The 57,671-nt window shown below is 66.0% G+C and carries 42 protein-coding genes and 1 tRNA gene (1 of these 43 running past the window's edge); 14 read left to right on the top strand and 29 right to left on the bottom strand.

The genetic code is table 11. The features are described 5' to 3' along the window. From BES08_RS00200 to BES08_RS00150, 11 genes are all read right to left on the bottom strand, one after another. Nucleotides 1-83, bottom strand: partial view of a hypothetical protein gene (locus tag BES08_RS00200; RefSeq protein ID WP_069707348.1) — the 5' end (the start) only. It extends 103 nt beyond the left edge of the window; the window shows 83 of its 186 coding nt (coding positions 1-83); its start codon is at nt 81-83; the stop codon falls past the left edge of the window. Nucleotides 84-111: 28 nt separating this feature from the next. Further along, nucleotides 112-1,209 carry a TIGR03032 family protein gene (locus tag BES08_RS00195; RefSeq protein WP_069707347.1) on the bottom strand — a complete coding sequence of 366 codons (1,098 nt, stop codon included), beginning with the start codon at nt 1,207-1,209 and terminating at the stop codon, nt 112-114. A gap of 164 nt (nt 1,210-1,373) precedes the next feature. Then, nucleotides 1,374-8,204, bottom strand: a complete 6,831-nt coding sequence (locus BES08_RS00190; RefSeq protein ID WP_231958090.1) for a pertactin-like passenger domain-containing protein — start codon at nt 8,202-8,204, stop codon at nt 1,374-1,376. Nucleotides 8,205-8,390: 186 nt separating this feature from the next. Further along, the gene (locus BES08_RS00185) at nt 8,391-10,700 is read right to left on the bottom strand and encodes a TonB-dependent receptor (RefSeq protein ID WP_069707345.1); all 2,310 of its coding nucleotides are present in this window, start codon (nt 10,698-10,700) and stop codon (nt 8,391-8,393) included. A 31-nt stretch (nt 10,701-10,731) separates the two neighbouring features. Continuing rightward, nucleotides 10,732-11,652, bottom strand: a complete 921-nt coding sequence (locus BES08_RS00180) for a FecR family protein (RefSeq protein WP_197524407.1) — start codon at nt 11,650-11,652, stop codon at nt 10,732-10,734. Between the two features lie 33 nt (nt 11,653-11,685). Next, nucleotides 11,686-12,201: a sigma-70 family RNA polymerase sigma factor gene (locus BES08_RS00175; RefSeq protein ID WP_069707343.1), complete on the bottom strand. Its 516-nt coding sequence runs from the start codon at nt 12,199-12,201 to the stop codon at nt 11,686-11,688. Between the two features lie 311 nt (nt 12,202-12,512). Beyond that, a complete protein-coding gene (locus BES08_RS00170; protein ID WP_069707342.1) occupies nt 12,513-13,139 on the bottom strand; it encodes a TetR/AcrR family transcriptional regulator in 627 nt (208 codons plus the stop codon). A 186-nt stretch (nt 13,140-13,325) separates the two neighbouring features. Beyond that, nucleotides 13,326-13,832, bottom strand: a complete 507-nt coding sequence (locus BES08_RS00165) for a YybH family protein (protein ID WP_051587141.1) — start codon at nt 13,830-13,832, stop codon at nt 13,326-13,328. Nucleotides 13,833-13,881: 49 nt separating this feature from the next. Beyond that, nucleotides 13,882-14,358 carry a VOC family protein gene (locus BES08_RS00160; RefSeq protein WP_036529271.1) on the bottom strand — a complete coding sequence of 159 codons (477 nt, stop codon included), beginning with the start codon at nt 14,356-14,358 and terminating at the stop codon, nt 13,882-13,884. Nucleotides 14,359-14,456: 98 nt separating this feature from the next. Continuing rightward, nucleotides 14,457-16,712 (bottom strand): TonB-dependent receptor, encoded by a 2,256-nt coding sequence (locus BES08_RS00155; RefSeq protein WP_069707341.1) that lies wholly within the window; start codon nt 16,710-16,712, stop codon nt 14,457-14,459. Between the two features lie 320 nt (nt 16,713-17,032). After that, the gene (locus BES08_RS00150) at nt 17,033-19,420 is read right to left on the bottom strand and encodes a TonB-dependent receptor (protein WP_008828589.1); all 2,388 of its coding nucleotides are present in this window, start codon (nt 19,418-19,420) and stop codon (nt 17,033-17,035) included. A gap of 488 nt (nt 19,421-19,908) precedes the next feature. On the opposite strand from BES08_RS00150, the gene BES08_RS00145 reads away from it, so the two are divergent. Next, on the top strand, nt 19,909-20,274 hold the full coding sequence (locus tag BES08_RS00145) for a glycosylhydrolase-like jelly roll fold domain-containing protein (protein WP_069707340.1): 366 nt from the start codon (nt 19,909-19,911) through the stop codon (nt 20,272-20,274). A gap of 243 nt (nt 20,275-20,517) precedes the next feature. Here BES08_RS00145 and BES08_RS00140 read toward each other — a convergent pair whose 3' ends face one another. Both BES08_RS00140 and BES08_RS00135 read right to left on the bottom strand, forming a co-directional pair. Next, nucleotides 20,518-21,543 (bottom strand): LacI family DNA-binding transcriptional regulator, encoded by a 1,026-nt coding sequence (locus BES08_RS00140; protein ID WP_036529260.1) that lies wholly within the window; start codon nt 21,541-21,543, stop codon nt 20,518-20,520. Next, the gene (locus BES08_RS00135) at nt 21,540-22,802 is read right to left on the bottom strand and encodes an MFS transporter (RefSeq protein WP_008828593.1); all 1,263 of its coding nucleotides are present in this window, start codon (nt 22,800-22,802) and stop codon (nt 21,540-21,542) included. The genes BES08_RS00140 and BES08_RS00135 overlap by 4 nt, the downstream gene beginning before the upstream one ends. A 142-nt stretch (nt 22,803-22,944) precedes the next feature. Between BES08_RS00135 and BES08_RS00130 the strand changes: the two genes are divergently transcribed. Genes BES08_RS00130 through BES08_RS00110 form a run of 5 tightly spaced genes read left to right on the top strand, consistent with a single transcriptional unit; the run spans nt 22,945 to nt 33,109 of the window. Continuing rightward, nucleotides 22,945-25,404 carry a TonB-dependent receptor gene (locus BES08_RS00130; protein ID WP_197524406.1) on the top strand — a complete coding sequence of 820 codons (2,460 nt, stop codon included), beginning with the start codon at nt 22,945-22,947 and terminating at the stop codon, nt 25,402-25,404. A 38-nt stretch (nt 25,405-25,442) separates the two neighbouring features. Further along, the gene (locus tag BES08_RS00125; protein WP_069707339.1) at nt 25,443-27,017 is read left to right on the top strand and encodes a tryptophan halogenase family protein; all 1,575 of its coding nucleotides are present in this window, start codon (nt 25,443-25,445) and stop codon (nt 27,015-27,017) included. Next, nucleotides 27,017-29,293 (top strand): beta-glucosidase family protein, encoded by a 2,277-nt coding sequence (locus BES08_RS00120; protein WP_069707338.1) that lies wholly within the window; start codon nt 27,017-27,019, stop codon nt 29,291-29,293. The genes BES08_RS00125 and BES08_RS00120 overlap by 1 nt, the downstream gene beginning before the upstream one ends. Before the next feature lie 19 nt (nt 29,294-29,312). Beyond that, on the top strand, nt 29,313-30,623 hold the full coding sequence (locus tag BES08_RS00115; protein ID WP_069707337.1) for a cation:proton antiporter: 1,311 nt from the start codon (nt 29,313-29,315) through the stop codon (nt 30,621-30,623). Continuing rightward, nucleotides 30,620-33,109 carry a glycoside hydrolase family 3 protein gene (locus BES08_RS00110; RefSeq protein WP_083274553.1) on the top strand — a complete coding sequence of 830 codons (2,490 nt, stop codon included), beginning with the start codon at nt 30,620-30,622 and terminating at the stop codon, nt 33,107-33,109. Before BES08_RS00115 ends, BES08_RS00110 begins: the two co-directional genes overlap by 4 nt. On the opposite strand, the gene BES08_RS00105 is transcribed toward BES08_RS00110, so the two are convergent. From BES08_RS00105 to BES08_RS00095, 3 genes are all read right to left on the bottom strand, one after another. Beyond that, nucleotides 33,073-33,528 (bottom strand): hypothetical protein, encoded by a 456-nt coding sequence (locus BES08_RS00105; protein WP_155986443.1) that lies wholly within the window; start codon nt 33,526-33,528, stop codon nt 33,073-33,075. The genes BES08_RS00110 and BES08_RS00105 overlap by 37 nt on opposite strands. 71 nt (nt 33,529-33,599) lie before the next feature. Beyond that, nucleotides 33,600-34,616: an alpha/beta hydrolase gene (locus BES08_RS00100; RefSeq protein ID WP_008828600.1), complete on the bottom strand. Its 1,017-nt coding sequence runs from the start codon at nt 34,614-34,616 to the stop codon at nt 33,600-33,602. A 229-nt stretch (nt 34,617-34,845) separates the two neighbouring features. Beyond that, a complete protein-coding gene (locus tag BES08_RS00095) occupies nt 34,846-35,598 on the bottom strand; it encodes an SDR family NAD(P)-dependent oxidoreductase (protein WP_008828601.1) in 753 nt (250 codons plus the stop codon). Nucleotides 35,599-35,733: 135 nt separating this feature from the next. Here BES08_RS00095 and BES08_RS00090 point away from each other — a divergent pair, with 135 nt between their 5' ends. From BES08_RS00090 to BES08_RS33845, 4 genes are all read left to right on the top strand, one after another. Beyond that, on the top strand, nt 35,734-36,636 hold the full coding sequence (locus BES08_RS00090) for a LysR substrate-binding domain-containing protein (protein ID WP_008828602.1): 903 nt from the start codon (nt 35,734-35,736) through the stop codon (nt 36,634-36,636). Nucleotides 36,637-36,919: 283 nt separating this feature from the next. After that, entirely contained in the window at nt 36,920-37,756 is an 837-nt protein-coding gene (locus BES08_RS00085) for an alpha/beta fold hydrolase (protein ID WP_069707336.1), read from the top strand. Nucleotides 37,757-38,103: 347 nt separating this feature from the next. Further along, the gene (locus tag BES08_RS34455; RefSeq protein WP_268957452.1) at nt 38,104-38,235 is read left to right on the top strand and encodes a helix-turn-helix domain-containing protein; all 132 of its coding nucleotides are present in this window, start codon (nt 38,104-38,106) and stop codon (nt 38,233-38,235) included. Next, entirely contained in the window at nt 38,235-38,468 is a 234-nt protein-coding gene (locus BES08_RS33845) for a response regulator (RefSeq protein ID WP_338043845.1), read from the top strand. The genes BES08_RS34455 and BES08_RS33845 overlap by 1 nt, the downstream gene beginning before the upstream one ends. Here the strand turns inward: BES08_RS33845 and BES08_RS00080 are convergent. From BES08_RS00080 to BES08_RS00045, 8 genes are all read right to left on the bottom strand, one after another. Then, nucleotides 38,412-39,422, bottom strand: a complete 1,011-nt coding sequence (locus BES08_RS00080; protein ID WP_069707335.1) for a sugar kinase — start codon at nt 39,420-39,422, stop codon at nt 38,412-38,414. The two genes, BES08_RS33845 and BES08_RS00080, sit on opposite strands and share 57 nt — an antisense overlap. After that, complete coding sequence (locus BES08_RS00075) at nt 39,422-40,162, bottom strand: FadR/GntR family transcriptional regulator (protein WP_069707334.1); 741 nt, start codon at nt 40,160-40,162, stop codon at nt 39,422-39,424. The genes BES08_RS00080 and BES08_RS00075 overlap by 1 nt, the downstream gene beginning before the upstream one ends. A 98-nt stretch (nt 40,163-40,260) precedes the next feature. After that, the gene (locus tag BES08_RS00070) at nt 40,261-43,152 is read right to left on the bottom strand and encodes a TonB-dependent receptor (RefSeq protein WP_083274552.1); all 2,892 of its coding nucleotides are present in this window, start codon (nt 43,150-43,152) and stop codon (nt 40,261-40,263) included. A gap of 121 nt (nt 43,153-43,273) precedes the next feature. Next, nucleotides 43,274-44,164, bottom strand: coding sequence for a rhamnogalacturonan acetylesterase (locus BES08_RS00065; RefSeq protein WP_069707333.1), 891 nt, complete (start codon nt 44,162-44,164; stop codon nt 43,274-43,276). Nucleotides 44,165-44,178: 14 nt separating this feature from the next. Continuing rightward, complete coding sequence (locus tag BES08_RS00060; RefSeq protein ID WP_069707332.1) at nt 44,179-44,928, bottom strand: SDR family NAD(P)-dependent oxidoreductase; 750 nt, start codon at nt 44,926-44,928, stop codon at nt 44,179-44,181. 4 nt (nt 44,929-44,932) lie between these two features. Next, nucleotides 44,933-46,210 carry an MFS transporter gene (locus BES08_RS00055; protein ID WP_197524405.1) on the bottom strand — a complete coding sequence of 426 codons (1,278 nt, stop codon included), beginning with the start codon at nt 46,208-46,210 and terminating at the stop codon, nt 44,933-44,935. Further along, entirely contained in the window at nt 46,207-48,429 is a 2,223-nt protein-coding gene (locus tag BES08_RS00050) for an alginate lyase family protein (RefSeq protein WP_069707330.1), read from the bottom strand. The genes BES08_RS00055 and BES08_RS00050 overlap by 4 nt, the downstream gene beginning before the upstream one ends. Next, complete coding sequence (locus tag BES08_RS00045; RefSeq protein WP_231958088.1) at nt 48,426-50,645, bottom strand: polysaccharide lyase 6 family protein; 2,220 nt, start codon at nt 50,643-50,645, stop codon at nt 48,426-48,428. Before BES08_RS00045 ends, BES08_RS00050 begins: the two co-directional genes overlap by 4 nt. Before the next feature lie 349 nt (nt 50,646-50,994). On the opposite strand from BES08_RS00045, the gene BES08_RS00040 reads away from it, so the two are divergent. Then, entirely contained in the window at nt 50,995-51,468 is a 474-nt protein-coding gene (locus BES08_RS00040; protein WP_069707328.1) for a HipA domain-containing protein, read from the top strand. Between the two features lie 79 nt (nt 51,469-51,547). Here BES08_RS00040 and BES08_RS00035 read toward each other — a convergent pair whose 3' ends face one another. The 3 genes from BES08_RS00035 to BES08_RS00030 all read right to left on the bottom strand — a co-directional run bounded on the left by BES08_RS00035 (nt 51,548) and on the right by BES08_RS00030 (nt 52,415). Continuing rightward, nucleotides 51,548-51,958, bottom strand: a complete 411-nt coding sequence (locus BES08_RS00035; protein ID WP_069707327.1) for a tyrosine-type recombinase/integrase — start codon at nt 51,956-51,958, stop codon at nt 51,548-51,550. A 58-nt stretch (nt 51,959-52,016) separates the two neighbouring features. Continuing rightward, nucleotides 52,017-52,262: a hypothetical protein gene (locus BES08_RS33545; RefSeq protein WP_197524404.1), complete on the bottom strand. Its 246-nt coding sequence runs from the start codon at nt 52,260-52,262 to the stop codon at nt 52,017-52,019. 63 nt (nt 52,263-52,325) lie between these two features. Continuing rightward, a tRNA-Ser gene (locus tag BES08_RS00030) sits at nt 52,326-52,415 on the bottom strand. Between the two features lie 154 nt (nt 52,416-52,569). On the opposite strand from BES08_RS00030, the gene hspQ reads away from it, so the two are divergent. Next, complete coding sequence (hspQ, locus tag BES08_RS00025; RefSeq protein ID WP_008832682.1) at nt 52,570-52,950, top strand: heat shock protein HspQ; 381 nt, start codon at nt 52,570-52,572, stop codon at nt 52,948-52,950. Between the two features lie 18 nt (nt 52,951-52,968). Here the strand turns inward: hspQ and BES08_RS00020 are convergent, their stop codons facing one another. Then, complete coding sequence (locus tag BES08_RS00020; protein ID WP_069709085.1) at nt 52,969-55,161, bottom strand: putative bifunctional diguanylate cyclase/phosphodiesterase; 2,193 nt, start codon at nt 55,159-55,161, stop codon at nt 52,969-52,971. A gap of 124 nt (nt 55,162-55,285) precedes the next feature. Beyond that, nucleotides 55,286-56,188: an ABC transporter permease gene (locus tag BES08_RS00015; protein ID WP_036530212.1), complete on the bottom strand. Its 903-nt coding sequence runs from the start codon at nt 56,186-56,188 to the stop codon at nt 55,286-55,288. 93 nt (nt 56,189-56,281) lie between these two features. On the opposite strand from BES08_RS00015, the gene BES08_RS00010 reads away from it, so the two are divergent. Both BES08_RS00010 and BES08_RS00005 read left to right on the top strand, forming a co-directional pair. Further along, entirely contained in the window at nt 56,282-56,980 is a 699-nt protein-coding gene (locus BES08_RS00010) for a GcrA family cell cycle regulator (protein WP_069707326.1), read from the top strand. Nucleotides 56,981-56,996: 16 nt separating this feature from the next. Next, on the top strand, nt 56,997-57,671 hold the full coding sequence (locus BES08_RS00005; protein ID WP_069707325.1) for a peptidylprolyl isomerase: 675 nt from the start codon (nt 56,997-56,999) through the stop codon (nt 57,669-57,671).

Genomic DNA, 57,671 nt, shown 5'->3' with positions numbered 1-57,671 from the left:
TCTTCGATTTCCAGATCCCGACTGCCTTCTTTTCCGGCCTGTCCGCGATAAACCGAGACGAAGGCCGCGGCAGGGGCAACCACCGCGACCTTCGCTCCCTCCCTGGGTCGTTCAAAGCTGATCGAAGGTGATCGTGCTCCGGATTTCCTCGGTCTGCGGGCCGACCGACATGGGGCAGGCCACGCCGGGCATGGCGGCGACATCGAACAACTCGGTGATGTGGCCTTCGAGGCGCACCCATTCGACGATGTGGCCGGTCGCGAGGTTCACGACCATGAGGCCGCACCACGCCTCGGCATCGCGCTTCTTCAGTTCGCCATCGAGCAACAGGCCCTTGAAAGTGCCGTCGCGCGGCTTCGAGAGTGTGACGATGGCATGGCCATGGTGGATGGCCATGCCGCGCAGGAAGCCGGGGCAGAACGCGATGTCGGTCTTCTCGCCGCTCGCGGGGTCGATCCGCACGATCTGGCCCCGTCCGCTGTCGAGCACGTAGACTTGTTCGCCGACCACGCGCGGGGAATGCGGCATCGAAAGCTGGTCGGTGACGATGCGGTCGTCGCGCACGTCGATCAGCACCCCGCCCTCATGCCGCCGCTCGCGCCACCCGCTGAGCACATCGGAGCGGCTGACGGCGGTGACGTAGCGCACTTCCCCGTCCGCCATCGCCATGCCGTTGAGGTGGCAGCGGTCCTCCGGCGCCAGCTTGGAGATGAACGCCGGCTTCCAGATCGGCCTGAAGCTGTGGGTCAGGTCCAGCGTGGCGAGGCAGCTGTACTTGGTGTTGACGAAGATCACCCGGCCGTCCCGGTCCGCGCCGACCTCATGGATATCGAGGTCGCCGATGGTCTGGGCATTGCGCGGGACCAGCACGGCGTCGAACGCCTTGTTGCCCAGTTCGCCGGGACGCAGCATGTTCTCCAGCCTCCAGAGCTGCGACAGCGAGCCGAGGTAGAGCCGCCCCGGCCGCCAGCACACGCCCATCGCGCGGCTGAAGCTCTGCTGGTTGAACGAGACGGTGCCATTGGCGTGGGCACCGACGAGGAACAGTTGCCCGGTCTGGTACGAGGTGAAGGCCAGGCTCACCCGGTGCGTGCGCAGCCAAGCGTTGAACCCGCGCGAGACGGCGATGTTGGTGGCGCCGGGTGCGAGCGTAGCCGCTTCCGCTCCCGGGGCGGACGCGCGGCCGGTGGTGGTTTGGATCGCAGCCATTCCGGCCTCCGCCTCCGGGGGGGAAGCGGAGGCCGGACGCTCGGCGGTGGCGAGATCAGAAGCGGGGCCAGAATCAGGGCCAGAATCAGAGCCGGTGTCGGTCATGTCGTGTTCTCTGCTTGTGGCGAGGGCCGGGTGCGTGCCCGGCCCTCGTGGTATCGGGATCAGAACTGGAAGCGCACGCCGGCGCGGCCGCCGCCGCCCCTGGTGCTGGACCCGAAGGTGGCGTTACCCTCTACGAAGCCGCTGACCGGGCCTTCGGAGAGGATCGTCACGCCCAGCGCCGCCTGCCCGTAGTCGCCCATGCGGCGGCCCTCGATGCTTTCTGAGGTGCCCCCGCTCACCAGCGTCGCGGCGGGCCTGCCCTCGAACTGGTGGACCCAGCTTCCCCGGGCATAGAACACCGCCTCGGTTCCGAAGACCCTGGCCGTGCCGCCGATCCGCGCGCCCAGCTTGCCGGTCAGCCCGTCGAGCTTGCCGAAGTCGATCGACTGACCCAGCAGATTGAGCCCGGCGATATCCGTCTTCTGCCACGCCAGCGAGGCCAACGGTTCGACGAACACCTTGTCGGAGCCCAGCCGCGCGCCGATCTCGCCCTGCAGGCCGTAACCGTCGCCGCTGGTCTTGTCCGACCAGTCGAGAACCCGGCCGTGCGCGTCGATCGCGTGGTGTGCATACTGGCCCAGCGCATTGCCGAACAACGCCCCGTGCCTGACCGAGCCGTAGGCACCCACGTTGACCGTGTCGAACTCCGCCCGGTCGCCGCCGCGCTCGAAATTCTGGCGCGAGCTGATGTAGCCCGCCGTCACGCCGAACACGGCGGAGCCCGCATCGTTCATCGACCCGCCGAGATCCATGCCCACCTGGAACCCGTAGAAGTCCTGGCGGTAGTCGAGGGCATAGTCGGTGCCGCCGATCGCCTGCGCGGCGTCGCGGTTGCTCACGCCGCCGTAGACCTGGCCCCACAGACGGGCGGCGGGCTGCACGTCGTCGCGCAGCTGCGTCATGTGGCTGCTCCATGCCTGCGCGGACTGGTCCCAGATCGCCTGCGCCCCTTCGCCGATCCGCGCGAGCCGATAGACCGGCGCACCGGCCTGCGCGGTCAGGCCGAAGCTGCCTGCCTCGTATGCGAGCGCATAGTGCACCAGCCCGACGTCCGGCGCCGCCATGTGGAACGCCGTCGATGCACTGCCCGCGCCGACCTTCACCAGTTCGATCGGTTTGGTCAGCAGCGTGGCATCGGATGCGCTCTGGTTGAGCACGATCCTGGTGGACCCGGTCGCCGCTCCCTGGATCACCAGCTTGTCGGCAACGCCCTTCCCGAGATCGAGGCCGAGCTGGGCATTACCCGAACCGAAATAGTCGCCGGTCAGCGTCAGCGTGTCGCCCGCCGCTCCGCCGCGCAGGTCGATGAGGCCGCTGTTCTCGAACCGCTCCAGCCCCTTGAACGTGACCGAAACCGGCGCGGCAGCCACCCGTGCCGCAGCGGATGTACCGCTCGACACCGCCAGGATGCCGCTGTTGGTGAACACGTCCCGTCCGGCACCGAAGTCGCTGTCCTTCGTCGCATCGAAGCGGCCGCTGTTGACGAAGGTGTCATCCACCGCCGTCATCTTCACGTTGCCCTCGATCAGGCCGGAGTTGGTGATGGCCGCGCCGTAAACGGTGGTCAGCTCGTCGCCGATGCCGAGGTCCGCCATGTAGACCGTGTAGCCGTCGCCCAGGTTGCGGATGGTGCCCGCGTTGTTGAGCGTCACGCCGGTGTAGGAGCCCAGGATCACCGCATTGCCGATGCCCACATAAGGATCGTCGGCCGGGTTGTGCTGGCCGCCGCCGATGACCGTCGCGCCCTTGCCGATGTTGAGCACGGTGTCGCCGCTGAAGGAGTTCATCTCGATCGCGACGTGGTTGGGTGCGATCACTGACCCGGTGACGGTGGCCTCGGCATCGCCGGCGCTGATCGTCAGGATGCCGCGCCCGCCCGAAGACACGTTGCCGACCTCGATGCTGGTGGTGCCCGCAGAGATCGTCGAGAGGCCGGCTCCGCCCTTCGAGGCGTCGATCGCCTGCGCCTTGACAGACACGTCGCCGCGATAACTGAGAGCGACCACGCCCGCCGAACCCTCGCCCGAAACGGTGACCTTGCCGACGTCCACCGTCAGCATCGGCAGCGCCTCGGCCTCGCCCTCGGCCAGTGCGACCTTGTCGCCGCCGCGCCCGGGCCTTTCGACGACCGCAAGCACGCCCGAGGCGTACTTGCCCGAGGCTTCGACCATGCCGGTGGAGACCACGTCCACGTCGCCGCCATGGCTGATCGCGCGGATCGCGTTGGCGGCCTCCCCGCTCGTCGCCACCTTGCCGGAGTTGGCGATCGATACGGTCGAGACCGCCCCGGTTCCGCCCAGCGCATAGATGCCGTGGGCGAACTGGCCAGATGTGGCGATATCACCGCTGTTGGTCACATCGAGCGGACCTGCGCCGAAGGCCAGTACGCCGTAGGCGTTACGGCCACTGGTCGAGATCGTCCCGGTCGTCGTGACCGACACGCCCCCGCTCGCCGAATAGCCGCGCACGGCAGCCGCCTTGTCGCCGGTCGTGGCGACATCCCGGGCGTGGATGGTGACCTTGCCGTCGAGGGCGGCGGCATAGATGCCGGTCGCGAAGTCTCCTCTGGTGGAAACCGCCCCGGTCGCCGTCACGTCGACGCTGGCGCCGACCGCGTAGATGCCGTGGTTGAAATGCGGCGCGGTGTAATAATAGTCGCCGATCGGCTGGCCCGGCACAAAGTCGCCGGTCGTGGTCACGTCGCCCGCAGTGATCCTGATCGCCCCGGAATAACCGATCGCGACGATACCCGCCGATCCGGCTCCGGTGGTGGTCACCGTGCCCGCCGTGATGTCGATCCCGCCGCCCTGCGCCGCGTTCACCGCGACGATGCCGTCGGAAAGGTCGCCGCTGGTCGAGACCGAACCCACATCGATGCGGATGTCGCCGCTGAGCGGCTGGCCGTCGAGGCTCGCGCCATAGACGCCCGCATAGAGGCCGGCGGCATTGTGGCCGCTGGTGCTGATCGCCGCCTGGCTGACCGAGACTGTGCCGCCCAGCGCCTGCGCAAGCACGCCCAGCGAGCGCTCCCCGCTGGTGGTGATCGTGCCGGTTCCGTCGATCGTCACGCCCTGCATGCCGAAGCCGACGATGCCGCGCGAATCCTGCCCCGAGGTTTCCAGAGTACCCCGGTTGTGGATGCCGATGGTCCCCCCGGAGATCGCGAACACGCCGTCGGAGATGTCACCTGCGGTCGAGAGGGCATCGGTGACGGTGATGTCGCCGTTATTGCCGGTGCCGAAGACGGCGGCGTAGATGCCGGTGGCGATCGGCCCCGTGGTCTTGACCTTGCCCACGTTCACGGTGACGTCGGTGCCCTCTGCGACGACGCCGAAGCCGCCTTCGGTAGCGGTCAGGATCTCGCCCGCATCGACACGGACCGTCTTTGCGCCGAGCGCCAGGATGCCGACGCCGAGTGTCCCGGTCTCCTCGACCTTGTCGACCTTGACCGAGATGTTCTGGCCGCTGACGGCGATGCCGGTGCTGTTGTAATGGTCGGAAGTGACGGTGCCCGCCTTCACGTCCACGTCGCCATAGCGCGCCGATACGCTGATCGCGCCGTCGGTGACGGTGCCCGCGTCGATCGAGACCTTGCCATCATAGGAATAGGCAAAGATCGCCGCGCTGACATCGCCATGGTTGGTGATGCTGCCGACGTCGATCGAGATGTCCCCGGCCACCGCCAGGTTGACCGCCTGGATCCCGAGTGCCTCCTTGCCCGATGTCTCGATGGTGCCCGCAGTGATGGAAATCGCGTTGCCCACGCCGTTGGTATAGGCATTGATGCCATAGGCGTAGTCGCCCGAGGTCTTCACCGACCCTGCATTGATCACGGTGTCCATCTGACGGCCCAGGCTCAGTGCCCGGATACCGTCCGAACCGAAGCCCTCGGTCGTAACCTCGCCCACATCGACGGCAAGCGTTTCGCCGGCAGAGAAACGCGCGCCGCCGGTCTTCGCCAGAACGCCAAAGGAATAGTCGCCCTTGGTGGCGATCGTGTTGCCGGTGATCGTGACGTCGCCGTAGACGCTGGTGGCATCGATGCCGCGACCGACCTTGCCCCGGGTGGCGATATCTCCCACCGTCACGGTGTTAGACCCGTAGACGGCATAGGAATACACGCCGAATGCGTAATCGCCCCGCGTGCTGATCGAACCCACGTCGATCGCGATGTTCCCGCCGCGACCGATATTGATCGCATCGACGCCGTCGGACCCGAAGCCGGTTGTCACCAGCGTGCCGGCGGTAACGGAAATGTCGCGCTCTGCCTGTCCGTTGTCGTGGACGAAGTTGGAATTGGCGTAGATCGCGGCGGAATAGTCTGCGGCCGTGCTGACCGAGCCCGCAGTGACGTGCACGGCCGCGCCGACCGCCTTGATGCCGGTGCCCAGGAACGCCCGGTTCACGTTCGCGCCGCTGGTGGTCACGTCGCCCACGTTGATGGTGGTCGTGCCGCCCGAATAGGCGACTACGCCGCGCGCCGCCGTTCCGCTGGTGGCGACCGAGCCGACGTCAATATCGACGTTGCCGTAGTAGCTCCAGCCGTAGACCGCCTCGGAACCGTAGCCGGTGGTGGTCACCTTGTCGGCCTTGATGCCGGTGCTGCCGTAGTAGGCGGCGGCGCGGATGCCGTTCGACAGCGCCCCGGTGGTGCTGACTTCCCCGGCGGTGATGGTGATGCCGCCCGACAGCCCGCCGACATTGTTGTTGGCGTTGATGCCGTCCGACCGGTAGCCGGAGGTCTTCACGGTCCCGGCGTCGATGGCGATGTCGCCGTAGCCATAGGCATGAATGCCCGCCGCGTTCGCACCCGAAGTCGTCACCGAGACGGCGGTGATCGTGGTCTTGCCGTCGGTGCGCGTCTCGATCCCGCGCGAATCGTCGCCGGTGGTGACCACGGTGCCCGCGTCCACCGTCACGTCGCCGCCGAAGAACGTGCCGTCCTCACTGTAACCGCGCAACGCGGAGACCTTGATGCCCGAGGCGTAGGCGCCGCCGGTCGTCACCGAGCCCGCATGGATCGTCGCGTCGTTGCCGAGCGCCAGCACGTCCACGCCCGAGGACTGGTCGCCCTTCGTGGTGATCGCGCCCGCGTCGATGGCGATCTGGTGATCGAGCCCGTCGGTGCTGACGCCGGTGACCTTGATTCCGGTGGAATTGCTCCCGCCGGTGGTGACCTGGTCGGCCTTGATCGCCGTGTCGCCCGCATAGGACTGCGCGTAGACGCCGGGGCTGTCATCGCCCGAGGTCGAGATCGCGCCGACCTCGAGCGTGAGGTTGCCGTGATCGAGGAAGGACTGGAAGCCCGCCGCGTTATCGCCGGTGGTGGTCAGGGAACCGATGGTGAAGTGCTGGTCGGAATAGGCTCCGTTCGTCAGGATCGCCGGAGAATGATCGCCCGCCGTGGTGATCGATCCGATGGTGGCATCGACCGTGCCGAAGCTGTTGCCGATCGACAGGCCGACCGCATCCCGGCCCAGCGCGACCGCGCCTTTGGTGACGATGCTGTCGATGTTGAGCGTCACGTCGCCATCGGCATTCTGGATGATAACACCGCGCGAACGGTCGCCGTTGATGGTCACCGTGCCGAGGTCCACGTCCACGTCGCCGCCCGTCTTCACCACGACGCCCGCCGTGTTGATGCCGTTGGTGGTGACGCTGTCGGCCTTGACGGTGAACTTGTGGTTCTCGCCCAGGTAGCCTGCCGAGCCCCCCGCATAGATCGCAGCGGAATTGTTGCCGTCCGTGGTGACGCTGCCCGCCGTAATGGTCAGCTGAGCGTCTGTGCCATAGGCGAGCACGTTGATGCCGTTCGCGAAATCGCCATGGGTGGTGACGCTGTCCGCGCTGATATCGACATTGCCGTAGATGCTCACCGCGCCCATCCCGGCCGAGCCGGTGCCGCTGGTCTCTACCGTCCCTGCAGAGAGCGAGACGTTGCCGAAACCGCCCGCGTAGGCGCCCCAGCTCTCGTCCCCGGTGGTGGCGATCGCGCCGATCGACACCTTGGTCTCGCCCATCGTGAAGTTAGTGGCGATCACCCCGTCCGAAGCATAGCCGCCCGTCTTCACGCTGTCGGCATGGACCGTGAGGTCGGTCGGCGCGCCCAGCACGGTCTGGCCGGTTTCCTCGTCGAACACCGGCGGCTGGCCCGCCTGCGCGTCGATGCCGACCGAATAGTCGCCATGCGTGGTGACCGATCCCGCATCGATGGTCAGGCTGCCCTGGGTGCTGACCCCGTAGATACCGCGCGAATAGAGCCCGCTGGTCTCGACGCTGCCCGCCGAAACGCCGATCGCGCCGCTGTAGCCGGAAACGTGGACGCCGTCGGAGAAGGCGCCGCTGGTCTTTACCGCGCCGACCTGGACATCGACCGCGCCCGAGACGCTGCCCGCGACCACGCCATGTGCCTCGCTCCCCTGGGTGGACACGCTGCCGACATGGATCGTCAGGTCGCCTGCGTCGGTGTTGCCCGCAACGCCGATCGAACCGGTGCCCTGCGTGGCGATCGTGCTCGCGCCGTCGGCGATCACCGCCGCCGCACCGCCCGAGAAGTTGGTGACATTGATACCGTTCACGTAGTCGTCGCCGGTTTCCACCACAACGCCGTCCCCGAGATGGACGGTCAGGTCCTGGGGAGTCTCGCCCGCCCCGACGCCGTAATGGATGCCGCCCGGATAGCTGGACGAGGCCGGGCAGGTCACCGCCGTCAGGGTCAACAGGCCGCAGGCCGGTGCGGCCGCCGCAGGGGCGGTGCCGATCAGCAGCGCGGCGGCGGCGCCGGTCAGGCAGGTGCCGAGCCGCAATACATGACGGCGCGGTCGTGAACGGGCGGGGGATCGGAGGTGCCGGGTGGGCTTGAGAATCGTATTAACGCGGTCGTCGTGCACGTGGTGCTCCCTGGTAGCGTCCAGGAGCAATCGTCGGTCGGGTCCGTGGCGCGCACCGGCCGGAGCCGGGCAGCGCATTGGCGATGTAAAAAACCCCGGGACCCGACCCGTTGCCCCCTCGATGCCGGCAAAACGCCACCCCAAGGGCCTACCCGTAAGGGAAATTACATAATTGACACTTTTTCTTCAGAAACCTGCTTCGAAGCCCAACCGTACCGTGCGCGGGCGCTGCGGCGTGGTCTGCGCGCCCGCCCGCAAGGTGAAGGGATTGCCCAGCGCAAAGCGATCGCCGCGCGCATCCAGCAGGTTTTCGACCGACAGCGCGACCACCGCCCGGTCGAGTTCCAGCCGCCCCGACAGGTCGAGCCGGGTCACCCCGCCCTGCCGCAAGTCGAGGTTTGCGCCCGCCCCCAGGTGCGACACGCCTTCGTGCACGACCAGCGCGCCGAGCCCGAGGCTCCGCCCCGCGCGCAGCGGCAGGCGATAGCGCGCCTCCCCTCGCAGCGAGAGGCCCGGCACATTGGGCAGCGAACGGCTGCCGTCGCGCAAGTATTCCAGCGGATGCAGCCGGTCGCGGACCACCATCGCCGCGCCCAGCAGTTGCAGCCGCCCCGTCACTTGCGCGCGCCCCGTGACATCGGCGCTGAATAGGCGGGCATCGCCGATATTCTCGGTATACGTCAGGCCCACCGGCGTCAGCAGGTCCCCTTGCACGTCGCGCCACCGGCTCCAGGCCAGCGTCGCGTCCCATTCCAGCGGGCCGGTCCCCACGTCGCGAAGGCCGACTTCGAGCGTGCCGATCCGGTCGGACGCGAACTTGCGCGAGACGATCCCGCCGGCAACCCCTCCCGGCCGGTATCCCCGCTCGTAGCGCGTGTAGGCCCGCCCCTTGCCATGCAGCTTCAGCGTAGCGGCAAGCGACGGCAGCAGCCGCGTCTCGCTGCGCGCCACCGACACCGGCTGCTGCTCGCGCGAGAAGTAGAAGCTGTCGAGCTTGCCCAGCGCATCCCCATCCAGCGTCATGCGGCTGAGGCGCAGGCCGCCGGTGAAGCTGAGCCCCGGCCCCGCATCGAGCGTCACTTCGCCGAAAGCACTGAGTTCGGTGTTGTCATTGCGCACGCGCAGCCGATCGCCGGGGCTTTCGGGCAGCACGGAACGGATCTGCCGCGCCCGGCTGGAGAGAATGCTCACCCCGCCCATCCAGCCCGGGCCGTCGCCGGGCTCCCGCCACGCCCGAGCCTCGATCGTGACCAGGCTGGCGTGGTCGGCCTGGCGATAGAGGATCGCGCCGCCATCGCGCGCGGTGGCGGCATAGTTCTGGTCCATGCGCTGTTCCACCGCGCCCACCGTCGCGCTGACATGCACCGGCCCGCCGCCGCGCCTCACCGTGGCGGAGGCCAGCGCGATATGGTCGGACGATGGCTCGGCGACACCGCTGCGCCGCTCCAGCGCGCCTGCCGCCCCCGATCCCGTGCCCGGCTGCGCGTACTGCGCATCGTGGCTGCGGATCGCCTGGACCGCGCCGCCGATGTCCGCGGTCCAGTCGCCCTGACGGTAGCGCAGCGCCAGCCTGCCACCAGTCGTGCGCACACGATTGACGTCCTTGTCCCCGCGCGCCGTATCGTCGATGTAGCCTCCGGCGTCCGATCGATAGCCCAGCACGCGCAAGCCCAGCTGCCCCTCCACCACCGGCAGGTTGGCCAGGCCGCCGAGGTCGCCCCCCATCGCTCCGTGCGCCGTCGCCGAGATTCCGCCCCAGCCCCGCGCCGATGCCTCGCCGAGATCGGGAGCGCGCGGCTGCAACCGGACGATGCCGCCCAGGGCGCCCGCACCGTAGAGCGTGCCGTGGGGACCGGGAAGCACCTCCACCTGCTCCAGGTCGAGCGGCAGCAGACCGGGATCGGCCGCACGATAGGTCAGCCGCTGCTCCCCGAGGTACGGCGCCACCGTCGCCGCACGGGTGCCCGCGAAGCTCGAATCGGCGATCCCCCGCAAGAACAGTTTGTCGCGCCCCGGCCCCAGGTGCGTTCCGCTCACCAGCGCCACCCTGTCCGCCAGCGCATCGCTGCCTCGCATCGCCGCAGCCGCATCGATCATTGCACCGGGCATGACCCGCGCGGTGAGGGGAAACGCATGCAGCGCCGCATCGCTCCGGCTCCGAGCGACGACGATCGCCGCACCGCCGGGTTCAGGCGGACGCATCGGGATCAGGGCGGACACGGGCTCCGCTTCAAGCCGGCGCAGGCCGACGATCAGCCACGAATCGCCGCCGAGCCGGCGCAGCATCACGCCGTTGCCGAGAATCTGCCGGAGCATGTTGTCTACCCCGCCCGACACCCGCTTGGACGCGATCCGTCGCCGTAACAGCGCCGGGTTGGTGGTGCCGATGCTGGCGCCGGTGCCGCGCGCGATGATGTCGATCGCCTCCGCGAGGGTGCACGAAGGTATCGCAAGGTCGCGGGCGCAGGCCCGGTCCGGCGCCGCGACAAGCGCCATTGCGAGAGCGAAGACCCCCCGCCCGCGCATCTCAGTCCGAACCGCCGTCCGCGCTCAGCAGCAGGCGCACCCGTTCCTTCACCGCTTCGGGCGGCCCGTCGAGGCCGATCGTTCCGGTAAAGCGCCGGTCCCCGCCCTGCCCCTCCAGTTCCACGCGCAGCCCGGTCGCGCGGGCAACGTCGGCGAGGACCAGCGATACCGGGGCATCCTCGTAGTGCAACCGCCCTTCGCGCCAGCCGGCGACGCCCTCGGGCGCAAGATCGAACCGTCGCCCGCGTGTTCCTGCCCGTTCGAACCCCTGCCCGGCAGTGAGGACAAGCCCTCCCTCACCCTCCGCCTGCGCCTGCGCCACCGCCACCGAGCCTTCGGCGACGCTTACGGCCAGCCGCCCGGGCTCGCTCACGACGTCGAAGCGTGTGCCCAGGTCGGTGATAGTCGCCCCGCCCGCGGTGACGACGAAAGGCCGCGCCGCATCGTGGCGCACGACGAACAGCGCCTCGCCCGACACCAGCGCCGCCCCGCGCCCGCCAGGATCGAGCCGGACCACCGTATCGCCGTTGAGCGCAAGGCGGGTGCCGTCGGCCAGTCGCAGATCACGGTGCACGCCGGCCGCAGTGCGATACTCCTGCCAGGGCCGCGCATCCTCGCCCCTGAGGCCCAGCCACAAGCCGAGGCCCACCAGCACCGCCACCCCAGCGGCGATGCCCGCCGGCAGGTATCGCCGCGAAGGGTTGTCGTTGACCGCGACGAACTCGGCCCGGGAAGGGGGAAGCCCCTGCGCCACCTCGTCCACCGCCTTGGCCTCGGCAAGCTGCAGTATGTCGAAAGCACGCGCGTGATCCGGCGACAGGGCGAGCCACGCCGTCAGCGCATCCCAGTCCGCGAACCGGGGATCGCCCAGCCGGATCACCCAGTCGAGCGCTTCGTTGTCGAGGCGTGCCTTGTCCGTCACCATAATCTCCGGCACATAACGCCGCCGCCGCCGTCAATCCGCATCGAGGCCGCTCCTGATATCCAGAAGGGCGACGTAAGCCTTGCGCAAGTCCTTCTCCACCGTGCTCAGGCTCACGCCCAGTTCCTCGGCTATTACCCGCTGTTCCGCGCCTTCCAGCCGATAGCGGCGGAAGACGTGTTCCACGCGCGGCCCCAGGTCCCGCAGCCGCTGCGAGGCGATGCCGACCTGCTGCCGGGCGATCAGCGCCTGCTCGGCCGAGGGCTGCTGGTCCCGGTCATTGACCTCGGCCCAGCCGGCATCCCGCACCGAGCGGCGGGCGCCTTGCCGCCGGGCATCGAGCAGCAGGCGCTCGGCCATGCGAAAAAGGTAGGACAGCGGGCTCGGTTCGACGTCTCGGTCGATCGACGAGGCCTTGATCCACATCTCCTGCAGGATGTCCTCGGCAATATCCCCCGCGCCGCGCGCCATGAGGTAGGCCCGCAGCCTGGCACGATTCGCGAGCAACACCCCCGCAAGCCTGCTGGAGCCCGCGCCTTCGATATCCATCACACTGGAGAGCCGATCCACGTTCAACCGTTTGTCACAAAATAGAAACCAAAATGGGGGCATTGCAAGCCCCATCGCTGCATCGCACAACGCGCAGCACGGTATGCCGTCAAACCTGTGACTGGAGCGCCCGTTCGGAACACCATGCGCCGGGCGCCGGCTTCCGATCGACGAACGCATTTTCCAGGTCGCGGCAAGGCGCCTGTCGTATCTTTCTTCGTTCGTCTAAGGGCCCGCCTAATCGCGTCCCGAGGTCCGGGTGTTTCGCGCGCAGGGCGGATCGCCGGGTGTGCATTCGGCGCGCGATGAGATCAGGTCGAGGTGCCGTCCGTCATTCCGGGCTCCTGATTCCTCGGCCGGTAGCCCAGGCGCAGCAGATGCTTGCGCAGAATTACGCGCTGACGCCTGGCAGGCCAGTCCGAACGCTGAATGGCAACCAGGGTCGCGATGCCGTTGATCGCGACCTGGATGTCGGTCGCCACGTCCCTGGCATTCTCGGTCGGATCGAATTCGCCCCGCGCCTGTGCCTTCACGATCAGATCGACGAACACGTCGTTGCTGACGGTGCTGCTTTCCGACCACTCCGTTTCGATGCCCTCGATATCCGGGGTCTGTCCCCAGAACGCCAGCCAGCAGTGCCAGTCCTGCCAGCGCGGGCTTGTGATGGGCAGCGCGAAGTCGAGGCATGCCAGCAAGTCCTTGCCGTCCCTGCTCGCCTTCCTGATCCGCGCCAGTCCCCGCTGCCATGCGACCCGCTGGGTATAGGCCAGCATTTCGTGCTTGCTGCGAAAGTAGTGGCACACGATGGTGGTGCTGTAGCCGCACTCCTCGGCCACGGCGCGGATGGTGACGGCCTCGACGCCGCCTTTTAGCACAATGCCGGATACGACTTTGGCGATCTCCCTGCGCCGCTGTTCGTGATCGACTATGCGCGGCATGGGCGATTTACCTCGATTTCGAAGAGACGTCGTGACCGCTCACGCTACTGCCGCAGATCAGCGAAGCCAAGCCTTCGCACCAGCGGCGGGCACCGGATTTCATTTGGCACATACGTATATAATGCCGGGTCCTTTCGATCGTCCCCAATCGGTTGCCGGCTGCCGCGCCGGGGCTGCCGCTTTCCGTCAGAGGCTGATGTCCATCGTCGCGGTCATGCGTGAGGGGTCCGGATCGTGCGGCGGCTTGCCGTAGTCCATGACCGGGAAGAACTTCCCGTCCAGCATCGGCGACCCGTAATAGACTTGATCGTAGCGGTGCACCTTGATGAGCCATTCGTCTCCGTGTTTGCGGAAGGTGCTGTGATAGATGCCCATCACCACCTGATACGATCCGTCAGGCATGCGCAGCACTTCGTCCACATGCCCGCGAGACGCGGCCGTGTCCCCGTCCACCTCGATCACCAGCGAGGAAATCGACTGCCGGACGAAGGGAAAACCCTGCATGACGTTCCACCAGTGATCGACGACGGCCTGACGCCCGCGGGTGATGGTCCCGAAAGCGTGCCATTCACCGTCCTCGGCATAGCATTCGCCATGCGCCTCGGGATCGCGGCGGAAGATCGAATCTCCAAGGCGAGCCAGGGTTCGCCTGACGCCTGCATCGCCATCCAGCCGGTTCAGAAGGTCATTCATCGTCGTCCTCGCTTGTTATGTATGTCGTGCTTGCCGATGCGGCCGGACATCAATCCAGGGTCAGTGGGCCGCCCTGCCACCATCGCTCGAAGGCAGGACGCAGCATCGACGATGCAAGTTCGACGACCATGCCGCCGCCTGCCGGTCTCACATAGGCGAACGGTCCCCACCGTTCCTCGGGTGCGGCCCCGGCGGCGATGACGCTCCACCCTTGCGCGGTCAGGTCGTCCACCGTACCCGCCACCTCGTCCACCCAGAGGCCGACATGGTCGCCGCGCGATGCTGCCGCGTCGAAAAAGCTGCCGGCCTCCCCCTGCTGCAGTTCGAGCCGCACCGGCCCTTCGCACGAGATCGTGAAGCGATTGGTGATCGTCTTGAGGCCGGCCTCGGGCGTCCACACGGGGAAGGCTTCCAGCGTGAAGGGCTCGGCGAACTTCAGCCCCAGCGTGCGCGCGTAGAACGCCATGGCTTCGTCGAGGTCCGGGACCAGCACGCCCGTGTGGAATACCTTGCTGTAATCGAGCACCGCGTTCTCCGTTGCGAATAGGTGGCCGCCCCGGGTTCGGCAAAGTTGGGAGGTGTCCTCCCCCGGAGCGGCGAGTTGCCTGAACAGGCAGCGATGGATCAGAACTCGTAACCCAGGATCACGCCGTAAGTGCGCGGTTCACGGGCGCTGGAGAACGACCAGAGACCTGCGACGGTGAAGGCGGCATTGGGGCCGCGATCGTCGAGGAGGTTGCGCCCAAACGCGGTGATACGTGCGGTATGGCCGCCCAGGTCGAACCGCGTCGTCAGGCTCGCATCGAGCAGGTCCTGCGTGTCCGAACGCACGCGCGGGTCGTTGCGCGGCACGACGATGGTGCCGGTCGCGGGATAAGTCGCGGTGGCGTCCAGTCCGATCTGCTGGTCGTAGGGGCTGATGTGGCGATAGCCCAGGTTCGCCACGACTTCGCCGAAGCCGGTCGGCACCTTGTAGTTGGCGTTCAGCGACAGGGTCGACTTGGGCGCGTAGATCATCGAGACGTTCGAATAGTCTATGATGCGGGTGCCCGGCACCGTGGCACTGATCGCGCCTTGGGAAATGAAGTCCTTGAGGCTGTTGTCGAGCAGGCCCAGCGAACCGGACAGCGTCAGGCCCTGCGCAGGATGCGCGGTGAATTCCACCTCGATGCCCTTGAGCTTGGCCGAGCCCACGTTCGTCACGATGGTTTCGCTGCCGACGCCGCCTTGTGCGGGGATGGTCGTATTCTGCTGGAGGTTCTTGTAGTCCGCCAGGAAGGCAGCGACGTTGAGTTCAAGCAGTCCGTCGAGCAGGGAACCCTTGAAGCCGCCTTCGAAGGAGTCCACCGTCTCCGGCCCATAGGGTGTCGTCGCCGAGAAGAGCGTCGTTCCGCGGCCCGAGAAGCCGCCGGAACGATAGCCGCGCGACCATGAGGCGTAGAGCATCATGTCCGGAGTGGGATGGAAGTCGATGCCGATCTTGGGCGTGAACTTACTGTTGCTGACAGTGGCGTTCGGGAACTGGCTTGCGTCGATGCGCGCCATGTTCTGCTTGCGGTCCTGCGTCCAGCGACCACCGAACGACAGGCGCCAGCTGTCGGCGAAGGCCCAGTTGAAGTCACCGAAGAAGGCCAGCGAGCGGGCATGGCCGATGTTGTCCTGCTCGGCGATCGCGGGCGGCGCGAAAAGCGTGATGCGCGTGCGCTGCTGCAGGGAGTAGCGCGACTTGAAGAAGTAGCCGCCCACGACATAGTCCAGGCTGTCGCTGATCTTGCCCGCGGCGCGCAGTTCCTGGCTGAACTGGCGGTACGTCTGCGAGCGGGCGGAGAAATAGATGTCGGCGGACGAACCGTCGAAGTCCTGCGTCTGCGTTTCGTCGGACTTGCGGTAGCCTGTGACCGAGGTGAACTTCACGGCCCCCGCATCGAGGTTCATTTCCAGCGTCGCGGCGGGAGACTCGTAGTGCGAAGTTCCGGGCGTGCCGAACACGGTGTAGAGGTCGGTGGTGGTGTTGCGGTTGCACTCGTTGGCGGGTTCGAGCAGGCAGAAGACCTCTCCGGTCTTGCTGATGTTCGAATTGACCGGCACGAAGTCCTGCACCTGCTTTTCCAGCGTCAGCAGCGCGTCGAAGTTCGATGACGGCTGGAGCAGCGCCGCGACGCCGAAATTCTCGGCATTCGATCCGCCCGTGCGTTCGCCGGTGATGCCATGGCGGTAATAGCCGTCGGTCTGGTTGTGGAAGTAGAACGGCTTGATCGCCAGGACATCGTCGATGATCGGAATGTTGACGACGGCACGCGTGGCCCAGGTGTCGTAGTTTCCGTACGATGCCTCGACCTTGCCGGAGAATTCGAACTTCGGGCGGGTACGCCGGATGTTGATCACGCCGCCGATGGTGTTGCGCCCGAACAGCGTGCCCTGCGGCCCGCGCAGAACCTCGATCTGGCTGATGTCGAAGAAGTCGAAGAACTGCCCGGTGCTGGTGCCGATGAACACGCCATCGACGACGACCGCGACCGTTGGATCGAACGACTTGTCGACGTCCGCGAACGACAGCCCGCGGATCGCGACGTTGGCGGCGGCAGCGCCTGAATTCTGCTGGGTGATCATGACGCTGGGCGCCGCGCCCATGATGTCGCCGATATTGACCGATGCCTTGGCTTCCAGCGCGGCCGCATTGACCGCAGTGATCGCAACCGGCGTGTCGCGCAGGGCTTCCTCGCGCCGACGGGCCGATACGATGATCTCGCCTGTGGAAGCACCGTCGGCCTCCGCCTGCGCCGTCTGCGCATGGGACGGCGCAGCCCCGAGGGCAGCCGCCACTCCGAGTGCTCCGACGCCGACTTGCAGGAATGCCCTCAACGCGTGAATGCGCTGCATATTCGAATCCTCCCCGTATCTCGCAATCGGCATTCAACACTGCCTATCGTCGCGGGGAGACATATTATAATGAAACATCGTTATAGAACTATGTTATGTAATAGGTCGTCTTTTCGACGCCCCAGCAGGCTTCTTGATCACCTGATATAGTGTTGAAATAGAAGCGTTATCCTTGCGCATATCCGGAATGCGGAATGGCTGCCTTCGCCTGGAGCCGCAATCGCGAAACGCCGCATCACAGTGACTTTCGGGGAGAAGGCGCCGAACACTGAAACAGAAGAAGCGGGCCGACCTGTACAAGGCCGGCCCGCGAAGAAGTATCAGAAGCGGATGTTCATCTCGCCGCCGAACGTACGCGGTTCGTTGAAGAACCCGTTGAGCCCCGAAGTCGGGCTCAGGGCCTTGTAGAACACATGCTGTTCGTTGAAGAGATTGCGCGCCCAGACTGCGAAAGTCAGCTGCGCATCGCCCGAACCGACTGCGATATCGCCGACGGCCAGACGGCCGTTGACGATGAACGCCTTGTCACCCTTGGGCTGATACACGTTCGAAGCGGCACCCGGGCCGGTATAGACCGGGTCGGAGACGTTGGCATAGAAGCCGCTGTCGAAGTTACCGTCGAGATGCGCGCGAACGGTGTAACCGTTCATCGGCAATTCGTAGTCCAGCGTACCGCTGGCGGAGTGGCGCGGGGTGTAGGACTGATAGATCGGAACCGCGACGGTGCTGACGACGCCGGCGGCGTTCGGGTAGGGGTTCACGGTCGCCGGGATGTTGACGTACTGGTACGAATAGGAAGCGCCCAGCGTCAGACCTGCCAGCGGATTGACCGTCAACTCGGCTTCGATGCCGTGCAGACCGCCGGTGCCAGGGGCATTGATCGTCGAGGTCGTCGTGCGCGTGGTACGCACCCCACCGGTCTCGTACGGGCGCTGGAAATCGACCTGGATATCCTTGTACGTGCCCGCGTAGGCGGCGATGTTGAAGCGGGCATGGTGGTCGAAGAACTCGGTCTTGGCGCCGATCTCGAAGATCGACACCGTTTCCGGGTTGAAGGCATCGTAGTTCTGCGAACGGGAGTTGGCGCCGCCCGACTTGTAGCCCGTGCTCCACTTGCCATAGACGTGGACGTCCTGCGACAGATCGACAGCCAGGTTCACCATCGGATCGACGCGCGACCAGCTGGCGTCGAGGCCGATCGGGCCGGAGACGCCGTCGCGGTTGATCGGCAGGGCGTTGTTCACGATCGTGAGCGCGCCGTGCTTCATGTCCTTGGTCCAGCGCAGGCCGCCGGTCAGGTGGATGGCATCGTTCATCACCGCCGGGGTCCAGGTGGCCTGGCCGAAAGCGCCGACGCTGCGGGTGGTCACGTGGCTTTCGCGGTCGATCGCCTGCGCGCCGTAGTCGATCTGACGCAGCACGTAAGCCGAGCCGGCAGCATTGGTGAACTGGTTGGTGTAGAACGCCTGCGCATTGTCGGAGACGTGCTCGCGGTAGTACAGGGCGCCGGCCACGTACTTGACCCGGCCCACTTCGCCGATGGCCTGAACTTCCTGGCTCCACTGGTTCTGGTTGAACAGGGCCAGGCTGTAGCGGGCGAACTGCGTGCCCGTGAAGCCGGCCGCACCCTTCGCTGCCAGCGCCGAAGGCGACAGCGACATGGTGGTCGAAGCCGAGCCGTTGTCCCACTGATCCTGGTAAAGCTTGCGGTACGAACTGATCGACTTAATCGTCAGGTCAGGCGTCGCGGTCCATTCCAGGGTCAGGCGGTGACCATGGACCTTGCCGACGCTGGGCTGCATCGGGACGCCGACGTTGGCGGTCTTGACGCGGTCGGGCTGGACGGTGCCGAGCGCGGCCTGGGTATTGGTCCCGGCAGCAAGAAGGTTGAGGTACAGCGAGGTCGATTCGTCCTTCGACGTATCGAAGCTGTAGTCCGCGCTGAAATCGGGCGAAGGCTTCCACAGCGCCTCGAGGTGCAAGCCCTGCTTGTCGTACTGGTTGAAGCCAGCCTGACCCTGCTGCGGATTCTTGACCAGCGGATCGCGGCGGGCGACGACGCCGTCGATCTTGAACGCGATATTGGCGATCGACGGCAGGTCCACATGGACCTCGCCCTTGTACATGCCGAAGTTGCCGACGCCGCCGGTGGCGTTGACGTGGAATTCGCCGGAGGGCTTCTTGGTCACGATGTTGACCGCGCCGCCTTCGGTGTTGCGGCCGAACAGCGTGCCCTGCGGGCCCTTGAGCACTTCGACGTTCTCGATGTCGAACAGCGCGGTGCCAAGACCCTGGGCACGACCGAGATAGACGCCGTCAATATAGACGCCCACGCCCTGGTCGCGCGCCGGCTGGTTGCCGTCCGACAGCACGCCGATGCCGCGGATATTCACGATCAGCGCGGAGTTGCGCGAGTAGAACGGAGCAACTTTCAGCGACGGGATGGCGCCGTCGCCCAGATCGACAAGCGACGTGACGTGGCGATTGGTCAGGTCGTCGCTGCGCATCACCGAAATCGAAATCGGGGTTTCCTGCAGATTCTCGCGACGCTTCTGCGCGGTGACGACGATTTCGCCAAGGCCGCCGCCTTCGGCAGCATCGGCCACCGCGTCCGGTGCAGCTTCGGCCGCCTGTGCAGCTGTGGAAAGGCAGGCAGGCGCAAGCAGGGCGAACGCGGTCGTCGCCAGCCAATGACGCTGGATTTTCATGAAATACCCCTGAGTGATTATCGCCACTGCGGCGATCGTCGAGCGGGCCGATAGGGCTGCAATATTTCCCTATTGTGACTCTGGATTGCTTGATCACGAGATTTCATGCGCCGAAACTGATCGGCTTACGGGCTACCCTGCCTTGCATCCGGGAAAGCGATGCCACATGTGCCTGGCATCACCTGCCCGCTTCCGCGGCGACGGCGGCGGCAGCTGCGATCCCTCAGCCTTCGCCTTGCGGCTCACGCTGGGCGCCAGGTCGAACGCCCGCTCGAAAAAGCCACGTTTGAGCTGGAGTTTCTCGGGAAAGTGCTCCTGCGACAGGTCCGCGCCGGCGACTGAACGCCTACGGGGCCAACAAGAATGCCGCCGGCAGTCACCGCCTTACGCAAGACACGTCGTGACAGGTCCAGCATTCTCGATCGACCATTCAGGAAGCTGGGCGATAGGATGAAACCTGGAGGTGTCTCCGGGCCGTCGCTCATGCGGTGCCGAGACTGGCTGCGCGTCTCGACGGCGCCTGGGAAGTGGCGTTCGAGGCGGAACGCGGTGCGCCAAAGGCCGCGAGCCTGCCCGCGCTGGCCCCGCTCAACGAACAGGTGGACCCCGGTATCCGTTATTTCTCGGGTATCGCCACTTACGGCAAGACGTTTGCGGCGTCCGCCGGCTACAAGCCCGGCGCGCCGCTGCTGCTCGATCTCGCGCAAGTCGGAGACCTGGCGGAGGTCCGCGTCAACGGCCGCCTCATCGGCACCTTGTGGCATTCGCCTTCCGGGTCGATATCGGCGCGGTGGTCCGGCGCGGGGCCAACCGGCTTGAAGTGCGCGTCGCCAACTTATGGGTCAATCGCCTGATCGGGGACGCCCAGCCGGGCGCTACCAAGATCGCCTCGACCGTCATGCCCACGTATAGGGTCGACGCACCATTGCGCCCCGCCGGGCTGATCGGACCGGCGCGGCCCCGGCCAACTCGGCGCGGGGCAAGGCGATCGGCTCCGCGCTCCGGCCCGACGATCCGCAATCGCCGCTCCGGTACAGCATCGCGGCATCTCGAGGCCGTTTGCGGCAGGGATCACCTGCTCTGCGCCAGAAACTCCGCTACCTTGCCGGCGCGATTGCAGTGCTGCCCCGGATGATCAGTTCGTGGGGCAGGAGCAGATGCGACTGCGCACCGCCTGCCTGTTTCCTGAACTGCGGATTCACCAATATATCGACTGCCGCACCGGCCATTTCCGCCTTGGGTTGCCGGATCGTGGTCAGCTGCGGCCAGGCGGCGCGGGACGACGCGGAATCGTCGAAGCCGCAGATCGACAGCGCCTCCGGCACGGCGATGCCCAGCTTCATCGCAGTGATGAGAGCGCCCAGCGCCATGTCGTCGTTGGCCGCGAAAATGGCGGTCGGGCGCGGCAGACCCGAAAGCAGCCGCTCGCCCAGTTCCAGACCGGCGCGGAAGGTGAAATCGCCGCGCAGCACGGTGCTTTCGTCCACGGCGATACCGGCTTTCGCCATCGCCTCGCGATAGCCATCCTCGCGCCGGGCCGAGGACCGGTGGCTTTCCGGTCCCTGGATGAAGGCGATGCGGCGGTGCCCCAGACCAAGCAGGTAATCGGTCATCTCGCGCGCGGCGCTGCGGTCGTCCATACGCACACTGCCCGACGCCGCGGCCTTCGAGCTTGGCGCGACGAGGACCATGGGCAAGCCTGCCTCGGCGAACAGGGCGGTCAGCGCGGCTTCGTCACAGATGGGCGGGGCGACGATAGCCCCGTCGAGGCGCAGCGCGGCAATGCTGGAGCGCACCTGACCCGCCCAGTCCGCACCGCCAAGGTCGACCGGCTCGACGACGAGGTGATAGCTGCGCTCGCGGCAGCGCATCAGCGCGCCGTGCTGGACATCGGCCGCATAGCCGGACACCGGATCGTCGATGAACAGGCCAAGCAGGTAGGAACGCGAACTCGACAGGCTGCGTGCAAAGGCATTGGGCCGGTAATCGAGTTCGGCGACCACCTGCTCCACCCGCTCGCGCAGTTCCGGGCGGACATGCGCCTCGCCGTTGATCACGCGCGAGACGGTCTTGGCCGAGACTCCGGCCTTGGCGGCGACGTCCTTGATGGTGATCACGCTCATGCCGGAATCTCGCGAGGAGCGGCGCAGAATGCGGCGAATACCGCAATCGCGACATAGCACAGTGCCGGTAGCAGCAGCGCCGGCAAAAGGCCGATCGCATCGGCGAGCACTCCGGTCAGCATCGGCACCACGGCGCCGCCCACCACCGCCATGCACAGCCACATCGAGGCCAGCGGAGCAAGGCGCGCCTCGCGCGGCATCGCCATCGCATAGATCGTCGGATACATGATCGCGTTGCACAGCCCCACCGCGATCAGGGCGGCGGATCCGGCCACGCCCGGCAGGACGATCGCGGCGCACGTCAGCAGGACCGCCCCCAGCGCCGCATAAAGCAGCAGTGCCGTTTCGCCTATCCGGGTCATCAACCAGGCCCCGGCAAAGCGGCCCACCATCGCCCCGGCCCAGTACAGGCTCACCAGCCGTCCGGCGCTGACGGGAGAAATCGACAGTCGCTCGGGCAGCATCAATACGTTGGTCATCAATGTCCCGATCGTCACTTCCGCGCCGACATAGACGAAGATGGCGAAAGTGCCCCATAGCAGGCGCGGATCGCGCAGCACCGCGAAAATCTGGCGGCGCCGTCGCAGTGGCAGCCCCTGCGCCGTGCCGGCGGCGTCACCCAGCAATCCGCGATGCGCCAGATAAGCCGTGGACAGCGCTGCCAAAACTGCCCCCGAAACCACGAAAGGCAAGGACGCCCTGACCGCCGCCTCCTCGCCCGGACCGGCTTGCGCGAGGAGGAACGGCGCGCTCAAAAGCGGCCCCATCACCGTGCCGAGCGAATTGAACCCCTGCAGCAGCGTCAGCCGGAATGCCGCCCCGCGCGAAGGACCGATCACGGTGACCACGGTGTTGGAAGCAATCTGGAGCACCGTCTGTCCGGCCGAAAGCAGCAGCAGGGCGCCCAGCACCAGCGCGAACTGGCGTGCGCCCTGCGCGACCGCCAGAGCCAGGCAGCCGGCGGTCATGACTGACAGTCCGAAGGCGATCGCCCGCATGTAGCCGATTCGCACCACGGCCAGCGCGGCGGGCAGCGCGAAGAACAGATAGCTGGAATGAAACGCCAGCTGGATCAGCAGCGCGCCCTTGTAATCCAGCGCCAGGACCGCCTTGAGTTGCGGCACCAGCAGGCTGACCGCCGAACTGAGAAAACCGCCGATGAAGAACACCCCGATCGACAGCCGGAACAGCCGCTTCGCCGCGAATTCCGGCGATGCTAACGGTGATATCGACGCTGGCGAAACGGTCATGACCGTCATCTAGAATACCCTTCGCACCATTGCAAAAGCCGGAAAGGGATAAGGCACGATTTTTGACATCGTTGTCAAATCGCATGTTGACAACGATGTCAGGATTTGGTCTTTGCACCCTCACAAACACGACGCATCTGGGAGGATGATCATGACGAGGCACGCACTCGTCGCGAGCACAGCGCTTGCGACTTGCCTATTTTCCGTATCCGCAGCGCATGCACAGGACGCCGCCGCGCCGCAGGCAGCCCCGCAAGCCGCATCCGACAACGACATCATCGTCACCGCGACCCGCCGCGAAACCACGCTGCAATCGACCCCGATCGCGGTTTCGGCCTTCAGTCAGGACACGCTGAACAAGAACCAGGTGAAGGACGTCACCGACCTCGCGCGCTTCGTGCCCTCGCTCCAGTTCAACCAGCAGGGCGACCAGTCTGCGGTCTTGCTGACCCTGCGCGGCATCGGCAACGACAGTGCCTATACCGAAGTCGCCGACCCCGAAGTTGCCATCTACATCGACGGGATCTATTCGCCTCGTTCGCAGGGCGCCTCGGTGCTGATGTACGACATGGAGCGCGTCGAAGTGCTGCGCGGGCCCCAGGGCACGCTGTTCGGCCGCAACGCCACCGTGGGCGCGCTCAGCCTGATCTCGGCCAAGCCCAAGCTCGGCAAGTTCGAAGGCAGCGTGGAACTGACCGCGGGCAATTACGACCGCTTCGGCGTGCGCGGCGCGATCAACATCCCGGTGACAGATACCCTGGCCTTCCGCGTCGCCTTCGTCAGCGACCGGCATGACGGCTATGCCTCGTACCAGCCCGCTCCGGATATCACCGGCATCAACAAGTCGGCCTTCGTCACCAGCGGCAAGAAGTACTATGCCGCCGACCAGCAATCGGGCCGCGTCTCGATGCTGTGGCAGCCGAGCGACAAGTTCAGCTGGAATCTCTCGGCCGAGGGCTTCCTGGACAACGGCGCGCCGGTGATCGGTCTGCTGCAGACCCCGCGCGCGGGCACCAAGCGCTGGTCGACGCTGTCCGACACCGCGCCCGATACCGACCGCTATTCGGTCGCGGTGCGCTCCGCGATGAACTACGACCTGACCGACGGCATCCAGCTGAGCTACATCGCCGGCTGGTCGCGCATCGGCGGCAGCACCCAGACCGATGCCGATGCGGGCGCGCTGCCGCCGACCGGTCAGGTGGACGCCGACGGCAACGACCTGCCGCTGGGGGCCTTCAACGAAAACCGTACGCTGTCCTCGCGCTATGATTTCCAGAGCCACGAGATCCAGCTGAAATCCACCGGCGAGCAGGCCGTGGACTGGATCCTGGGGGCTTACTACAGCCACGAAAAGAACAAAATCCGCTTCGATATCGATCAGCGCAACGGCTACCGCGACGGCACCTTCAGCTGGGCGGGCAGCTTCATCCAGGCCAACCGCCAGATCGACAGCCGCGCCGCGTTCGGCCAGGCCGTATGGCATGCCACCGACTGGCTGCGCGTGACCGGCGGCCTGCGCTATACCTCCGACAAGAAGCAGGACATCGGCGGCCGCAACGTCACGTTCTCCGGCGACGGTTGCTCGGCGGCGGATTCGGCGCCCGGCGGCGCCTGCCAGGGCGGCATCTTCGGCGCCTATCCCGGCGCCACCGCCGCGGAACTGGTCGACCTGCTGCCCGGCTTCTCGATCTCGAACAACGACGTGAAGGGCAAGTGGAACAAGCTGACTTATCTGGCCCGCGTCGATGCCGACCTTGCCGCCGATACGCTGGGCTATGCCAGCATCTCGACCGGCTTCAAGTCGGGCAACATCCAGGATAACGCGGGCCTTACCAACCCCGAAACCCTGACCAACTACGAAGTCGGCCTGAAGACCCGCTTCCTCGATCGCCGCGTGACGCTGAACCTGGCGGCCTACTATTCCGACTTCAAGGGATATCAGGTCAACCAGGCCGTCACCTTCCGCGACGACGAAGGCAACGTGGTGCGCAGCCAGATCGTGACGCAGAACGCCAAGGGCGCGAAGGCTTATGGTCTCGAAGCGGAACTCACTGCCAACTTCACCCCCGCCGATCGCCTGCAGTTCTCCGGCACGGTCCAGAAGACCAAGCTGGACGATCTGGAAAGCGTCGATGGACGGCTCTACGACGGCGGCAAGGCGTCCTCGATCGTGCAGCTCAGGGGCAATGAACTCGCCCACGCACCGCGCTTTTCGGCGAGCGTCAGCTACGAACATGACTTCGAACTGGCGAGCGGCGCGACGATCACCCCGCGTTTCACCACGCACTACGAAACCAAGAGCTGGCTGAGCTACTTCAACGGCGACGCCAATCCCTTCGTCAACGCCAACGACCCGGCCGACAACATGCCCGGTCGCGGCACCAACGGCACCGACTGGGACCGCCAGAAGGCCTACTTCCGTTCGGACGCCTCGCTGCGCTTCACGTCGGCGGACCAGAACTACACGGTGGAGGCCTTCGTCCAGAACATCGAGAACGGCAAGATCCGCACGGGTGCCGGGGCATTCGGGGCACCGCGCTACGATCCGGTGTTCCTGTCCAACCTCCAGCCGCCCCGCACCTGGGGTGTCCGCGCCCGCGCGAACTTCTGACCCTGAACTGACGACCCTCAACTGAAGAGGCGCAAGGTATGACGATCGACAATCCCCCCTCCGGTCGTGTCGTCATACCTCGTGTCGTCATACTGGGCGGCGGCACGGCCGGATGGCTGGCCGCCGCCTATCTTTCCCGCACGCTGGGGATGACCGGCATCACGCTGGTGGAATCCAGCGAGATCGGCATCATCGGCGTGGGGGAAGGCACGTTCCCGACGATCCGCTCGACGCTGGCCGGGCTGGGCATCAGCGAGGCGGAGTTTCTGGTCCGCGCCGATGCCACCTTCAAGCAGGGCGTCCTGTTCGAGGGCTGGGCGACCGGCACCGACAGCTATTTCCACCCCTTCAACATGCCCATCGGCGGCGAGGACGAAGCGCTCCTGCCCCACTGGCTGGCCGATACCAGCCCGCAGCGCGCCGCCTGGGCCGATGCCGCCACCGTACAGGAGCAGGTGATCCGCGCGGGGCGCGCGCCCAAGCGGCCCGAAGACCCCGACTTCTCCGGACCGATGAACTACGCCTATCATTTCGACGCCGCCCGCTTTGCCGACTACTTGCGCGACATCTCCATCGCCGCCGGGGTCGTGCGGATCGAAGGCACTGTCGGCAATGTCCAGCGCAAGGCCGACGGCGATATCGCCGCGCTGGAATTGACCGACGGGCGCATCGTCGAGGGTGATTTCTTCCTCGATTGCTCGGGCTTTCGCGCCCTCTTGATCGGGCAGACGCTAGGCGCGGACTTCACCTCGTGCAGCGACAGCCTGTTCAACGACCGCGCATTGGCGATGCAGGTGCCCTATGATCGGCCGGACGCCCCGGTACGCCCCTATACGCTGGCAACGGCGCACGAGGCGGGATGGACCTGGGACATCGGCCTGACCGAGCGGCGCGGCATCGGCTACGTCTATTCCAGCCGCCATTGTTCGGACGATGAAGCCGAGGCGACGCTGCGCCGTTATGTCGGCCCGCAAGGCGCTGCGCTGAACCCGCGCCAGCTACGCTTCGAAACCGGTTACCGGCAGCAACAGTGGATCGGCAACTGCGTGGCCGTGGGCCTGTCGGCCGGATTCTTCGAACCGCTGGAATCGACCGGCATCATGCTGATCGAAGCGGCGCTGCGGATGGTCGGCGATTTCCTGGGGCCCGATCTTCTCGCAGGCGCCGACCACGATGCCCGCGACGCCGCTGCGCGCAGCTTCAACCGCCTGATGAGCGCGCGGTTCGAGCGGATCGTCCATTTCCTTAAGCTCCACTACTGCATCACCCGCCGCACCGACACCGCCTACTGGCGCGACAATGCAGACCCCGCGACCATTCCCGAGCCCTTGCGCGACATGCTGGCGCAGTGGCGCCGTCGCCCGCCCTCGCGGTTCGATTTCGTGGTCGACCTCGAGACGTTCCTGCCGCCCAGCTACCACTACATCCTCTATGGCATGGGGTTCGAGACCACCCTTGCCGGCGCGCGCTATCCCGGCGCTGCGCAGGCGCGCGAGGTTTTCGCCCGCGTGCGCGCGGCCCATGCCGGCGCGCGCGGCGGCCTGCCCGATCACCGCGCCCTCCTGAACCATTATCACGCCCGCACCGGCGTCCCGTCCAGCAAGGTTTCCTGATGAGATTTCCCAAGCACGCCGTCCTGGTTACCGCTCTAATGACCGGAGCATCACTTGCCGCGCCCGTTTTCGCGCAGCAGCAGGCCGCGGCCTCCGCGCAGCCGTCGTCCGAATCCGGGGCCGAAGCGCGGGCGGAGGCACTGGTCAAGGCGATGACGTTGGAGGAGAAGCTCCAGCTGGTTCACAGCTACTTCCCGCCGCTTGCAAAGCCGCAGCCGCCGATCGCGATGATCCCCTCCGCCGGGCATGTCCCCGGCATCCCCCGGCTCGGCATTCCCACCTTGCGCGAGAGCGACGCGAGCCTCGGCGTGGCCAACCAGATCGAGCAGCGCAAGGGCGATGTCGCCACCGCGCTGCCCGCCAGCATCGCCACTGCCGCCACCTTCAACCCGCGCCTGGCCTATGAAGGCGGCGCGATGATCGGTGCGGAGGCGCGCGCCAAGACCTTCAACATCCTGCTCGCAGGCGGCGTCAACCTTACGCGCGATCCCTGGAACGGTCGCAACTTCGAATATCTGGGCGAAGACCCGCTGCTCGCAGGCGTCATGGCGGGTGCGCATATCAAGGGTGTGCAGAGCAACGCCATCGTCTCGACCATCAAGCACTTCGCGCTCAATTCGCAGGAGACCGGCCGCACCGTTCTCGACGCGCGGATCGACCGGGCGGCCCTGCGCGAAAGCGACCTGCTCGCATTCCAGATCGCCACCGAAATCGGCAAGCCCGCCTCGGTCATGTGCGCCTACAACAAGGTCAACGGCGACTATGCCTGCGAGAACGACTGGCTGCTGAACACCGTCCTCAAGAAGGACTGGGGCTACAAGGGCTGGGTCATGTCCGACTGGGGTGCGGTCCATTCGACGCAAAAGGCCGCAAACAATGGCCTCGACCAGGATTCCGGCCAGGAACTGGACGACGCGATGTACTTCGACAAGGCCCTTGCCGCCGCCGTCAAGGACGGCAGCGTGCCGATGGCGCGGCTCGACGACATGGTCCAGCGCATCCTGTTCGGGGTGATCGACAGCGGCCTGATGGACCGGCCCGTGCCTGACAGCGCCCAGCCGATCGACTACGCCGCCCATGCGCAGGTCGCCCAGCGCGCGGCGGAGGAAGGCATCGTCCTGCTCAAGAACGAGGGTAACCTGCTGCCGCTGGCGAAGACCGCGAAGAAAATCGTCCTGCTCGGCGCCCATGCCGATGTCGGCGTGCTTTCGGGGGGCGGCTCCTCGCAGGTCCGCTCGGTGGGCGGCGCGCCAGTGGAGATTCCCCTGACCGAAGGTGCGGCCGCCTCCTTCGCGCGGATCACATGGCACGCGTCCTCGCCGCTTCAGGCGATCCGGGCGCTGGCGCCGCAGGCCAGCGTGACCTACCTCGACGGCAGCGATCCCAAAGCGGCGGCCAAGGCGGTTCGCGGTGCCGACATGGCGATCGTCTTCGCCTGGGCCTGGCGGACCGAGGCGCAGGACCCGGAAAGCATGGCCCTGCCCGACAAGCAGGACGCGCTGATCGATGCCGTCGCCGCCGCCAATGCGAAAACGCTGGTCGTGCTCGAAAGCGGCGGCCCGGTGCTGATGCCCTGGGTGGACCGCGTACCCGCCATCCTGTCGGCCTGGTATCCGGGCCAGCGCGGCGGCGAGGCGATTGCCCGCATCCTGCTGGGCGAAGTCGATCCCTCGGGCCGCCTGCCGATCACCTTCCCCGCAAGCGTGGATCAGGCCCCCCGCAGCGAGCCTGCCGGCCTTGCCGAACTGCACGCCGCGAATGCGCGCCGCAAGGCCGGTGACAAGACCATCTACGGCATGAGCGGCGGCGTCGCCCCCTTCACCGTCGATTACCCGGAAGGTGCTGACGTGGGCTACCGCTGGTACGCCGCGAAGCAGCGCAAACCGCTGTTCCCCTTCGGCTACGGGCTGACTTATACCCGCTTCAGCTACGCCAATCTGAAGATCGAAGGCGGCGCCGGGCTGACCGTCGGCTTCGACGTCACCAATACCGGCAAGCGCGCAGGCGCCGATGTCCCGCAGGTCTATGTCGAGGCGAAAAGCGCAGCCGGAACCCGCGCCTACCGCCTTGCCGGTTTCGAGAAGGTCAGCCTGTCTCCGGGTGAGACCCGCCATGTCTCCGTTACGGTCGACCCGCGCGTGATCGCCCGCTTCGACGAGAGCGCGCCGGGCTGGAAGGTCGACGCGGGCGCTTATCCTGTCGTGGTCGGCCGCTTTGCCGGGGATACCGCGCTGAAGGGCACTGCCACGCTGGACGCCCTGTCGGCGCGGCCCTGATCGCGCGCGGGGATACGCCATGACCGGCTCCACCCATCAAAGCGAGATGCTGCTGTTCACGGTGCTGCTGCAGCTGATCGTGATGATCGGCGCGGCGCGGCTGATGCACGGGCTGTTCCGGCGTATGGGACAGCCCGGCGTCGTGGGTGAGATCGTCGCCGGGCTGCTGCTTGGCCCGTCGCTGTTCGGGCATTTCTTTCCCGGCGTCTCTCTTTCCCTGTTCGGGGCCAAGCCAGAGCCCGCCATCACGGTGCTGAGCCAGATCGGGCTGATCCTGCTGATGTTCCAGATCGGCAGCGAGTTCGAATTCGGCCGCCTGAAGGCAGCCCGCCTGCACCGAACGACCATCGCCGTGGCCGTGGCCTCGATCCTCGTGCCGTTCCTTGCCGGGATCGGCATCGGCCGACTGTCGGCCTCCAGCCTCGCGCCGGGTGTCGATTCGTTCGTCTACAGCCTGTTCTGCGGGGTCGCGGTGGCGATCACCGCCGTGCCGATCCTGGGCCGTATCCTGGGCGAATATGGGCTGACCCGCAGCGACGTCGGCATCGTCGCCATTTCCGCGGCGGCCGTGAACGACGTCGTCGGCTGGTTGCTGCTGGCCGGGATCGCCGCCTTCGCTGCCGCGCAGCTTTCCGTGACTTATCTGGCCCTCCACCTCGGCGGTCTTGCGCTGTTCCTGTTCGCCCTGCGCTTCGTGGCGGCGCCCCTGTGTGACCGGCTGGTGGCCCGCTTGCCACTGCGCGATGGCGCTATCCCTCCACATGTCCTGGCGATCCTGCTGATCGTGATCTTCACGCTGGCGCTGTGCACGTTCGCGCTGGGTATCTTCGCGATCTTCGGTGGTTTCGCCGCCGGACTGCTGTTTCATCGCCACCGTCCGCTGGTGGAGGCATGGAATGCGCAAGTCGGGCAGTTCGTGCTGGTCTTCTTCCTGCCGGTCTTCTTCACCTTCACCGGCCTGCGCACCAACCTGCTGGGCCTGTCCACCGGACCGGAACTGGCGTGGCTGGCTGCGGTCTGCCTGATCGCCGTGCTGGCCAAGATCGTGCCGGTCTACTGCGCCGGGCGCGCTAATGGTCTGCCCCATCACGAAAGCCTCACCCTCGGCGCGCTGATGAACACGCGTGGCCTGATGGAGCTGATCGTGCTCAACGTCGGGTATGACCTTGGTTTCCTGCCCCGGTCGATGTTCACGATACTCGTGGTCATGGCTGTCGTCACGACGGTCATGACCGGCCCGATCCTGCGCGCGCTGCGTGACATGCGCGCCCTTCCCTTCCAAACCACACATGCGCGGCCGCAAGTATACGGCGTACAGGAGCGACCATGAAGACCAACCGATCGAGCGCCTCCCTCCTGATCCTCGCCCTGACTCTGACGGGGATCCCGGGCACCGCCTTTGCCCAAGCCTCATCAGCCGACCAGCCCGCAGCTTCGATCGCCAATCCCGCGATATGGCCGAAAGTCCGCGCCCGCCCCAGCCGCGATCCGAAGGTCGAAAAGAAGATCGACGCCCTGCTGGCCGCGATGTCGATCGAGGACAAGGTCGGCCAGATCATCCAGGTCGATATCGGCTCGATCAAGCCGGCCGATGTCGTGACCTACAAGCTGGGCTCGATCCTCAACGGCGGCAACAGCGGTCCTTATGACAACGAATACGCCTCCCCGGCCAAGTGGCTGCAGCTGGCGGACGAATTCTACGATGCGTCGATGACCCGCAGCGACGGCCGCCCGAAGATCCCGATCATCTGGGGCACGGATTCGGTCCACGGCAACAACAACATCGTCGGCGCCACGCTGTTTCCCCACAACATCGGCCTTGGCGCCGCGCGGAACCGCGACCTGATCCGCCAGATCGGCGAAGTGACCGCACTGGAAACCGCCGCCGCCGGGCTCGACTGGACTTTCGCGCCGACCCTCGCGGTGGTGCAGGACGACCGCTGGGGCCGCACCTACGAAAGCTATTCCGAGGAACCCCAGATCGCCGCCGACTATGCCGGTGCCATGATCGAGGGCGTGCAGGGCAAGGTCGGCACGAAGGACTTCCTCGCGCCGAACCACCTCATCGCCACCACCAAGCACTTCCTTGGCGACGGCGGCACCGGCGGGCGCGATCAGGGCGATACGAGGGTGCCCGAAACGGTGCTGCGCGACGTCCATCTGGGCGGCTACCCGGCCGCGATCGAGGCGGGCACGCAATCGGTCATGGCCAGTTTCTCCAGCTGGAACGGCGAGAAGATGAGCGGCAACAAAAGCCTGCTCACTGGGGTCCTGAAGGAGCGCATGGGCTTCGACGGCTTCGTCGTCGGCGACTGGAACAGCCACGGGCAGGTCAAGAGCTGCAGCAACGAGGATTGCCCGCAGGCCATCAACGCCGGGCTCGACATGTTCATGTATTCCGGCCCCGGCTGGAAGCAGCTCTACGACAACACTCTTGCCGAAGCGAAGGCGGGCACCATTCCCGCAGCGCGGCTCGACGATGCGGTGCGGCGCATCCTGCGCGTGAAGCTGCGCGCCGGAACCTTCGATCGCGGACGGCCATCGTCGCGCGCCTTCGCGGCCAAGTTCGACGTCATCGCTTCTGCGCAGCACCGTGCGATCGCGCGCGAGGCGGTGCGCGAATCCATGGTTCTGCTCAAGAACGACGGCGTGCTGCCGCTGAAGCCCACGGCCAACATACTGGTGGCAGGCACGGCCGCGGACAGCATCAGTCAGCAGGCGGGCGGCTGGTCGATCACCTGGCAGGGCGCGGGCCTGCCCAACTCCGCCTTCCCGAACGCCACCTCGATCTGGAAGGGCATCGAGCAGACCGTGAAGGCCGGCGGCGGCACCGCCACATACGCGCCGGACGGCAAGTTCACCGCCAGGCCGGACGCCGCCATCGTCGTCTTCGGCGAGCAGCCTTATGCCGAATTCAAGGGCGACGTTCCCAACCTGGAATATAGCCCCGGCGACAAGTCCGATCTGGAAATGCTGCGCCGCCTCAAGGCAGCGGGCATTCCGGTCGTTGCCGTGTTCCTCTCCGGCCGTCCGCTATGGGTGAACGCCGAAATGAATGCCTCCGACGCGTTCGTGGCGGCTTTCCTGCCCGGCAGCGAGGGTGGCGGCGTCGCCGACGTGCTGTTCGCGGACGCGGACGGCAAACCCGCGCACGACTTCCGGGGCAAGCTCAGCTTCTCCTGGCCCAAGCGGCCCGACCAATACGTGCTCAACCGAGGTGACGCAGGCTATGACCCGCTGTTCGCCTTCGGTTACGGCCTGTCCTACGCGGCGCCTGGCAAGGTCCCGCCACTGGACGAAGCCCGTCCCGCCGGGATGGCCGAGGCGACGCCCGGTGTCTTCTACGGCAAGGGCCGCGTTCCCGCAGGATGGTCCATCGACCGGCAGATGGTTGCTCAGGCCGGTGTAGACCGCCGCGCACAGGAAGACGCGCTTCGCTTCGCGTGGGACGGCAAGGCCAACGGTCGGGTCGCCATGGCAGCACCCCGCACCATCGACCTTTCGCGCGAAAGCAATGGCGAGATCAGCCTCGTCTTCGAATACCGCGTCGATGCCAAAGCCGCCGTGCCGGTGGAAATGGGCATCGAAAGCGGCGGCAAGACATACTCCGTGCCGATCGGTCAGACCCTTGGACGCTCGGCGCCGGGCGAATGGGCCCGCATGGCCGTGCCGCTGCAGTGTTTCGCCGGTCGCGGCGCGGACATGTCGGCGATCACCGCGCCTTTCGTACTGAGCACGAGTGGCCCCCTGACCATCTCCATATCCGATGTGAAGCTGGATTACGTCAGCATGCCGATGAACGCCTGCGGCGATTGAAGCGCCGCACTTCGGATCGCCCTGCAGCATGGGTAGACCACGCTACGTCGCACCAATCTGAAGGGCGACTTTTTGCCGGAACCGGTCATTCCAGGCAGACATGCGAAGCCAGGATAGGCACGGTGCGGCTGGGCGACGCGGAGGATCTGCGCATCGCAGTGGCAGCGGCTAGGCAACGCTTCGACCGCCTCCGCATGGCGCCCGAACTCAAGCGCGCGTTCACCCTCGAAGCCCTGCGCGACCGCGATATACGGAGCCAGGGTATTGGCCCGTACGCAATCGCGCAGGATCGGCAAGGTCTCGCGAGCACGAGTGAATTCGCCCATCCAAAGGTCGATCGACATCGAACAGATCAGCGCGATGCAATGCGTGACCGGATGGGCGAAAGCGGCCACCTCGGCCACCCGAAACTGAAACACCCTTCTATCGTCGGCAGGTCATGGATCATGGGTGGAGGCTGGCGGCGATATGCCCCTGCCCCATGTCACCGTCACTGTGTGAACGCCTTTATCTGCTCGACCAGGATGTCCGGCACTTCATCCGGAATGAAGTGCCCGCTATCGACCTTGAGCACTTTGGCGCTCGGCGCCTTGCTCGCAAGGACACCCTGCAGCCAGGCAAAGCCCGGGCCACCAAGCGCAAGCACCGGCATGGCAAGCGGGGCATATCCATCGTCATCGACGATGTCCTGAGGAAAGGCCTGATACCAGCCGTCGCCGGCACGGATCGCGTCGCGCGGCGTATAGGCTGCAGCATAGACATCGCGATCGAGGGCATCGATCGCCGCTTCGTCCTTGGTCAGGTAATGGAAGAACCAGTCCTGTTCCATCCGAATCCGGCCCTCGCCCGCCATCTTCTCGTGCAGTTCGGGCACCTGGTGATAGGCAAACCACCAGACGTAGGCGTGAGAGCCATCACCCACCTTGTCACCGAACGTACCAAGGGCGGGCAGCATCGGCCAGGTCGCAAGCCCGGCATCGGGCGGCGCGACATCGAGCAGAACCAACTTGTCGGTAAGGTCGGAATGGTTCGCGGCAAAGCTGTAGGCGACCATGGAGCCGATATCGTGGCCTACGATATCGACCTTTCCTAGCCCAAGCTGATGCACCAGACCTGCGATGTCGGCGGCCATGGTCTTCTTGTCGTAGCCGCCGGCCGGCTTGCTCGATGCCCCCATGCCACGAAGATCGACGGCAATCACCCGCCTGTCTCGCGCCAGTTGCGGCATGATCTTGTGGTAGGACCACCAAGTCTGGGGCCAGCCCGGCAATAGTACCAATGCCGGCTTGCCGCTGTTGGCAGCGCCGCCTTCGACGTAATGGAGGCGTACTCCATCTACCTCGGCAAAGCCCTGACGGAAACCCGGCAGCCGGGCGAGCAGAGCCTCATCCGATGTCGCTGCATGAACTGTCGTGCCGGATGGTGCCGCCAAGGCCGCCTCTGCGATCATGACGGGACTGCCCGCAAGAACCATGGCAGCCATTCTCAATGCAATGTTCCAGATCATGTCGTGTTGCTCCCCGCCTTATGGCGCGATGATATTGCCTGGCGATGGGTATATTCCGCGATGCAGGAGCCAGGCTGCCAGCCATTCGGTCGCGGAACCTCGTTCGTGCGGGTGGCTTCCTCATCCGCAGGTATGATCGAGGCGCCGGCCGGCCAGCCCGAGGCCGGTGCCCGCCACCGAAACCGGCGGGCAGGCACCTGGGAAGCGGAGGGCCCGGCAAGCGGCTCTGTCAGATCTGGACCTGCCCGCCATCGACGAAGAGTTCGACGCCGTTGACGAAGCTGGCCTCTTGCGAACTGAGGAACAGCACGGCCCTTGCGATCTCCGAAGGCTGGCCGATGCGCCCGGCAGGGATCAGTCCGGCAAGATAGGCCTTGGTGTTCTCGGCATCCGTACCACCGCCGAACAGGTCATCGACGCCGGGCGTGTCGGTAACACCGGGGCTGACCGCATTGACGCGAATGCCGCGGTCCTTAAGGTCGAGAATCCAGTTGCGGGCAAAGCTGCGCACCGCCGCCTTGCTGGCGCTGTAGACGCTGAGCGCAGGCGTGCCGGAGATGCTCACGGTCGATGCGGTCAGCACCACCGAGGCCCCGTCACGCAGCAGCGGCAGCGCCTTCTGCACGGTGAACAGCACGCCCTTCACATTGGTGTCGAAGGTCTTTTCGTAATGGTCCTCGGTGATCGCGCCAAGCGGAGCGAACTCACCGCCGCCGGCATTGGCGAAGACCACGTCGATAGCCGAATGCTGCTGCTGAACGGCATCGTAGAGGCGATCGAGATCGGCCAGCTTGCTCATGTCCGCCCGCACGCCGGTGACCTTGCCGCCAATCGCCTTGACCGCTGCATCGAGCGCCTCCTGGCGGCGCCCGGTGATGAACACCGATGCGCCTTCGTCGGCAAAGGCCTTGGCCGTCGCGAGGCCGATCCCGGTCGTTCCACCGGTGACGACGACGACCTTGTTTTCGAACCTGTAAGCCATGTCATATCTCCATTCTCGTTTCCGACCGGCACCGTTGCCTGCCGCTGGAGAGACAAATGCATCCGGAACGATCTTGGCTGTAGATGGCAAAATCGCTACTCATCGTTCCATTAATGGAACGATGAGTAGCGATCGATGGCTGACTTCAACGACTATGCCTATTTCGCCGAAGTGGTGAAGCACGGCGGATTCGCGCCCGCCGGACGCGCGCTGCGCACCCCGAAATCGAAGCTCAGCCGCCGTATCGCTGCCCTTGAGGAACGCCTGGGCACCCGCCTGATCGAGCGTTCCTCGCGGCGCTTTCGCGTCACCGAAGTCGGGCAGGCGTTCTACGCGCGCTGCCGTGCCATGCTGGAAGAGGCCGAGCAGGCCGAAGCGCTCGTCGCGCAGGCACAGGCCGAACCGCAGGGCCGTATCCGTTTCAGTTGCCCGCGCGGGATGGTAGAAGTGCTATCGCCCCACCTGCCCGCGTTTCTGGCGCGCTATCCCAAGGTCGCGCTGCAGCTCGTCGCGACGGATCGGCCGGTCGATCTCATCGCCGAGCGTGTCGACGTCGCCCTGCGGGTCCGCGTGACGCTCGACAGCGACGCCTCGCTGACGATGCGCACTCTGGGGCAGTCACGGCGCATTCTGGTGACAGGCCCCGCACTTGCCGCAAGCATGCAGGATGCCACGATGGACGGATTGAAGCTGCTGCCGACGTTAGGCTCGAGCGACGAGATCGGCGAGATCACATGGCACCTTGCCGGCCCCGACAACACCGGCATCGATCATCGCCACGAACCACGGATGACCTGCGAGGACTTTGCCGCCCTGCGCGAAGCAGCCATGGCAAACCTCGGCGTTGCTCTGCTGCCCGATCATTCCTGCCGAGACGATCTCGCCGCCGGTCGACTGGTTCGCATCCTGCCTGAGTGGGGCGGGCAAATCGGCATCGTCCATCTGGTCTTCACCACGCGGCGGGGCCTTCCCCCGGCAGTCCGCGCTTTCATCGATCATCTCGCCTCGACATTCCGCGCGCTAGATACGCCGCGCTGAGCGGGCGCCGCCGTAAAGAGGGGCTTCCTACTCAGATGTTACGCGAGACATACGCAGGGATGATTTCCGATCGTACGCAGGTCTGGTGAATTGAGCGGGACGGCAATCCGGGGCCAGGGACCACTGGGCACTCGAAGCGCTACATTTCGAATTCATCGAAAGATGGATGCAGATTTATAGCACTTTCCAGAACGTCGGTTCGGCTTCAGAAATTATGTCAACGGATGTCGATGAACCGGACAGCCGCGCCTCACCCGATCAAACTTTTCGAAGGATTTCCATCATGGCCTACGTAACCACCACTGACGGCGTCGAGATCTTCTACAAGGACTGGGGCGCGAAGGACGCGCAGCCCATCGTCTTCCACCACGGCTGGCCGCTCTCGTCGGACGACTGGGACGCGCAGATGCTGTATTTCCTGTCCAAGGGCTTCCGCGTCGTCGCCCATGACCGCCGTGGCCATGGCCGCTCCGCACAGGTCAGCGAGGGTCACGACATGGACCACTACGCTGCCGACGCCGCCGCGGTGATGGAACACCTCGACCTTCGGAACGCCGTCCACATCGGTCACTCGACCGGCGGCGGTGAAGTGGCGGCCTACGTCGCGCGCTACGGCATCCCGCAGGCCCGCGTCGCCAAGGCCGTGCTGGTCAGCGCCGTGCCGCCGATCATGCTCAAGACCGAAGCCTACCCGGGCGGGTTGCCGATCGAGGTGTTCGACGGGTTGCGCGCCGGTCTTGCCGCCAATCGCGCGCAGTTCTTCCGCGATGTGGCTGCAGGCCCGTTCTATGGCTTCAATCGCGAAGGCGCCGAGGTGAAGAGCGCCGTCATCGACAACTGGTGGCGCCAGGGCATGATGGGCAGCGCCAAGGCCCATTACGACGGCATCAAGGCCTTCTCCGAAACCGACCAGACCGAAGACCTGAAGGCGATCACCGTCCCCACCCTCGTCCTGCACGGCGATGACGACCAGGTCGTGCCGTACAAGAACGCCGGCGTACTGCAGGCCGAGATCCTGCCGAACGCGACGCTGAAGATCTACGAGGGCTACTCCCACGGCATGCTCACGGTGAACGCCGAGACCATCAACCCCGATCTGCTCGCCTTCGTGCAGGGCTGAATCACTCTCCCGTGGGAAAATCTGGTTCAGATGGTCCCACAGGATTTAAAGCACGCGATGATATCGAGGATTGCGCCTCACTGCGCATCGCTAAACGAACGAAGGCGGTTGAGGCAACGGCCGCTAACGAGACAAGCAATCTGGCGACTGAACTACCGAGAAGCGGCGCTTCGCCGCCATCATTCCGGGCGATGTCAAACTGACTCACCGGCCTGCTGAGGGCCGGATGATTTCCACCTACCCCGCGCGCCGGACACGGCTTGGCAGCAGGAATTAAAGTTGTCTCACCCCTTTGGCCGAGGCAAAGACCTACCAGCGTTGCCTTCAATGGCATAAGAGTCTCATCCATGATCCGTGTCCTGGTGGTCGATGATCACCCGATCGTTTGCGAGGGCTTGAGCGCGATCATCGAAAACGAGGACGATCTATCGATGAAGCGGCGCATCAGTTCAGCCTGCTCAGACCTGACGTCGTCTTGATGGACATGCAGATGCCAAAGGCGAGCGGTGCCGAGGCCATTGCCACCATTCTTGCCGATGACCCTGCGGCAAGGATCATTGTGCTGTCGACCTACGCTGGCGACGCGTCAGCGACGCGCGCCCTCAAGATGGGAGCAGCCGGATACTTGCTCAAGAGCAATGCCCGAAAGGTCCCATCAACGCCGCACATCGCCTCCGCTTACAGAGAACGCATCAAGCTCTTGAAGTCCTAAAAAGCACATGTCGCCGGGCACGGTATGCTTGAGCACGGTATAGGCGAGCCCCGCCTGCGCGGTGGCGACGAGATCCGCGCCCTGCAGCCACTTGTGCAGCACGCCCGCCGCGAAGGCGTCTCCGGTGCCGATGCGGTCGACGATGCCGGTGACATCGACCTCGCTCGTCTGGTGCGCCGCGTCCCGCGCATCGAGACGCGCGGCGATACGGTGATGGCCGGAGTTCACCACGTGACGCGCGGTCGAGGCGATCATCTGCAGCTTCGGAAACGCCTCGAAGGCGGCCAGCGCGGCCTCGCGCCGACGGTCGGAGCCGTCGCCGGAGAACGCCTTGCCCAGCAACAGCGAGATATCCCGGTGGTTGCCGATCATGACCGTTGCCGACTGCATCAGGTCAGTCAGCACGCTGCGCGGGTCGCTGTCCCACGCGTCCCACAGCAGCGCGCGGTAATTGCCGTCGAAACAGACAGGCACGCCGGCGCTCGTCGCCGCGGCGACGGCGGCTTGCGCAAGAGCGACACCTCCGGGGCCGAGCGCCGGCGTGATGCCCGACAGGTGGAGCAGTCGAGCGCCCTCGAGCGCGGAGGCGAAGTCGAACTGGTCCGCCTTGGAGGTTGCGAACACGGAACCCGCGCGATCGTAAGTGATCGACGAAGGCCTCAGGCCCGCTCCGCTCTCGAGGAAGTAGAGGCCCATGCGGCCGGTATCGCGCCCGACGTGGGCGGTATCGATCCCGGCGGCATTCAGGGCCGCGCGCGCCTTGTCGCCCAAGGGACTGGACGGCAGGCGCGTCAGCATCTTCACGTCATGGCCCAGCGAGGCGAGCCCCGCCGCAACGTTGGCTTCCGCCCCGCCGACGACCATGTCCAGCGCATCGCACTGCACCGTCAGCCGCGCACCCGGCGTGGCGAAGCGCAGCAGGACTTCTCCAAAGGCGACGATATGACCCGTCATCAGCCAATCTTGGCGCTCATCAGGAAGCGTTCGCGGCTTTCCTGCGACTTGCGGCGCAGCTCGGAGATCGCGCGTTCCTCGGTCGCATCCAGCATCGAGCCGAGCAGGCGCTGGAAGTGCTGGCGCATCGCCACGCGCGCGCCTTGCGGATCGTGGCGGCGCAGCGCCTCGACGACGGCGGCGTGCTCGTCCTGCCGGGTCATGCCGTCATGGTGGCAGACGCTTTCGTGCGTGTGGCGAACTTCGGGCAATTCGGTGCGCAGCCGCCACAAGGTGCGGATGACATGCGTGATCGCACCGTTGCCCGATGCCGAGGCGATCGTCATGTGGAACTCGCGGTCGATCTCGGTGGAGCGCGCATCGTCCTGCTCCACCGCCATCGCCGCCAGCAGTTCGTCCAGCTTCGCCAGCGTCTCGTCCGAGATCACCGGCGCCGCGAGCGCCGCCGCCTCGGATTCGAAAAGAGCGCGCGCCTCGGTCAATTCCAGCGCGCTGACGGCGGGCAGGACGTCGTCGGCACGGTCGGCCCGGTCGGCCACGTAGATACCCGAGCCGGTCTTGATCCGCAGCACGCCGATCGCCTGCAGCGCGATCGCCGCCTCGCGGATGGTCACGCGGCTGACGTTGAACCGCTCGGCCAGTTCGCGCTCTCCGGGCAGGCGGGTGCCGGGGGGGAACACGCCTTCGTCGATCAGGGCCACGATCTGGTCGGCGATGCCCTGGAACAACCTGTCAGCCATGGCGATTCTTCTCTCTCGTTGTCACGCCTGCCTCATAGCTTCCATGCCAAAGCTAGGCAATTGCCTGACCAATCCTGCAGCCCCCGGCAATCCCGCCATCAGATCTTGGCGCGCACGCCCAGGAAGTAGCGCGAACCGTAATAGTGGTACTGCCGGATGCTGCCCTGAACCGGCATGTCGGTGATCTTGGGCTCGTCGAACACGTTCACGGCCTGGAACTGCAGCTGCACATTGGGCGTCACGTCGTAGGAGGCGCGCAAGTCCAGCGTCTGGTTCCCGCGCACATAGCGCAGTTGTGAATTGCCGCCGACGAAGTCCTGATAATACTTCGAGCGATAATTGTAGATCGCCGACAGGTTCATCTTGCCGAGCGAATAGTACAGCTGCCCCGAAACCACGTGCTTGGAATAGCCCGAAAGGTTCGCCGCCGGGATCATCCCCGGCGTCGTCTCGCCGGTTTCCGGATCGTATACCGCGCCGAGGCGGATATCCTCGTTCCTGAAATTGGAATTGGCGTAGTTGTAGCTGACCTTGCCGCCAAGCCCGTCGAACGGCGCGGGCAGCCAGGTGAAGCGGTTCGCCAGCGTCACTTCCAGCCCGTAGACCCGGCTCTTGCGCGTGCTGTTCTGGGTCTGGACGACCGGGATCGAGTAGTTCTGCCCGCCGATCGAGTAATCCTCGTTCAGCACCACCGGAATGAAGCCGCCGGTGAACTGCTTGTAGTAGACGGTGGCCGAGAACAGCGAATCCTTGTTGAGATAGTATTCCAGCGAGGCATCCGCGTTCCACGACATCAGCGGCTTCAGGCGCGGCGAGCCGTTGGCGGTGATGAGGCTGATCGCATCGGCCACCGACGAGAAGTTGGTGCCGTCCTCCAGCTGGATCGTCCGGCCTGCGCCGAGCGCGCTGGGCGCAGGGCGCGACATCGCGCGGTAACCGGCAAGGCGCAGCAGCAGGTCGGGCTTCAGCTCGAAGATCGCGTTGATGCTGGGCAGCAGACGGGTCGACCTGCTCTTGATGGTGACCGTGTCGAACACGCCGCTGTCGACGAGGCGGATCGAGCCGTCGGGGTTGTTGACCACCTGCAGGTCGCTGCGCAGCCCGTTCGAGGTCACGCGCGTCTGCACCGCCCGCACGCCGAAGTTGCCGCGGATCGGCATGTCGCCCAGCGAACTCTCGTAGTTCGCCATCAGGTAGGCGGCGAGCGTACGCTCGGTGACGTCGCGGTTGGCGACCGAGCGCACATCGGCATTGCGTCCCGGGTCCTCGGTGCCGAGGTATTCGCGGAACTGGCAGACCGGATCGAACGTCGCCCAGCTCGACAACTGGTTGCCCGGCGCGTTGGAGAGGTAGTCGCTCTGCGGGAACGTGGTGCGGCAGGCCAGGTTGACGTCGCGGTCAACCGCGCGGCTGTCCTGCGTGATCTCGACGCGGTCGTCGTAGTCCGAATAGGTCTGTTCGGTCCAGCGCGCGCCTGCCGCCACGCTGCGCAGGAAGCCGTCCATCTCGTACGTCGCATCGAGGCGACCGGCGATGATCCGGTTGCGGCGCTGCAGTTCGTCGCGGCGCAGGCGGGCGTCATCGCTGAACAGCGCATAGTCGTTGACGTCGAAGCGCGGGTCGATGGTCAGCGTCGGCGCATAGCTGCCCGGCGCCACGTCGTAGATATAGCCGACGCGCTGGTTGTTGATCGCGGTGGGGTTGCCGTAGATGTCGAGCGGGTCGGTGCGCAGGCGGACCGAGCGTTCCACGTCGGTGCGCACGGTGCGCGAATAGGAGGCATCGGCCTTGATCGTCAGCCGATCGGCGGGGCGCCATTCGACGTTGAAGCCGCCGCCGCGATACTCCTCGTCGCGCTCCAGCAGCGTGCCCACCGCTTCCAGCGAGGTGCGCCCTTCGAGGTGGGTGATGACGCCGTTCTCGTCATAGGCGATGTTGCTCAGGCCATAGCGCATTTCGGACAGGTTCAGGTCGCGCCGGTTCTCGGCGTAGTTGCGCTTGGAATACTGGACGTCCAGGTTGATATCGAGCGTCGAACTGGGCCGCCACTGGATCGCCCCGAAGATCGCGTCGCGCTTGTCGTTCTCGCTGATCTGGCGGTACGTCGCGGCATTGGGGACCAGCGCGAAGGGCGTTCCGGCCGCCGCCTGTTCGCGGCTCACTTCCGAACAGTTGCCATTGGGCACCGCGAGGCCGGGGTTGCACGCCACCCAGGTTGAGCTGGCGGCATAGGTCTCTTCTGGGTTGTTGGTCTTGTTGCGCTGGACGCCCAGCGCGATCCCGATCTCGCCCAGCGCGCCGGCGTCGAACTGGTCGACATAGCTGGCGGTGCCGCGCCAGCCCCATGCGCTCGAGCCCCGGATGCGATCCTGATAAGGGCTGTAGTTGGTCTTGAAGTCCAGCTGGATGTGGCGCTTCTTGAAGGCAAGCGGGCGGATGGTGCCCAGTTCGATCGTGCCCGCCACGCCGCCTTCGACGAGGTCGGCCTGCTGGGTCTTGTAGATCTTGATGCCGTTGATGAGTTCGGACGGGAACTGGTTGAAGTTCACCGCGCGGTCGCCGCTGCCGTTGGACGCATCGCGGCCGTTGAAGGTCGTGTTGCTGAGGAACGAGCCGAGGCCGCGCAGCGAGATTTCCGAAGCGCCGCCCTTTTCGCGGTGCGTGGTCGCGCCGGTGATGGTCTGGATCGCCTCGCCCACCGAGAGCGCCGGGAGGTCGCCGATCTCGGTGGACGAGAGCGAGTCAACGATCGCGGTTTCGCGCCGCTTCTCGTTGATGGAGGTCTGGAGCGTTTCCCGAAGGCCCGTGACGATGATGTCCTGCGCCGAGGCGCCGCCGAAATCCTGCGGCGCCTGAGTTGCCTCAGACTGCGCCGGCGCTTCCTGCGCCAGAACCGGGGCAGCGACGAAGGCGACACCGGCCAGCAGGCAGAAACGGATGGTACGGCGGCTATGGCCGCGAGCGGAGCCGCGATCGTGAGGCGACATCATGATTCCTCTTCCCTTTGGTCTTTGATTATTTTCTGACCAATTACGAATTATCAGTCAATCCACTATTTCATACCAATTTGAAAACATGAATTTGTCAAACTGGTATGAACTCATATCGAACTCAGGGCGCGATCTGGCTCCGCAGTTCCGGCACAGCCCGCGCCAGATCGCGCGCGACGAGGCCTGCGAAGAGTTCCGCGCCCTCATCGCCGAGGTGCGTGTAGTCGAACTTGCGCTGGAACTGGCCGCGCGGTCCGTCGGGCGTGGTCGGCACGTCGGGGAGCCGTGCTTCGGCCGCCGGGCGCGCCTTGAGGGTGGTTCCTGTACCCGCTTGGTGTCGTTCAGTGCCGTTGGGTGCCGTTTGCGCCAATGCCATCGATCGCACCGGCCCCATCTCCTGAACCGCCGCCGCACTGGCCGCGTTGAGGTCCACCAGCGGCACCTTGAGCGCGGCGGCGACGGCGCGGACTTTCGCTGCCCACGGCTCCAGCGTGTTGTTCAGCCGCCCCTTCACGAAGTCTCGCCGGGTCAGCGGGGTGAGCAGCACCGGCACGGCCCCGGCCTGGCGGACGTCCTCCACCATGCGGCGCAAATTGGCGGGGAACTCGCTGTCCATCTCGGTCCAGCGTTCCGCCACGGAGGACTGGTCGTTGTGGCCGAACTGGATCAGCACGAAAGTGCGGCGGTAGCCCGGCACGCGCGCTTCGGCGAGGGCGAGATCCCACGATCCCTCCTGCCGGTAGCTGCGCGTGGAGCGACCGCCGCGCCCCAGATTGAGGCAGGCGGTGGAAGATTTCACGTGATGGGCGCAGAACATCGAGGCCCAGCCGCTCATCGGCGCCATCGTGGAATCGCCGACCAGCACGATCTTGTCGGCCGCCAGCTTCTCCGCGTCGGTGCGTACGGTGCGCCCCTTCGACGTGTTCGCGTCCTGCGCCCACGCGCTCGTGCCTGCGCCCGTCCCCATCAGGGCCGCGGCGATTGCCGCGGCCACCCATGCCTTACGTGTCATCCTCTTGTTTCCCTTCAGGAAAAGGCCAGGCCGCCGTTGATGTCGAGGTTCACGCCGGTCAGGAACGCAGCCTCTTCGGACAGCAGGAAACCGATCGCGCTCGCCACTTCGTCGGGGTGGCCTTCGCGGCGCAGCGGGGTGTTGTTCGCAGTGGCGGCGCGGCCCTCGGGCTTGGAGAAGATGTCGTGGAAGCTGGTGCCGATCAGGCCCGGGCACACGGCGTTGACGCGGATGCCCTGCGGCCCCAGCTCCTTCGCCCAGCTGCGCGTCAGCGTCATCAGCGCGCCCTTGGAGGTGGCATAGACGCTCGCGCCCGGGCCGCCGCCATCACGCCCCGCCAGCGAGGCCACGTTGACGATCGCGCTGCCCTTGGAGAGGTGCGGCAACGCGGCCTTGGTGACGAGGAAGGCGGACTTGAGGTTGAGGTCCATCACATGGTCGAAGAACGCCTCGTCCATCTCCGCCAGCGTCTTGCGCGCGACCATGCCGCCCGCAAGGTTGACGACGAAATCGATGCCGCCGAATGCCTCGACGGTGGCCGCGACCAGCCCCGCGACATCCTGCGCGCTGGCGACGTCGGCCTGGTGGATCAGGCCGGAGCCGCCCTCGGCCTCGATCTCGGCAAGCGTGCGCTCGGCTTCCTCGCGGTTGCTGCGGTAGTTGATGACGACTTTCGCGCCCTCACGGGCGAGGTGCTTCGACACCGATTTGCCGATGTCACGGCCACCGCCGGTGACGATGACGGTCTTGTCCTTGAAACGCATGGATTCAGCCCTTGTCTTGAGAAGTGTTCGGGGGAGTGAGGGGTTCGATCCGGCCGCCCAGCAGCCAGATGCAAAGGAGGGAAAGCGGCACCAGCGCGGCGGCCAGCGCGAAGATCGGGGCGTAGCTGGTCTTGGTCATGACCGGCACCAGCCAGGTGGTGACGAGCGTGCCCGCCACTGCCGCCGTGCCGCCCAGCCCCGCCAGCGAGCCGACCGTGCCGCCCGCGAAGTAATCGGCAGGCAGGGTCTGGATGTTGTTGATCGCCATCTGGAAGCCGAACAGGATCACCGCGATCAGCAACACCGCATAGAGCGGGCTGGCGGCGTGCATGGTCAGCAGCAGCGGCGGCAGCATGATGAGCCCGCCAAGCGTGATCGCGCACTTGCGCGCGAAGTTCACCGTCCGCCCGCGCGCGATCAGCGCACCGGACAGCCAGCCGCCCGTCAGGCTCCCCGCCATCGCGCCGACGAACGGGACCCAGGCGAACAGGCCGATCTGCTGGACGTCGAAGCCGAAGGTCTCGGCCAGATAGATCGGGAGCCACGAGACGAACAGCCACCAGACCGGATCGAGGAAGAAGCGGCTGACGATGATCGCCCAGCTCTGCCGGTGGCGCAGCATCTGCGCCCAGCCGGGAGCATAGCCTGCCGGCCGGACGGCCTGCGCCTCGCCGGTGCCCAGGATATGTTCGCGCTCGGCTTTGGTGAGCCATGGGTTGCTGTCCGGGTCGGCGCGGTAGAGCAGCAGCCAGGGCACCAGCCACAGCAGCCCGAGCACGCCGATCGCCAGAAACGTCGCGCGCCAGCCGAACGCGGTGAACAGCAGAGCCACCAGCGGCGCGGAGACGATCGCCCCCAGCGACGCACCCGCGTTGAACACACCCTGCGCCAGCGCGCGCTCCTTCTGCGGGAACCACAGCGCATTGGCCTTGGCCGCGCCGGGCCAGTTGCCCGCCTCGCTGACGCCCAGCGTCACGCGCAGCAGCGCCAGCAGGCCGAGCGAGCGCACCAGCGCATGCGCCCCGATCGAGAGCGACCAGAACAGGATGGAGACGGCGAAACCCAGCCGCGTCCCGATCACGTCGAAGATCTTGCCGAACGCCGATTGCCCGAAGGCGTAGGCCAGCATGAACACCGTCACCAGCAGCGCATAGTCGGACTTGTCCGCGCCGATCTCCTTCGAGACGGCAGGCCACATCACCGCCAGCGCATTGCGGTCGATATAGTTGATGACGGTCGCCAGCCCGATCAGGCCGATGACCATCCAGCGCAGGTTCCTCACTTGGATTTGCCTCCAGTCTTGGGGCCGGGCTTGGGCAGATCAAAGCGGCCGACCGGCCCCTTCCAGCTCTGCGCAGTGGCTCCCAGCTGCAGCGAATGGGCATGGGCGGGATCGGTATCCTCGGACACCGCGACCACCGTGGAGGCGCCGCTGCGCCAGCCGATCGTCACCACGTCGACGTCGCCCTCGCGGCGGTGCGTTAAGCTGCGCACGGCGCTTTCGCTGCCGGTGGTGGTCTCCGCCGAGGCATCGTAGCGACCATGCGGCTCCAGCAGGCTGACGAAGGCCGCATCGCGCGCACCGTCCAGCCGCTGCACGATGAAGGGCTCTCGCCGCAGGTTGAAGCGCGGGTCGTTGGCGCCGCTTTCGCCCAGGATCATCGTCACGCCCGGCGTGGCGACGCGGTAGCTATAGAACCGGCCGTCCTCGATCCAGGTGACGACACCGTCATCCGCGCCCGGCGTCCCGGTCGCATCGACCCACATGTGCTGATAGCCGTTCGCCTTGCCCAGCACCGGGCGGGCGGTGAGGTTGGACTTCAGCGCAAAGCCGGTGTCGATCAGGTGGCCGGCATAGTGCAGCGGCAGGTCGTAGCGCGCCGCCTTGCCGCCGTTCACGCGCAAAAGATCGAGCACCAGCGGGCTTTTCGCGCCCTCCACGCTCAGTTGCACCAGCGCGCGGCGGAACGTGACGCCCGGATAAGCGCCCGCCATCTCGGCGATGGAAGCCTTCGCCGGGCCTTCGCCGTTGAACCACAGCTGGCGCGGGGTGGCCGTCGCGCTTTTCCAGTCGGCGCCGAACTGGCTGCCCTCGTCCACCACCAGCGTGTTGTGCGCTACGGTCTGCTTGGCCCAGCTTTCGTTCTCGGGCAGGTAGCGCCCGCCGTCCTTGGCCTCGATATTGAGGAAGCGCGCCGCGCCATAATCGGTGACGATCGCCTGCCCGTTGTCGTAGAGAATCCAGTTCAGCCGGTCGAAATGGCCATGGCCCATGCCCTGCGCAGTGTTCTTGGCGACGAGCACCTGATCCTTGGCACCAGCCCCGTCGCGCAGCACGGCGATGCCGCCGTCATTACCATCCGGCCCATCGCGCAGCAGCACCGAAGCGAAAGGGAACGGCTTTGCCTTGCCCGCCGCCAGATCGCGCGCCACTTCGAGGCCCTTGGGCGTCAGGACCGTGCGCCCCTGCCACTGCGCGATGGAGAGCAGTGCCGGATCGTGGGTCTTGGCATAGCCGATCGCCACCGCCTGATAGAGTTCCTCGGTCTTGAGGCTCTTGTCCGGCATGGCGTCATTGAAGGGGAAGAAATAGCCGTCGTACGTCGACTGGATCGAGGTGCGGATCGCCTTGAGGACCACGCCGTCGCGGTACTCGAAGATGCGGCGCCGCGGCTCGTTGGCGTCGATCGCGGCGGCGAAGATCACGAAAGGCTGCAGAGCGTAGCGCTGGTAGTACGGCCCTTCCGCATAATAGCCGTCGGGCGAGAACAGCAGGTCCAGCTGGCGCAGGAACCCGGCCTTGCCGCTCTTGTCGAGACCCTTCAGCGCCTTGTCGACGAGGTCCTGATCGCGCAGCACGTAACCGGTCATGCCGACCCCGGCATTGGCCCATGTCGCATGGTTGTGGATGCGGTCGAAGACTTTGGGCGAGCCGGTGGACAGGAACGTCGCCATCCGGCGGAACACCTGTTCGTCGATCGTCCTGCGGTCCTGCGGGGTCAGCGCATCGCGCACCGCATCGTAGCCCTGGATGCCGTAGACCAGCCATACGGAATCGTTGAGGCTCTGCCAGAACAGACGGCCTGCCGCCTCGTTCGCAGCTGCGGGGTGCGGGCCGAGACCGGGATAGAGCTTCGCATAGGCCAGCAGGATGTCGCGCGCGTAATCGACGTAGCGCCGCTCGCCCGTCACGCGGTAGAGCAGCCCGGCGCCGTAGAGCGCCATGTAGTTGCGCTTGTGCTGTTCGTGGGTGGCGCCGCCGCCCGGGTCCCTGGGCACCGGCACGTCGATCCCCGCCTTCATCGCCGCATCCACCGATTTGCGCACGCGCGCCAGTTCGGCGGCGAACAGCGGATAGCGCTCTGCCTGCGCGCCGAGGCCCGAGAGTGCGGCGGAGTCGGTCAGGACGGGATGGGCGTCGTCTGCGGGTGTCGCCGCGAATGCGGGCAGCGGAGTCAGCGCGGCCAGCGCAGCGCCGAGAAAAAAGGTTCGTGCGATCATGATGCGTCTCCGCCGCTGACGTTGCCGGATACCTGAACCTGCGGGGTCCCCTGCGGATAGAGCCGCGAGATCTGCGGCTGCGCGGTATCGACGAAACGGTTGTCGAGAATACGGGTGAGCGGTGCGCCGACGCTGTGGGAAACGGCGATCCGTCCCGCCTTGCGGAAGGTATTGCGCGCCATCAGCGTGGACTGCACGCCCGAAAGCGCCAGCAATTCCGGGCCGCCGCCCTCCACGGTGTTGCCGGTGATCTCCACTTCGGGGCCGAACGTGCTCTCGTCCGTCCCGCCGCGAAGGACCTGCGCCAAAACGCCGATGTGAGTGAAGTGGGAGCCGGCGATGGTGATGTGCTCGGCGGCGTAGAGGCCCTTGCCGCCGGTCTCCGCAGCGGCGGCGAGCACGGTGCCGGACAGGCCCGTTACGGTGACGTCACGCAAGGTCAGGTGGTCCGCGAAAGTCGCGGGCGTGGTCGCGACGAGATCGAAGCCGGGAGAGGCATCCAGCCCGGCGAAGTCGGTGCCTTCGATCTCGACCGCGTAATTGGCGATCGTCGAGGTCGGGGCGGAGCGGATCACGGCATTGCCTGCGCTGCGGGGCGCGGCTTCGCCGGTGATCGTCAGTCCCTGCAGGCGCAGGCGGCCGCCTTCCGCCAGCGCGAACAGCGTCGGGCCGGTGAAGGCAATCGTCGCGGTTTTCGGTCCCGAAACTGTGACTGGCACGGCGATGCGAAGTGGGGCACGGACGGCGTAGCGCCCGGCGGCAAGCGCGATCACGTCTCCCGGCTGTGCCGCGGCGACGGCGGTTTCGAGCGAACCGGGATGCGTCTCGATCGTGCGGCCCGATCCGAAGGCAACTTCGGGCGCGGGCTTGGCGTACCAGTCCGGCCCCACCTGCGCGAGCGTGACAGGCACCAGATCGCGCGGCGCGCCGCGCTTCGCCAGTGCCGGATCGCCGGGATACAGCAGCCCGTTAGCTGCGCGCTTCAGCGCGATCGGCCCGGTGGTGAAGCCCGGTGCGAGTTCGGCGGGGACCTGCGCGCTCGCCGCGTTGTCCGTGAAGGCGATGCCCTTGACGTCCGCCTCGATCGCGAAGGGCGAAGCGCCTGTGCCGGTGACGAGGTTACCGGTAAAGCGGCTGTCCCGTGGCGGTGCCGAACGCTCCGCGTCCGCACCTGCACCCAGCGTGATGCGGACCGAGTCCAGTATCGAGTTGTTGGCGATCACCGCGCCGGTCACGGGATGGTAGCGGTTGATCGCAGAGCCGGGCACGCCGTTCATCACCGCGATTGCGCTGGTGAAGCTCGTTCCCGCCAGCCCTTCCATGTAGTTGTCGCGCACGGTCTGGCCCACGTTGATGACGCGCACCCCGCCGGTATGCGGCTTGCCCTTGCCAAGGAAGACGTTGCGTTCGACGAGGTTGCCGTTGCCATGGCGCAGCACGATCGAGCCCTGCGACTGCAGGATCAGGTTGGCGCGCACGACATTGCCGCCCGACTTGACCGAGACGATCTCCACCTCTCCGTCGCAGCGATCGAACACGTTGGCCTCGACGGTGGTGAACGAGTCCGAAAGCGATTCGTCGCTGGTTCCGATGCGGATCGTCTCGCCGCCATTGGAACCGAGCGGCGGGCGCGAACCGAAATAGTTGTGGTCGATCCGGTGGCGGTTGGCCTGCGGCTGGCCCTTGGGGCGGATCACTGCCAGCGTCACCCCGGCATTTCCCTTACCCGCGAACCAGCTGTGATCGACGCGGTTGTCGTGCCCGTAGAGCGACACCCAGCGGTCCTCGCGGCGGCGGTCGGGTTGGTTAAAACGGTCGATGACAACCTCGGTGAGCCGCGAATTCACAGCCACCCGGCGCGAATCCCGGCGGAAGCTGATCACCTCGTCGCCCGGCGCCGCACCGTTGCGGAACACCAGCCCTGAGACTACGAGCCATTCGCCCGCCAACTTCAGGCTGGAAGCCCCGGTCAGCACGACCTTTCCGGCAGTCTGCGCCGCCAGCGTCACCGGTCGCCCATCACGCCCATGAGCCTCGAAGACGATCGGGAAATCTTTCCACTCCCCATTCGCGAGCCGAACGACATCCCCGGCCTGCACCATGGGCAAAACTCTCACATATTCGGCAGGCGTGCGGACGAGATAGTCCCGCGCAATGGCCGGAACGGCCACGCAAGAAGCCGTCACCATAATTGGTATGACAATCTTACCAATCAACACATCTCTCCATGCCCGTCATTTATGTTTTATTGGCATACACATCTGGCATGAATCAGGCAACCCAATCCTGTCGATCAACTTCTGGGCACGCTAATCCGCCGGTGCTGCGCCGATTTACATTGGCACGAAGGGGTCCGCCGGTGCCCGCGCGATCGAAATCCCAGCAGACAGTTGCAGGTGTGGAACTGTCCGCTACGCGTGGCTAAACACCCAAGCCTCACTTGGAGTTAGCATTACGCGAACTGGGTGAAGGGCATGGCCGCACGTCAGCTCGAAGAACTTACAGCCACAAAGGCAGGAACTGGTTCGAGCACACCGCCTGATGACACCCTGCCGCCAGGGAGCCATGCGTTTTCTCGATGAGGCTGGTCAGGTCATCCGCGGCAACGCAGGGGATTCTGTCCCGCGCCTTGTCGATCTGGAAGCGATCACGGCGATCGCGCGTGCCTACGAACAGGGCAAGGAGGTATCCAACAAGGACGACCACCTGAGGAACCACAGCTTTCTGTATGCCGGCGGCGGGCAATGGCGCTTGTCGCCTGTGTTCGACGTCAATCCTGCACCCGACCGCAACCCGCATCTGGAAATGTCGATCCTGGAAGGCGGCGCGCATGATCGCTCAATGGCGCTCGCGCTGGAGGCCTGCGAGTTCTTCGAAATCGGGGAGCAGGAAGCCCGCGACACCATTCAAGGGCTGGCACAGACGGTGTCCTCTTCATGGCGCAATGCGCTTTGCGAGGTAAGCGTCTCCTGCCCGCTAGCAAGATCATATGAGCGAGCGGTCGTTCACGACAAGATGAAGCTCATACTGGGTCTATAATTCATATTTGATGAGTTAAATCCAACAAACCACCATATATGATTACATTGGCCGGCCCGGGGAGGTTTGGCGCAAAGGATCATTGCGAGCCTTCTGAATCCCCCCTCCTATCGACCTTAGGATTCAGTCCTCCGCAAAACGCATCCCAGTCGCCCATCATGGCCCGGCACTTTTCCAGCAGATTGCCTCGACGATAGGCCGCCTCAGTCTTGCTCTTCACCACGTGAGCAAGCGCTGCCTCCGCAACATCGCCAGAATGTTGGGTTTCCTCACTGACCCAGTCGCGGAATGACGAGCGAAAGCCGTGCGCGGTGTAGGGCTCACGCATCTCGCGGAGCAGTTTGGTGAGAGTCATGTCGGACAGCGGGGACTTCGGCCGCGCCCCAGGAAATACCAAGGTAGCCGCCCCGAGCCGCAATTCCTCGCATCGCCGCAGAATTTTCAAGGCGCCCTCACCCAACGGCTCCACATGCTCGCGCTGCGCCTTCATCCGATCCTTGGGGGATGGTCCAGAGCTTGGCTTCGAGATCGATCTCATCCCAAGTCGCCTAGCGCACCTCTCCAGAACGTCCGGCCGTAAGGATCGCAAACTGGAGCGCAAGGCGACTGAACGATTCACGTTCACGCAGACGCCGCAGGAATGTCGGCACCTTATCGTAGGGCATGGCAGCGAAATAGCCTTCACACTCGTTGCGGACAGCTTTCCCATGACCAAAACCTTCCCACATTTTATCCCACATGACCAATCGGACACCGACGGATCGAGTTGGATGCGGCGGCAGGACGCGAATCATTTGGTAAGCCTTGGAATTCCTTGGCTTTCTACGGATCGCTCTGAATGTGTCTGGAAGAGTAAGTGGCGGAGAGGGTGGGATTCGAACCCACGGTACGGTTTCCCGTACACTGCATTTCGAGTGCAGCGCATTCGACCACTCTGCCACCTCTCCGCTAGAAGATTTAGGCGGTGAAACAAGTTCCACCGGGTCGGGAAGCGCGCCGTTAGCGGACCTGATCGCGCTTGCCAAGCCCTCATTTCACATTTTCGGGAACAGCCCCGCATGCTCGCTTGTTTGAAATGCCCATGAAACCTATATCTCGGCCATGAACAGAGCGTCATTCTTCTCGCCCCAGGCCGGGCGTGTCATCGACGCACCGCTGCGGACGCGGGCACGATTCGCAATCGGCGATGTCGTGCGCCACAGACTCCACGACTTTCGCGGCGTCGTCTTCGACATCGACCCCGTCTTCGCCAACAGCGAGGAATGGTACCAGGCAATCCCTGCCGAAGTGCGCCCCAAGCGCGACCAGCCCTTCTACCACCTCCTCGCAGAGAGTGACGATTCCAGCTACGTCGCCTACGTCAGCCAGCAGAACCTGACCGGGGACGCCGATGGTGGGCCGGTCGATCATCCCTCGCTGTCGCAGATGTTCGACGATTACGACAATGGCCGCTACCAGCTGCGCCCCGGCCTGGCGCACTGATTTCCCCGTCGATATGGCTCAGAGCGCCGCGGATGAGCGATCGCCCTCGCCTGCCCGCTTCGTCAGCAGCCGGGCGATCGCCGAGGCGGGGACAGGCCGCGAGAACAGGTAGCCCTGCACTTCGTGGCAGCCGACCCGCTCCAGGAACTCGAGCTGTTCGGGGGTTTCCACGCCCTCCGCGGTAAGGCGCAGGCCGTTGGCGCGCGCCAGACCGACGATCGCTTCCACCAATGCCGCCCCGGGCACCGTATCGACTGCATTGACGAACGAACGGTCGATCTTGATCCGGTCCACAGCGATGTCACGGATATGGCTGAGCGAGGAGTAGCCGGTTCCGAAATCATCCAGCGCGCAGTGCACGCCAAGCCCGCGCAGGTCCGCAAGCGAGCGGGCGACTTCGCCGGAAGCCGCCATGAGCGCCGTCTCCGTCAGTTCCAGTTCCAGCCGCTCGGCGGTCACGCCGCCGTGCCCTAGCACCTCGCGCACGATCTCGACGAACTTGCGGCTGCGCAGCTGGATCGGCGAGACGTTGACGGCAACGCGCAGACCCGGCCAGGCGCGCGCATCCTGCACGGCGCGGCGCAGCACCCATTCACCCAGCACCGTGATGAGACCGCTCTCCTCGGCCGAGCGGATGAAAGCGCCGGGCGCGACGAGGCCCTGCTCGGGATGCTGCCAGCGCAGCAGCGCCTCCACGCCGACCATGCGGCGGTCTTCCAGCGACCAGATGGGCTGGTAGTGCAGCTCCAGCTGCCGGTCGCAGTCCGCCAGCGCCAGTCGCAGCTCCCGGTAGGTCTCCTCGCGCGAGCGGACATCGTGGTCCATATCCTGCGTGAAGAAGACGTAGCGGCTGCGGCCGTCGGTCTTCGCCTTGTAGAGAGCGATGTCGGCCTTGCGGGTCAGTTCGGTGCGATCGAGGCCATCCACCGGGGAGACCGCCACGCCGATGCTGGCGCCGATGAATGCCTGCGAGCCGGCCAGGTCGAAGGGGCGCTCCAGTTCCGCGACGATGCGTGCGCAGATGCCTTCGATCGAGGCCCGCCCCTCCGGCTCGCCGATGAGGATGGCGAATTCGTCGCCGCCCAGCCTGGCGACGATGTCGTAGCCGCGCACTTCGGCGACCAGCCGCCGCGCCACCTGCCGGATCAGCGCATCGCCCGCCGGATGGCCGAGCGTGTCGTTGACCTGCTTGAAACGGTCGAGGTCGATGTAGAGCAATGCCAGCAGTGTGCGGTGCCGGCGCGAGCGGGCAAGCGCCTCGTCGAGCCGCTGCTCGAACATCGCCCGGTTGCCGAGCCCCGTCAGATCGTCGTGCATGGCGCGGTGCTGCGCGTGAAGGCGGCTTTCCTCGAGGTCGTGCGTCCGGCGGGCCAGACGGCTCGCCAGCATGAAGAGGACTACGGTGATCAGCAGCAGGACGATCGCCAGCGCCGGAGCCAGTGCCGCGATGACCTGGCTGCCGGGCGCGAAAGGTTGCCACACGAGGTAGCCCACGACGCGCGAGGCGCGGTCGTGGAGCGCTACCGAGCGCTGCCCGTTATCAGCGGGCGGTGCGAGGGCGAAATGCGCTCCCGCAAGGCCGTACTGCTCGGCCACGCCGCCGAAGAACTGGTTGTCGAGATAGACCACTGCGACATGCAGGGCTTCCGCTCCCGGCTTTTGCCGGAGCGTTCCGCTGTCGGTGACGATCGGCTTGATGCTGATGATCGCCGGGCGCCCGCGGACGATGGCGATGTCGGCTTGTCCGGGCGAGAGCATCGCCACGTCGGCTTCCGTGCGCTTGCGGATGGTGGGCGCGCGGCGCAGGCCTGACAGCAGCGGCCGCGTCGCGTCTTCCACCGCGATGTAGCTTTCCGGACGCGCGCGCTTGCCTGCCCGCATCGCGTAGATCGGCGCGCCCTTCGGGTCGAGCAGATAGACCTCGTCGATCCCGGCATAGTCCTCGAACCAGACGCCGAGGTTCAGGTCGAGCCAGCGCTCGTCCAGCGGACGCTTGCGCGCCTCACGGACGGCCTCGTCCCATACGGTCGAGGACTCCTGCGCATGGGCGACGCGCTCCATGCTCTGCGCCAGCACCAGCGAGACGATGGCGTGATCGCGGTTGCGGGCGATGCGATCGACTTCGTGCCCGGACCATTCCAGCAGGCCGAGCATGAGGGCGAGCAGGCACAACGCCGCCGCCACGATCGGAGCCGTAAACCGACCGACCATCCGCTTGCGATTTTCGCCCAAGGCCAATCGTGATGTCACACACGACTGCCTGCACCAGAGCGAATAACTTTTCCTTAACGAAAGCCTGTCGTCCGATGTGAATATTTACGGATAACGGGCCTTTTCAGCCCTTAAGCTTCCAACCTGACCGCAGGACGAAGAACAGCACCGTCGCCAGCGCCGCATCCAGCACACCGACGCCCAGTGCACTGTGCAGCACGGCCATGTTGGTGTCGCCGATATCGCTCTGGCCGAGGAAGCCGAAGCGGAAGCCCGAGATCACGTAGAAGAACGGATTCACCCGGCTGATCGCCTGGAATGCGGGCGCCAGGTTGTCGATCACGTAGAACGTGCCCGACAGCAGCGAGAGCGGCGCGATGACGAAGTTGGTGACGGCCGCGTTGTGGTCGAACTTTTCCGCCCATACCGAGGAGAGCAGGCCCAGCAGCGCCAGGAAGGCCGATCCCGCAAGGCCGAACCACACGACCGCCCACGGATGCGCCATCGACAGGCTCACGCCCGGCCACAGCAGCATCGCCAGCGTCAGGGCAAGGCCCACCAGCACCGCGCGGGTGACGGCCGCGCCGATCATGGCGACCATCAATTCCGCCTCGGTCAGCGGCGGCATGAGGTAATCGACGATCGTGCCCTGCACCTTGCCCGCGAGGAACGAGAAGCTGGAATTGGCGAAGGCGTTCTGCATCATGCCCATGACGATCAGCCCCGGCGCCACGAAGGTCGCGAAGTTGACGCCCAGCACCTGACGGTCGCCCCGGCCCAGCGCCACGGTGAATATCACCAGGAACAGCATGGTCGTGATCGCGGGAGCCCAGATCGTCTGGGTCTGGACCTTGAAGAAGCGCCTGACCTCCTTCATATAGAGCGTCTTGAGCCCCTCCCAGTTCACCTGGTGGATCAGGGGTTCTCCCTTTGCCGGAAAACGGCGAGTCGTGTTGCCGTTGGTGCCGTCGGGGTTCAGGATCCCGGAGGTGCCGGGCAGCTCAGTCGAATGGGGTTGATCGGCCATGCACCGGCGACTATCGGCTGATGCCTTCCGAGGCAAGCGGCGCCTGGAAATCAGGGGCGATTCTCTCGTCCCGCATGAAGTGATGGAACTGGAATGAGCTGGACTGACGAGCGGATCGAGAAGCTGACCAAGATGTGGGAGGGCGGTTCCACCGCCAGCCAGATCGCGGACGAACTCGGCGGCGTCAGCCGCAATGCGGTGATCGGCAAGGCGCACCGCCTCGGCCTCAAGGCGCGCCCTTCCCCGGTGAAGGCCAACGAGAAGCCCGCGCGCCCCGCGCCTGCTCCGAAGAAGCCCAAGCCCGAAGTCACCGCCGCGCCCGAACCGGCCCCCGCCCCCGCGCCGCGAGTCGAAGCGCCGGTCGCCCGTGCCGCCGCCCCCGCGCCGCAGCCGCCCGTGCAGCGTGCAGAGCCCTCGTCGGTGCCCGCCGCCGATGCTCCGGCCGCGCCGCCGCAGCCGCGCATCGTCTCGGTCGGTCCCGGCGGCTTCCTGCGCCAGGGCCCCGGAGACCAGCAGCAGCCGATCCCGCCCGCGCCGCCGCGCCGTCTCGTGCCCGCGAAGCCGAGCCCGGAAATCGCCGGCAAGACCAGCCTGCTCGACCTCAGCGACCGTATCTGCCGCTGGCCGATGGGCCACCCCGGTGAGCCGGACTTCCACTTCTGCGGCGACAAGGTAAACCCCGGATTCCCCTACTGCGTCGAGCACTGCGGCCGCGCCTATCAGGCCCAGCTGCCGCGCGGTGCGCGCCGTGCGCCCCCGCCGCTGCCGTTCGGCGGCCCACGGGTTCGCTAAGGCGATGAAATCGGGGATGAAGCTCCAGGCAGCGCTCGCTCTTATCGCGGTGCCGCTGGCGCTATCCCCGGCCAGTGCGCAGGATGCCGCGCCGGTCACACCGGCTGCGGCACCCGCAGCGGCTCCTGCTCCGGTCCCGGCCGAGTACGTCTATGTCGCGCTGACGGTGCCGCAGGGTGTCATCACCCTCGCGCTCGACAAGACCCACGCACCGCTGACGACCGCCAATTTCCTCAAGTACGTCGATACGAAGAAGATGGACGGCGCCGTGTTCTACCGCGCCATGCATCTCGATCACGACCCTGAACAGGGCCTGCTGCAAGGCGGCGTGCGCAACGGCGCCAACCTGCTGCCCCCGGTCGCACACGAGCCCAACAGCAAGACCGGGATCAAGCACGTCACCGGCACCATCTCGATGGCCCGCTTCGCGCCCGGCTCGGCGCAGGCCGACTTCCTGATCCTGCTCTCCGACATGCCCTCGCTCGATGCCGACGCCGGCAACGACGGCAAAGACCCCGGCGCGGGCTTCGCCGCCTTCGGCCATGTCGCGGCGGGCATGGACGTGGTGAAAGCGCTCTGGAACCTGCCGCGCTCGCCCACCAAGGGCGAAGGCGTGATGAAGGGACAAATCCTGGAGCAGGACGTGAAGATCATCACCGCCCGCCGAACCAAGGCACCACCGGCGCCCTGA

Source organism: Novosphingobium resinovorum, assembly GCF_001742225.1.
Classification (GTDB): Bacteria; Pseudomonadota; Alphaproteobacteria; order Sphingomonadales; family Sphingomonadaceae; genus Novosphingobium; species Novosphingobium resinovorum_A.
Note: the sequence above shows the minus strand (reverse complement) of the source record. Positions and strands in the feature narration are given on the sequence as shown.

Coding starts and splice junctions, on each gene's coding strand:
- BES08_RS00015 (WP_036530212.1), bottom strand. CDS start 56,188: ATGGCCGATCAACCCCATTCGACTGAGCTGCCCGGCACCTCCGGGATC.
- BES08_RS00010 (WP_069707326.1), top strand. CDS start 56,282: ATGAGCTGGACTGACGAGCGGATCGAGAAGCTGACCAAGATGTGGGAG.
- BES08_RS00130 (WP_197524406.1), top strand. CDS start 22,945: ATGACGAGGCACGCACTCGTCGCGAGCACAGCGCTTGCGACTTGCCTA.
- BES08_RS00150 (WP_008828589.1), bottom strand. CDS start 19,420: ATGAAAATCCAGCGTCATTGGCTGGCGACGACCGCGTTCGCCCTGCTT.
- BES08_RS00195 (WP_069707347.1), bottom strand. CDS start 1,209: ATGGCTGCGATCCAAACCACCACCGGCCGCGCGTCCGCCCCGGGAGCG.
- BES08_RS00115 (WP_069707337.1), top strand. CDS start 29,313: ATGACCGGCTCCACCCATCAAAGCGAGATGCTGCTGTTCACGGTGCTG.
- BES08_RS00100 (WP_008828600.1), bottom strand. CDS start 34,616: ATGATCTGGAACATTGCATTGAGAATGGCTGCCATGGTTCTTGCGGGC.
- BES08_RS00170 (WP_069707342.1), bottom strand. CDS start 13,139: ATGCCGCGCATAGTCGATCACGAACAGCGGCGCAGGGAGATCGCCAAA.
- BES08_RS00135 (WP_008828593.1), bottom strand. CDS start 22,802: ATGACGGTCATGACCGTTTCGCCAGCGTCGATATCACCGTTAGCATCG.
- BES08_RS00120 (WP_069707338.1), top strand. CDS start 27,017: ATGAGATTTCCCAAGCACGCCGTCCTGGTTACCGCTCTAATGACCGGA.
- BES08_RS00040 (WP_069707328.1), top strand. CDS start 50,995: ATGCGTTTTCTCGATGAGGCTGGTCAGGTCATCCGCGGCAACGCAGGG.
- BES08_RS00035 (WP_069707327.1), bottom strand. CDS start 51,958: ATGAAGGCGCAGCGCGAGCATGTGGAGCCGTTGGGTGAGGGCGCCTTG.
- BES08_RS33845 (WP_338043845.1), top strand. CDS start 38,235: ATGGACATGCAGATGCCAAAGGCGAGCGGTGCCGAGGCCATTGCCACC.
- BES08_RS00125 (WP_069707339.1), top strand. CDS start 25,443: ATGACGATCGACAATCCCCCCTCCGGTCGTGTCGTCATACCTCGTGTC.
- hspQ (WP_008832682.1), top strand. CDS start 52,570: ATGAACAGAGCGTCATTCTTCTCGCCCCAGGCCGGGCGTGTCATCGAC.
- BES08_RS33545 (WP_197524404.1), bottom strand. CDS start 52,262: ATGATTCGCGTCCTGCCGCCGCATCCAACTCGATCCGTCGGTGTCCGA.
- BES08_RS00005 (WP_069707325.1), top strand. CDS start 56,997: ATGAAGCTCCAGGCAGCGCTCGCTCTTATCGCGGTGCCGCTGGCGCTA.
- BES08_RS00080 (WP_069707335.1), bottom strand. CDS start 39,422: ATGACGGGTCATATCGTCGCCTTTGGAGAAGTCCTGCTGCGCTTCGCC.
- BES08_RS00140 (WP_036529260.1), bottom strand. CDS start 21,543: ATGAGCGTGATCACCATCAAGGACGTCGCCGCCAAGGCCGGAGTCTCG.
- BES08_RS00020 (WP_069709085.1), bottom strand. CDS start 55,161: ATGGTCGGTCGGTTTACGGCTCCGATCGTGGCGGCGGCGTTGTGCCTG.
- BES08_RS00155 (WP_069707341.1), bottom strand. CDS start 16,712: ATGCAGCGCATTCACGCGTTGAGGGCATTCCTGCAAGTCGGCGTCGGA.
- BES08_RS00075 (WP_069707334.1), bottom strand. CDS start 40,162: ATGGCTGACAGGTTGTTCCAGGGCATCGCCGACCAGATCGTGGCCCTG.
- BES08_RS00185 (WP_069707345.1), bottom strand. CDS start 10,700: ATGGCGCTTGTCGCGGCGCCGGACCGGGCCTGCGCCCGCGACCTTGCG.
- BES08_RS00175 (WP_069707343.1), bottom strand. CDS start 12,201: ATGGATATCGAAGGCGCGGGCTCCAGCAGGCTTGCGGGGGTGTTGCTC.
- BES08_RS00065 (WP_069707333.1), bottom strand. CDS start 44,164: ATGACACGTAAGGCATGGGTGGCCGCGGCAATCGCCGCGGCCCTGATG.
- BES08_RS34455 (WP_268957452.1), top strand. CDS start 38,104: ATGATCCGTGTCCTGGTGGTCGATGATCACCCGATCGTTTGCGAGGGC.
- BES08_RS00050 (WP_069707330.1), bottom strand. CDS start 48,429: ATGATCGCACGAACCTTTTTTCTCGGCGCTGCGCTGGCCGCGCTGACT.
- BES08_RS00085 (WP_069707336.1), top strand. CDS start 36,920: ATGGCCTACGTAACCACCACTGACGGCGTCGAGATCTTCTACAAGGAC.
- BES08_RS00165 (WP_051587141.1), bottom strand. CDS start 13,832: ATGAATGACCTTCTGAACCGGCTGGATGGCGATGCAGGCGTCAGGCGA.
- BES08_RS00060 (WP_069707332.1), bottom strand. CDS start 44,928: ATGCGTTTCAAGGACAAGACCGTCATCGTCACCGGCGGTGGCCGTGAC.
- BES08_RS00095 (WP_008828601.1), bottom strand. CDS start 35,598: ATGGCTTACAGGTTCGAAAACAAGGTCGTCGTCGTCACCGGTGGAACG.
- BES08_RS00070 (WP_083274552.1), bottom strand. CDS start 43,152: ATGATGTCGCCTCACGATCGCGGCTCCGCTCGCGGCCATAGCCGCCGT.
- BES08_RS00090 (WP_008828602.1), top strand. CDS start 35,734: ATGGCTGACTTCAACGACTATGCCTATTTCGCCGAAGTGGTGAAGCAC.
- BES08_RS00110 (WP_083274553.1), top strand. CDS start 30,620: ATGAAGACCAACCGATCGAGCGCCTCCCTCCTGATCCTCGCCCTGACT.